This window comes from Xanthomonas codiaei (assembly GCF_002939785.1).
GTDB classification, from domain to species: Bacteria; Pseudomonadota; Gammaproteobacteria; order Xanthomonadales; family Xanthomonadaceae; genus Xanthomonas; species Xanthomonas codiaei.
The window spans coordinates 1-57,238 of sequence record NZ_MDEC01000018.1; the positions used below are offsets into that span (position 1 = coordinate 1).

The 57,238-nt window shown below is 66.5% G+C and carries 46 protein-coding genes, 1 other RNA gene, 1 pseudogene and 1 riboswitch (1 of these 49 cut by a window edge); of the genes and pseudogenes, 22 read left to right on the top strand and 26 right to left on the bottom strand.

Annotation, left to right across the window (positions count from 1 at the left end):
- Nucleotides 1–138: 138 nt before the first annotated feature.
- Both XcodCFBP4690_RS13345 and XcodCFBP4690_RS13350 read left to right on the top strand, forming a co-directional pair.
- Nucleotides 139–507, top strand: coding sequence for a VOC family protein (locus XcodCFBP4690_RS13345; RefSeq protein WP_104541461.1), 369 nt, complete (start codon nt 139–141; stop codon nt 505–507).
- Nucleotides 508–669: 162 nt separating this feature from the next.
- Nucleotides 670–1,617, top strand: a complete 948-nt coding sequence (locus XcodCFBP4690_RS13350; protein WP_104541463.1) for a Nudix family hydrolase — start codon at nt 670–672, stop codon at nt 1,615–1,617.
- Between the two features lie 214 nt (nt 1,618–1,831).
- Here XcodCFBP4690_RS13350 and XcodCFBP4690_RS13355 read toward each other — a convergent pair whose 3' ends face one another.
- Nucleotides 1,832–2,464, bottom strand: a complete 633-nt coding sequence (locus XcodCFBP4690_RS13355; RefSeq protein WP_104541601.1) for a hypothetical protein — start codon at nt 2,462–2,464, stop codon at nt 1,832–1,834.
- Nucleotides 2,465–2,535: 71 nt separating this feature from the next.
- Nucleotides 2,536–3,363 (bottom strand): methylenetetrahydrofolate reductase [NAD(P)H], encoded by an 828-nt coding sequence (gene metF / locus XcodCFBP4690_RS13360; RefSeq protein ID WP_104541465.1) that lies wholly within the window; start codon nt 3,361–3,363, stop codon nt 2,536–2,538.
- A 568-nt stretch (nt 3,364–3,931) separates the two neighbouring features.
- Between metF and XcodCFBP4690_RS13365 the strand changes: the two genes are divergently transcribed.
- Nucleotides 3,932–4,909 carry an NAD(P)H-quinone oxidoreductase gene (locus XcodCFBP4690_RS13365; RefSeq protein ID WP_104541467.1) on the top strand — a complete coding sequence of 326 codons (978 nt, stop codon included), beginning with the start codon at nt 3,932–3,934 and terminating at the stop codon, nt 4,907–4,909.
- A 75-nt stretch (nt 4,910–4,984) separates the two neighbouring features.
- Here XcodCFBP4690_RS13365 and XcodCFBP4690_RS13370 read toward each other — a convergent pair.
- Nucleotides 4,985–5,384, bottom strand: a pseudogene (locus XcodCFBP4690_RS13370) (VOC family protein).
- A 378-nt stretch (nt 5,385–5,762) separates the two neighbouring features.
- Between XcodCFBP4690_RS13370 and XcodCFBP4690_RS13375 the strand changes: the two are divergent.
- Complete coding sequence (locus XcodCFBP4690_RS13375) at nt 5,763–6,698, top strand: Gfo/Idh/MocA family protein (RefSeq protein ID WP_104541603.1); 936 nt, start codon at nt 5,763–5,765, stop codon at nt 6,696–6,698.
- A 160-nt stretch (nt 6,699–6,858) separates the two neighbouring features.
- Nucleotides 6,859–6,934, top strand: a non-coding RNA gene (locus XcodCFBP4690_RS13380) — sX9 sRNA.
- A 73-nt stretch (nt 6,935–7,007) separates the two neighbouring features.
- Here XcodCFBP4690_RS13380 and XcodCFBP4690_RS23115 read toward each other — a convergent pair.
- From XcodCFBP4690_RS23115 to XcodCFBP4690_RS13405, 3 genes are all read right to left on the bottom strand, one after another.
- Entirely contained in the window at nt 7,008–8,678 is a 1,671-nt protein-coding gene (locus XcodCFBP4690_RS23115; protein ID WP_244183658.1) for a histidine phosphatase family protein, read from the bottom strand.
- A gap of 433 nt (nt 8,679–9,111) precedes the next feature.
- Complete coding sequence (locus XcodCFBP4690_RS13400; protein WP_208622745.1) at nt 9,112–10,482, bottom strand: alpha-amylase family protein; 1,371 nt, start codon at nt 10,480–10,482, stop codon at nt 9,112–9,114.
- Between the two features lie 577 nt (nt 10,483–11,059).
- A complete protein-coding gene (locus tag XcodCFBP4690_RS13405) occupies nt 11,060–11,698 on the bottom strand; it encodes a hypothetical protein (RefSeq protein ID WP_104541471.1) in 639 nt (212 codons plus the stop codon).
- A gap of 165 nt (nt 11,699–11,863) precedes the next feature.
- Between XcodCFBP4690_RS13405 and XcodCFBP4690_RS13410 the strand changes: the two genes are divergently transcribed.
- Nucleotides 11,864–12,409, top strand: coding sequence for a DUF2058 domain-containing protein (locus XcodCFBP4690_RS13410; protein WP_104541473.1), 546 nt, complete (start codon nt 11,864–11,866; stop codon nt 12,407–12,409).
- Nucleotides 12,410–12,572: 163 nt separating this feature from the next.
- Nucleotides 12,573–13,130 (top strand): DUF3228 family protein, encoded by a 558-nt coding sequence (locus tag XcodCFBP4690_RS13415; protein ID WP_104541475.1) that lies wholly within the window; start codon nt 12,573–12,575, stop codon nt 13,128–13,130.
- Nucleotides 13,131–13,172: 42 nt separating this feature from the next.
- On the opposite strand, the gene hsdR is transcribed toward XcodCFBP4690_RS13415, so the two are convergent.
- The 8 genes from hsdR to ahcY all read right to left on the bottom strand — a co-directional run bounded on the left by hsdR (nt 13,173) and on the right by ahcY (nt 21,772).
- Nucleotides 13,173–15,506, bottom strand: coding sequence for an EcoAI/FtnUII family type I restriction enzme subunit R (hsdR, locus tag XcodCFBP4690_RS13420; protein ID WP_104541605.1), 2,334 nt, complete (start codon nt 15,504–15,506; stop codon nt 13,173–13,175).
- Nucleotides 15,499–15,798, bottom strand: coding sequence for a type II toxin-antitoxin system RelE/ParE family toxin (locus tag XcodCFBP4690_RS13425; protein WP_104541477.1), 300 nt, complete (start codon nt 15,796–15,798; stop codon nt 15,499–15,501). The genes hsdR and XcodCFBP4690_RS13425 overlap by 8 nt, the downstream gene beginning before the upstream one ends.
- Before the next feature lies 1 nt (nt 15,799).
- Complete coding sequence (locus XcodCFBP4690_RS13430; protein WP_104541479.1) at nt 15,800–16,084, bottom strand: CopG family ribbon-helix-helix protein; 285 nt, start codon at nt 16,082–16,084, stop codon at nt 15,800–15,802.
- Between the two features lie 183 nt (nt 16,085–16,267).
- Nucleotides 16,268–17,269, bottom strand: a complete 1,002-nt coding sequence (locus XcodCFBP4690_RS13435) for an Abi family protein (protein ID WP_104541481.1) — start codon at nt 17,267–17,269, stop codon at nt 16,268–16,270.
- A gap of 10 nt (nt 17,270–17,279) precedes the next feature.
- Nucleotides 17,280–17,915, bottom strand: coding sequence for a restriction endonuclease subunit S domain-containing protein (locus tag XcodCFBP4690_RS13440; RefSeq protein ID WP_104541483.1), 636 nt, complete (start codon nt 17,913–17,915; stop codon nt 17,280–17,282).
- A gap of 18 nt (nt 17,916–17,933) precedes the next feature.
- Complete coding sequence (locus XcodCFBP4690_RS13445) at nt 17,934–18,413, bottom strand: restriction endonuclease subunit S (protein ID WP_104541485.1); 480 nt, start codon at nt 18,411–18,413, stop codon at nt 17,934–17,936.
- Nucleotides 18,410–20,143: a class I SAM-dependent DNA methyltransferase gene (locus tag XcodCFBP4690_RS13450; protein WP_244183660.1), complete on the bottom strand. Its 1,734-nt coding sequence runs from the start codon at nt 20,141–20,143 to the stop codon at nt 18,410–18,412. The genes XcodCFBP4690_RS13445 and XcodCFBP4690_RS13450 overlap by 4 nt, the downstream gene beginning before the upstream one ends.
- A gap of 186 nt (nt 20,144–20,329) precedes the next feature.
- A complete protein-coding gene (gene ahcY / locus XcodCFBP4690_RS13455) occupies nt 20,330–21,772 on the bottom strand; it encodes an adenosylhomocysteinase (protein WP_104541487.1) in 1,443 nt (480 codons plus the stop codon).
- Nucleotides 21,773–21,803: 31 nt separating this feature from the next.
- A riboswitch (S-adenosyl-L-homocysteine riboswitch) is annotated at nt 21,804–21,917 on the bottom strand.
- Between the two features lie 270 nt (nt 21,918–22,187).
- Between ahcY and XcodCFBP4690_RS13460 the strand changes: the two genes are divergently transcribed.
- From XcodCFBP4690_RS13460 to XcodCFBP4690_RS13485, 6 genes are all read left to right on the top strand, one after another.
- Nucleotides 22,188–24,665 carry a S9 family peptidase gene (locus XcodCFBP4690_RS13460; protein WP_410049663.1) on the top strand — a complete coding sequence of 826 codons (2,478 nt, stop codon included), beginning with the start codon at nt 22,188–22,190 and terminating at the stop codon, nt 24,663–24,665.
- Between the two features lie 305 nt (nt 24,666–24,970).
- Nucleotides 24,971–27,685: a phosphoenolpyruvate carboxylase gene (gene ppc, locus XcodCFBP4690_RS13465; protein ID WP_104541491.1), complete on the top strand. Its 2,715-nt coding sequence runs from the start codon at nt 24,971–24,973 to the stop codon at nt 27,683–27,685.
- An 80-nt stretch (nt 27,686–27,765) separates the two neighbouring features.
- Nucleotides 27,766–28,338, top strand: a complete 573-nt coding sequence (locus tag XcodCFBP4690_RS13470) for a TetR/AcrR family transcriptional regulator (RefSeq protein WP_167394617.1) — start codon at nt 27,766–27,768, stop codon at nt 28,336–28,338.
- The gene (locus tag XcodCFBP4690_RS13475) at nt 28,335–29,372 is read left to right on the top strand and encodes an Lnb N-terminal periplasmic domain-containing protein (RefSeq protein WP_104541493.1); all 1,038 of its coding nucleotides are present in this window, start codon (nt 28,335–28,337) and stop codon (nt 29,370–29,372) included. Before XcodCFBP4690_RS13470 ends, XcodCFBP4690_RS13475 begins: the two co-directional genes overlap by 4 nt.
- Before the next feature lie 77 nt (nt 29,373–29,449).
- The gene (locus XcodCFBP4690_RS13480; protein WP_104541611.1) at nt 29,450–31,402 is read left to right on the top strand and encodes an esterase/lipase family protein; all 1,953 of its coding nucleotides are present in this window, start codon (nt 29,450–29,452) and stop codon (nt 31,400–31,402) included.
- Nucleotides 31,403–31,511: 109 nt separating this feature from the next.
- On the top strand, nt 31,512–32,708 hold the full coding sequence (locus XcodCFBP4690_RS13485) for an OmpA family protein (RefSeq protein WP_104541495.1): 1,197 nt from the start codon (nt 31,512–31,514) through the stop codon (nt 32,706–32,708).
- Between the two features lie 997 nt (nt 32,709–33,705).
- On the opposite strand, the gene metK is transcribed toward XcodCFBP4690_RS13485, so the two are convergent.
- Nucleotides 33,706–34,917: a methionine adenosyltransferase gene (metK, locus tag XcodCFBP4690_RS13500; protein WP_104541501.1), complete on the bottom strand. Its 1,212-nt coding sequence runs from the start codon at nt 34,915–34,917 to the stop codon at nt 33,706–33,708.
- 219 nt (nt 34,918–35,136) lie between these two features.
- Between metK and XcodCFBP4690_RS13505 the strand changes: the two genes are divergently transcribed.
- Nucleotides 35,137–36,255 carry a metal-dependent hydrolase gene (locus tag XcodCFBP4690_RS13505; protein ID WP_104541503.1) on the top strand — a complete coding sequence of 373 codons (1,119 nt, stop codon included), beginning with the start codon at nt 35,137–35,139 and terminating at the stop codon, nt 36,253–36,255.
- Here the strand turns inward: XcodCFBP4690_RS13505 and XcodCFBP4690_RS13510 are convergent.
- The 4 genes from XcodCFBP4690_RS13510 to XcodCFBP4690_RS13525 form a co-directional block, all read right to left on the bottom strand.
- Nucleotides 36,249–37,076 (bottom strand): methyltransferase domain-containing protein, encoded by an 828-nt coding sequence (locus tag XcodCFBP4690_RS13510; RefSeq protein ID WP_104541505.1) that lies wholly within the window; start codon nt 37,074–37,076, stop codon nt 36,249–36,251. The genes XcodCFBP4690_RS13505 and XcodCFBP4690_RS13510 overlap by 7 nt on opposite strands.
- A gap of 28 nt (nt 37,077–37,104) precedes the next feature.
- A complete protein-coding gene (dusB, locus tag XcodCFBP4690_RS13515; protein ID WP_104541507.1) occupies nt 37,105–38,103 on the bottom strand; it encodes a tRNA dihydrouridine synthase DusB in 999 nt (332 codons plus the stop codon).
- A gap of 654 nt (nt 38,104–38,757) precedes the next feature.
- Nucleotides 38,758–39,714 carry a ribokinase gene (locus tag XcodCFBP4690_RS13520; RefSeq protein WP_104541509.1) on the bottom strand — a complete coding sequence of 319 codons (957 nt, stop codon included), beginning with the start codon at nt 39,712–39,714 and terminating at the stop codon, nt 38,758–38,760.
- An 80-nt stretch (nt 39,715–39,794) separates the two neighbouring features.
- Nucleotides 39,795–41,093, bottom strand: a complete 1,299-nt coding sequence (locus tag XcodCFBP4690_RS13525; RefSeq protein WP_104541511.1) for a NupC/NupG family nucleoside CNT transporter — start codon at nt 41,091–41,093, stop codon at nt 39,795–39,797.
- 154 nt (nt 41,094–41,247) lie between these two features.
- Between XcodCFBP4690_RS13525 and XcodCFBP4690_RS13530 the strand changes: the two genes are divergently transcribed.
- The 5 genes from XcodCFBP4690_RS13530 (at nt 41,248) to XcodCFBP4690_RS13550 (ending at nt 47,450) form a co-directional block, all read left to right on the top strand.
- A complete protein-coding gene (locus XcodCFBP4690_RS13530) occupies nt 41,248–42,231 on the top strand; it encodes a potassium channel beta subunit family protein (RefSeq protein WP_208622743.1) in 984 nt (327 codons plus the stop codon).
- An 878-nt stretch (nt 42,232–43,109) separates the two neighbouring features.
- Nucleotides 43,110–43,307: a hemin uptake protein HemP gene (gene hemP / locus XcodCFBP4690_RS13535; RefSeq protein WP_104541513.1), complete on the top strand. Its 198-nt coding sequence runs from the start codon at nt 43,110–43,112 to the stop codon at nt 43,305–43,307.
- A gap of 302 nt (nt 43,308–43,609) precedes the next feature.
- Nucleotides 43,610–45,841, top strand: a complete 2,232-nt coding sequence (locus tag XcodCFBP4690_RS13540) for a TonB-dependent hemoglobin/transferrin/lactoferrin family receptor (RefSeq protein ID WP_104541515.1) — start codon at nt 43,610–43,612, stop codon at nt 45,839–45,841.
- 5 nt (nt 45,842–45,846) lie between these two features.
- Nucleotides 45,847–46,488, top strand: a complete 642-nt coding sequence (locus XcodCFBP4690_RS13545) for a ChuX/HutX family heme-like substrate-binding protein (protein WP_104541517.1) — start codon at nt 45,847–45,849, stop codon at nt 46,486–46,488.
- A gap of 29 nt (nt 46,489–46,517) precedes the next feature.
- Entirely contained in the window at nt 46,518–47,450 is a 933-nt protein-coding gene (locus XcodCFBP4690_RS13550) for a DUF6607 family protein (protein ID WP_104541518.1), read from the top strand.
- A gap of 93 nt (nt 47,451–47,543) precedes the next feature.
- Here XcodCFBP4690_RS13550 and XcodCFBP4690_RS13555 read toward each other — a convergent pair whose 3' ends face one another.
- The 7 genes from XcodCFBP4690_RS13555 to XcodCFBP4690_RS13585 all read right to left on the bottom strand — a co-directional run bounded on the left by XcodCFBP4690_RS13555 (nt 47,544) and on the right by XcodCFBP4690_RS13585 (nt 55,406).
- Entirely contained in the window at nt 47,544–47,897 is a 354-nt protein-coding gene (locus tag XcodCFBP4690_RS13555) for a DMT family protein (RefSeq protein ID WP_104541520.1), read from the bottom strand.
- Nucleotides 47,898–48,070: 173 nt separating this feature from the next.
- Nucleotides 48,071–48,955: an ABC transporter permease gene (locus tag XcodCFBP4690_RS13560; RefSeq protein WP_104541521.1), complete on the bottom strand. Its 885-nt coding sequence runs from the start codon at nt 48,953–48,955 to the stop codon at nt 48,071–48,073.
- A complete protein-coding gene (locus tag XcodCFBP4690_RS13565) occupies nt 48,952–49,785 on the bottom strand; it encodes an ABC transporter ATP-binding protein (RefSeq protein ID WP_104541523.1) in 834 nt (277 codons plus the stop codon). Before XcodCFBP4690_RS13565 ends, XcodCFBP4690_RS13560 begins: the two co-directional genes overlap by 4 nt.
- Nucleotides 49,786–49,788: 3 nt before the next feature.
- Nucleotides 49,789–50,832, bottom strand: coding sequence for an ABC transporter substrate-binding protein (locus XcodCFBP4690_RS13570; RefSeq protein ID WP_104541615.1), 1,044 nt, complete (start codon nt 50,830–50,832; stop codon nt 49,789–49,791).
- 38 nt (nt 50,833–50,870) lie between these two features.
- A complete protein-coding gene (locus XcodCFBP4690_RS13575) occupies nt 50,871–51,788 on the bottom strand; it encodes a TauD/TfdA dioxygenase family protein (RefSeq protein WP_104541525.1) in 918 nt (305 codons plus the stop codon).
- 529 nt (nt 51,789–52,317) lie between these two features.
- Nucleotides 52,318–54,801 (bottom strand): ABC transporter permease, encoded by a 2,484-nt coding sequence (locus tag XcodCFBP4690_RS13580; protein WP_104541527.1) that lies wholly within the window; start codon nt 54,799–54,801, stop codon nt 52,318–52,320.
- Nucleotides 54,798–55,406, bottom strand: coding sequence for an ABC transporter ATP-binding protein (locus XcodCFBP4690_RS13585; protein ID WP_279628112.1), 609 nt, complete (start codon nt 55,404–55,406; stop codon nt 54,798–54,800). The genes XcodCFBP4690_RS13580 and XcodCFBP4690_RS13585 overlap by 4 nt, the downstream gene beginning before the upstream one ends.
- Before the next feature lie 103 nt (nt 55,407–55,509).
- Between XcodCFBP4690_RS13585 and XcodCFBP4690_RS13590 the strand changes: the two genes are divergently transcribed.
- From XcodCFBP4690_RS13590 to XcodCFBP4690_RS13600, 3 genes are all read left to right on the top strand, one after another.
- A complete protein-coding gene (locus tag XcodCFBP4690_RS13590; protein ID WP_208622744.1) occupies nt 55,510–56,178 on the top strand; it encodes an arylesterase in 669 nt (222 codons plus the stop codon).
- An 88-nt stretch (nt 56,179–56,266) separates the two neighbouring features.
- Nucleotides 56,267–56,980 (top strand): response regulator transcription factor, encoded by a 714-nt coding sequence (locus tag XcodCFBP4690_RS13595; protein WP_005408123.1) that lies wholly within the window; start codon nt 56,267–56,269, stop codon nt 56,978–56,980.
- A 157-nt stretch (nt 56,981–57,137) separates the two neighbouring features.
- Nucleotides 57,138–57,238 carry the beginning of a sensor histidine kinase gene (locus XcodCFBP4690_RS13600; protein WP_104541531.1) on the top strand. Its footprint extends 1,171 nt past the window's final position, so only the first 101 of its 1,272 coding nucleotides appear in the window; its start codon is at nt 57,138–57,140; the stop codon falls past the right edge of the window.

Below are 57,238 nucleotides of genomic sequence, written 5' to 3' on the forward strand. Positions count from 1 at the left end.
GCTTGATCTCTTCTTCCATCACTTCGCTCATCGGTGTCTCCTTCGGGGAAAGTAACACCTGAGCAGGAAATCAGTGGGTCATTACACCTGCGCCACGGCGGGGCGTATGCTCGATCCACATCCGGCGTGGAGTGCGTCATGTCGCAGTTGTCGAGCCAGCAATTGAAGGTGTTCGTGCCTGCACGCGACTACGCGTTGTCGCAGCGTTTCTATCGCGCGCTGGGATTCGTGCAGGAAGACGAGGTCGGCAACGTGAGCTGCTTCCGGCATGGCGCGCACTGTGCGTTTTTGCTGCAGGATTTCTATGTGCGCGAGCTGGCCGAAAATCTCATGCTGCATCTATGGGTGGACGATGCCGATGCCTGGTGGCAGCACATCCACGACACGGGATTGGACGCGCAGTTCGGGGTGAGCTACAGCGCGCCGGAAGACCGGCCCTGGGGCGCGCGCGATTTCACCCTGCACGATCCCAGTGGGGTGCTCTGGCGCATCGGGCATCCGTTGTAGGCCGGGATTGGAGATTCGGGACTCGGGATTGGCAAAGGCACAGGCCGCGCTTTGACGAATCCCGAATCACCAATCCCCAATCACCAATCCCCAATCACCAATCACCAATCCCAGCCCCCAAGCGATTGCGCTGAGCCGCGCACTCGCGGCACTCTTGCGTCCATGCCCGACTCCCTCAGATCCATTCACGTCGTTGCCGGCGTGATCACCGACCCCCGCGGCCGCATCCTGCTGACCCGCCGTACCGAAACCCGCGACATGCCCGGCCTCTGGGAGTTCCCCGGCGGCAAGCGCGAGCCCGGCGAAACCTCCGAACAGGCGCTGGTGCGCGAGCTCTACGAAGAGCTGGGCATCGAGGCGCAGGTGGGCGACTGGGTGATGGAAGTACCGCAACTGTATCCGGACAAGCGCCTGCGCCTGGAAGTGCGCCACATCGCTGGCTGGAAGGGCAGCCCGCGTGGACGCGAAGGCCAGGCGATGACCTGGGTGGCGGCCGACAAGCTGGCCCGCTATTCGATGCCGCCGGCGGATGTACCGGTGGTGGGCGTGCTGCGCCAGCCCGACCGCTACCTGATCACCCCCGAGCCCGACGACGAGGCGCACTGGCTGGACGGCCTGGAGCGGGCGCTACAGGCCGGCGCGACGCGCCTGCAGTTGCGTGCGCGGCACTGCGAGCCGGCGCGTTGGCAGGCCTTGTTGCACAAGGTGATGCGCCTGCGTGGCCGCCACCGTGCGCAGTTGCTGCTCAATCGCGATATCGCCCTGGCCATCGAACTGGGCATCGGCGTGCACCTGGGCGCCGAGCAACTGGCCGGCCTGCAGGAGCGCCCGCTTTCCGCCGAGCACCTGGTGGCCGCGTCCTGCCACGGGGTGGACGACCTGCGCCATGCCCAGCGGCTCGGTTGCGATTTCGCCGTGCTGGGACCGGTGCAGCCCACCGCGTCGCATCCGGGCGCCACGCCGCTGGGGTGGGACGGCTTCGAGCGTCTGCGCGAGCAGGTGTCGTTGCCGATCTACGCGCTCGGCGGGATGGGCGTCGATGACCTGCGCGAAGCGCGCGCGCACGGAGCGCAGGGCATTGCGGCCATTCGCGGGCTGTGGCCGGCCTGATGGCGGCGCTTGCGGCGATCGCGTTGCCGACTGGCGATGCGACCGACAGGCGGATGGGTGGACTGCGCAGGGAATCGTCGCCCGGCGATGCAGGCGGATCGATGCCAGCGATCCTTGCGACGACAGGTCGGCGTTGCCGATGGCCGCCAGCGTCATGCAGGTACTGCGCAGGGAATGAGCAGAACGCGGTCGGCAGTCGCGCCGTGCGGTGCCGCTAGAACGTCACCCAGAAGCAGTTGTACTGCCGGCGCAGCCGCAACACGCTGCGCGCCGGCGTACCGCTGGCCAGATTCTGTTCCAGGCGCAGGCCCCAGGGACGTGGACGCGTGGGAGCCGGTAGCGGTGCGTCGATCGGGCTGCCATCCAGCGACGGCGTTGCCGCGTCGCCGCCGGTCTCCCAGGTGGGCATATCGGTTTGCGGGTACATCGGCACGATGTCGAGCAGCGGGCGTTGCACGATGGCCTCCAGCCGGCTCAGCACCTGATTGGCGGCAGCATCGGACTGGCCGCTCCACAGGTACAGGCTGGACAGGCGATTGACGTCGCGGCTGTCCACCGCCAGCTGCAGCAGCGACACCAGTTCGCTCAGCCGACGTGGGCAGCCATAGCGATACAGACCGGTGTTGCCCTGGCTGCGTACCGCCGGTGGCGCGCGCGTGGCGGCGCCCACGTCTTCGCAGCGGCGGTCGGTGAACATGGTCTGCCCATCCGGCGTGACGCAGCGGCGGATCTCCTGCGCTTGCATGCGCATGGTGGGGCACAGGCACAGCAGCAAGGCGAGCAAGGGCAAGAAAAGGCGAGGCATCGGCGCAGCGTAGCCGGGCAGGCGTGAGCTGGCGAGGAAGATGCGGGCTGCGCGCGCGGTTCGGGCATTCGCGCCCCCGATGGTGTGGCAGTGGCGGCTCTTGCCGGCCGCGCTCAACGTCCGAGCAGCTGCAATACCTGGGTGGTCGGCTTGGCCAGATTGAGGGTGTAGAAATGCAGCGCCGGCGCGCCGCCTGCGATCAGGCGCTCGCACAGGGCGGCCACCACTTCCGCACCGAAGGCGCGCACCGCATCGGCATCGTCGCCGTAGGCCTGCATCTTCCTGCCGATCCAGCGCGGAATCTCGGCGCCGCATTGCTCGGAAAAGCGCCGCAACTGCGAGAAGTTGGAGATCGGCATGATGCCGGGAATGATCGGCACCGCCACGCCCAGGCGCTCCACCGCATCGCGAAAATGGAAGTAGGCGTCGGCGTTGTAGAAATACTGGGTAATGGCCGCATCCGCGCCGGCATCGACCTTGGCCTTGAAATGGCGCAGGTCGCTCAATGCGTCGGTCGCCTGCGGATGGGTCTCCGGGTAGGCGCCCACTTCGATGCGAAAGGCATCGCCATGTTCGGCGCGAATGAAGGCGATCAGGTCCGAGGCGTAGCGCAGATCGCCGGGATGGCCCATGCCCGACGGCAGATCGCCACGCAGCGCGACGATGCGGGTACAGCCGATGGCGCGGTAGAGCTTGAGCAGTTCGCGGATCTCCTGGCGGCTGCCACCGACGCAGGACAGGTGCGGTGCGGCTTCGAAGCCGTGCTTCTGCTTGAGGTGGCGCACCGTCTCGGAGGTGTAGCTCAGGGTGGAGCCGCCCGCGCCGAAGGTGCACGACACGTATTCGGGCGCATAGCCCTTGAGCCTGGCCGCGGTACGGTCCAGTTGCGCGCGCTGGTCGTCGGTCTTGGGTGGGTAGAACTCGAAACTGAGATGCGTCATCGCGGCGGGTCCGGCGGATCGTGCCGACATAATATCGCTTCATCGCGATGAATGCATATTTGGTTGCGGGTGTCCCGATCCGCTGTGGTGCGCCCTGGCTGAAGGCAGGCGCTCGGGTCTGCTTGGGCCGGCGCCTCGACGCCACCTGCGACGAGGGCATGCGCAAGATGATGGACGACGCGTTGCGCATGAGGGTGTGTTTTGCCATCCCACGTCATGGCGCAAGCCTCGGGAACGGAGAAGGGCGTCATCGCCAAAGCGTGGTTCCGCATCCGGGGGATGTCGGCGATCTTGCGCTTGCGCAAGCAGCCTGGCGTGGATGGTGCCACGTTGCCGAGCGACTTGGCGGCACCGTTGTTGCGGAGCCGGGACGCGCGCACGTCCATGCTAGTGGAAACGTTCCGCCGACAGCGATCAGGGCGACGGTCCCGGCGGAGCAACCTGCTTGCAACACGCGTCTGCCGCAGTCCGGCACGCGTCAATGACGGTCTACGCCTCGTACGCGCCCGCTGCGCCAGACATCACACCCGCATGCCTACACTGGACGCTTTCTCACCGGAGCGTTCGCATGAGCGACACCACCATGACCGCCATCGCCATCCGCGATGGCAAGGGCGACGCCGACGCCTTGTACGCAACCGAGCAACCGCGCCCGCGTCCTGCACCGGGTCAGGTGTTGATCCGCGTGCACGCCGCCGGCATCAACCGCCCGGACCTGCTGCAACGCGCCGGGCATTACCCGCCGCCGCCTGGCGCGCCGGAAACGCTGGGGCTGGAAATCGCCGGCGAGATCGTCGAGCCGGCTGGTCGCTGGAAGGTGGGCGACCGCGTATGCGCGCTGCTGGGTGGCGGTGGCTACGCGCAGTACGTGGCGGTCGACGCACGCCACGTGTTGCCGATTCCGGCCGGCCTGGATCTTGTCCACGCCGCAGCGCTGCCCGAAACCATCTTCACCGCCTACACCAACCTGTTCGAGCACGGCCAGCTCGCGGCCGGCGAATGGTTGCTGCTGCACGGCGCCACCTCCGGCATCGGGGTGACCGCTATCCAGATGGCCAAGGCCGCCGGCGCGCACGTGCTGGCCACCGCCCGTTCGGCCGGCAAGGCTGCGCAGGCCCGTGAGCTGGGCGCCGATGTGGCGATCGACTCCACCGCCGAGTCGTTCGTCGAAGTGGCCAAGGCGCATGGCGGGGTGGATGTGGCGCTGGACATGGTGGGCGCTGCGGTGTTCGCCGATACGCTGGAAGCGCTCAACCCGCGCGGGCGCATCGTCTACATCGCCTCGCAGGCTGGCGCCACCATCGAGGTACCGATTCCGGTGCTGATGCGCAAGCAGGCGGTGATCACCGGCTCGACGCTACGCCCACGCCATGCCAAAGAAAAAGCCCGGCTGGCCGCGGAAGTGGAACGCGTGGTGTGGCCATGGATCGAGCAGGGCAAGCTGCGCGTGCTGCTCGACAAGCGCTTCCCGCTGAGCGAAGCGGCTGCGGCGCATCGTTACCTGAAGCAGGGCAGCCACCTGGGCAAGGTGGTGCTGGAGATGTAGCTGGCTGCGTTGGTCTTGTCGACGACGCGCCTGAAGCCGTGCGGCGTGTCATGCGCCGCGTGGCGCCAGGCGCACTCAGGCCGCGCGCTCGACCACCGCTTCGATCCGGTGCCCATCCGGGTCGATGACGAACGCGGCGTAGTAGGCATCACCATAGTCCGGTCGTGGACCGGGGGCGCCGTTGCAGCGCCCACCGTGCTGCAACGCGGCCAGGTGGAACGCCGCCACTGCGGCCGCGTCGCTGGCGGTGAATGCCAGATGGAAGCCGGCGCCGGGAGCGCACTGCGCGGCCTGCTGTTGCTTCAGGGCCAGGCAGTCCTCGCCCCCCCGGCCTGCCATAGCCAATGGCCTGATCGAGCGTGCCCGGCTCCAGGTCCGACCACACGCGCACATAGCCCAGCGCACCGAGGACGGCATCGTAGAACGCGGCCGATGTCTCGATCGTGCGAACCCCCAGCGAAACGTGATGCAGCATCGGTGCAGCCCTGTGCAGCGGCACGCCCGCGTGCCGGAGGCGCAAGTGTGCCGCCTCGCGGGTGCACGTCAATCGGCAGGCCGGTGCAGCTGCGCATGCCCGTCCTGCCGATTGCGCGGGCAGCCGCACTGTCGCCGGTCACCGTCGGGCTGCGCGCTCCCGGCGAGCCGATCACCCAGCTGCCCGGCGTGGCCACGCGCAGGTATAGCAAAACAAGCAGGAGCGATGTCTCGCAGCCAGCCAGGGGGGCGCCGTACACTGCGATCGCGCCGGCCATGGTTGCCTCCGGGTCGCGGCTGCGGTGGCATCGCATGCCCGGCAGATCGCAGCGGCAATCGCGTGGGCACGCTCACTTCACTCATCAGCATGAAGGTTTCGATGAAGCATCCAGATGCATTGCGCATTGCCCTGGTCGGTATCGGCAAGATCGCCCGCGACCAGCATGTGCCCACGATTGCCGCGCGCGCCGATGTGCAGCTGGTCGCCACCGTCAGCCGGCATGGCACTGTCGATGGCGTGCCGGCGTACCAGACGCTGGAGCAAGCATTTGCTGCGCATCCGGAGCTGGAAGCAGTGGCCTTGTGCACGCCGCCGGTCGGGCGGCATGCGTTGGCGCAGGCGGCATTGAGCGCCGGCCGTCATGTCTTCCTGGAAAAGCCGCCATCGGCCACGCTTGCCGAGATCGACGATCTGCGCGAGGTGGCACGCACGGCGCAACGCAGCCTGTTCACCAGCTGGCATTCGCGCTGCGCCGCTGGCGTGGAGCCTGCGCGCGCGTGGCTGGCGGACAAGCAGATCCTGCGCGCACACATCACCTGGAAGGAAGACATTCGTCACTGGCACCCCGGCCAGGACTGGATTCTGGAGCCGGGCGGCATGGGCGTGTTCGATCCCGGCATCAATGCGCTTTCCATCGCCACCCACGTGTTGCCGCGCGCGTTCGCCTTGCGCGAGGCCGAGTTGCACACGCCGGAAAATCGCCAGGCACCGCTGTACGCCAGGCTGGCCTTTGTCGATACCGCCGGTGTGCCGGTGACGGCCGAATTCGACTTTTTGCAGACCGGCCACCAGCGCTGGGACATCGAGGTGGACACCACCCAGGGACAACTGGTGCTCAGCGAGGGCGGCGCCAAGCTGCACATCGATGGGCAAGCGCAGGCGCTGCCAGCGTCCAGCGAATACGACGGTTTGTACCAGCGTTTCGTGCAGCTGGTACGCGCCGGCCAGTCGGAGGTGGATGTGACGCCGTTCGTGCATGTGGCCGACGCATTCCTGCTGGGCGCACGCAAGGTCACCGCGCCGTTTGCCTGGTAAGCGCAGCGAACAGACGACTGCGCCGCCGCTGGACGGGTACCGCCTGTGCTGGCGTGGCGCCACCGGGAGCAGCACGCTGTACGGCAGTTCTTCCGGGTAAGCGCAGCCAACAGAACTGCTGCGCGCCCGCCAGGCGGGCGCGGTCGGTGCTCGGTGCGGCATGGACCACGCGTACGCTGCGGTTCCTCCGCGTCGTCCGCACCCACCTGACGAGCGCTCGCTACGTTTTGTGAGCCGCTCTACGTCTGGATGGCCCGATGATTGCGACGGCACCGGACGCACCCAGCGATGCGCCTGGTGCGGCGTGGTCTACCGGCTATCCAGCGCCACGCTGGCAGACGTTACGGCGTCCGGGTCCAGCGGCCGGGCCGGCGTTACAGCGCGCGCTGCATGCTGACGCAGTGCGGGCGTGATCTGCGCGCGGAAGCGCCGCACCACCCATGCCTCGTCCAGCAGCGCGAAGGCGAAAAACCCCAGCAGTGTGCCCGCCACCAACGTGGGTGCATGTGCGAACGTGCCCGGCAGCAACAGGCTCAGCCACAGGAAGATGTTCGGCGAGGTCTGCAGCAGGTGGATATCCGAGGCGATCGCGGCGGGAATGGCCTTGCCCGTCAGGCTCTGGTGGATGGAGAGATACGCCACGCTTCCCAGGCGGCAAGTCAGCAGTAACGCAAATGGCAACACCAAGGCCGCCCATGCCTGCCATCGGCCATGCATCACTGCATCTGCCAACGGCGTCCCTCCCGCGCGCAGCGACACCAGCAAGGCCATCGGCACCATCGTCAGCGCACCCACCCAACTCCAGTTAGTGGCCAGTTTGCCGGCTGCGATCGGGTGCGCATGTCGCCAGCCCTGTGCGAGCAGAAACGGAAACGCCAGTGCGAGCAGCAACACCACGAAGTAGCGCTCCAGCGCATGCGCACTGCCCAGCACATCATGGCGATCCAGGAACAATAACAACAATGCCACCGGCAGCAGGATCGACAATATCAGGGTGTAGCGCGCTGCAAAGAAGTAGTCGCCGCCGCGCGCCAGCGAGAAGGTCGGTACCGATAGCGCTGGCGGCACGATCAGCAGCAGACCGAGGACGTGCACCCAGGCGTTGTGAAACTGCGTGAGCAGCATGATCGCCAGGCCGGCGCGTGCAATGCCGATCACGCTCAGCGCGAGGTTCTCCGGCCCTCCGGTCAGGCGCAACGCGCCCGGCTCGATGCGCACCGACAGGAAAAACGCATTCACCGCCAGTAGCGCCACGATGGCGGTGGAGGTGAGGGCGTGCGGTAGCGCAACGCCCAGGCAGGAGAGTGCAAAGCCGGCCACGGCGGCGATCAGCATCCATTGCAGCAAATGGATTTCGGTCTGCTCGCTCAGATAATTCAGGCGCGAGGAGCTGCGCGCGGTCATGCGTTTGAGTTCGTCCCACGACAATGGGCGCGAATTGGGTAAGCGAAAATCGATGTAGTCGGCAGGCGGAAGCCCCGAGGCGATCAAGGCGAACACCTCGACGATGTATTTGTGCGCCACTACCAGCACCTGCTTGCCCTGGCGGTCCAGCGGTGCCAGTACCGTGTCGTAGTACTGCCTGCAGCGCGTGTACATGTCCATCCAGTGCTCGCCATCGGGCGGGGCGCCACTGGCGTCGTGGAAACAGGCGTCGAACAGACGATGACCAATCGATTTCTTGATCAGGGTCTTGTTCTTGCCGGCGAAGATGCCAAAGTCGCGTTCCTTCAGTGCGTCGCTGTAGATCACCCGGGGTGCGTTGGGAGCGCCGTCCAGGATGATCGCCGCGGTCGCCTGCGCGCGTTCGAGTGTCGAAACATGCACTTCGTCGAAGCGCAGCGCACGTTGCCGGATAACATCGGCTGCCTGCCTGGCCTGTCGCCGACCCAGCGGCGTCAGTGGCGAGTTCTGTGCACCGGCAAAATAGTTCTGCTCGTTGGCGAGCGACTCGCCATGACGGACGAAGTACAAAGGCATCGGGCTGCTCCGGTGGCTCGATTGGTGGATGATCGAGAGCGTTGCCGGCTTGCGTGGCAACGCCATTCACTGCGCTCAGCCCGCCCGCGTGCCGGTGGCAGGGCATGCGGGTGGCTGCCACGTAGGTGCTGGGTGCAGTAGGATTCGTTGCATCGACAGATTGTCGTTCTCGGATCAATTCAGTGTGTGTCCAAGTTTGTGTTGATGGTCGCTGGATAAAGCCATTGAATAAAGAAGCGGCAGCCGCGCGGCGCAACGGCGCGTGCTGACATCACACGGATGGACGCCTGAATGCAGGAGGCCTCCGCACGCTTGCCGCGGCGGAGGCCTCCTGTCGAGCAGATGATGACCTGGTACGACAGCGACGCAGGCGCTTAACCACTCGGTCGAACCTCACCTGAGCGCCGGCAATTCAACTGCCCATGGCGATCGCTCAGCGACGCCACATGCGCGCCCCACGCGCCGGCAGGGTAAAGGTGTACGAGCTGCTGGTGATGCGGACTACATTCCCGGAGCCCAGCGCATCTATGTAATCGGCATTCCAGTACAGCACGCTGTTATTCATGCCCACCGTGGTGGTGACCGGATTGCCGCACTTGTTGATGCCGACGATACCCAGGCTGCCGCGACGGAACAGGATGTGGCAGGAACTGGACGACAGCACCTGCATGTCGGTGCCCTGCACGCCGTTGTGGAAGCCGATCATGCGACGCAGGTCGTCGCGTTGGTAGGCATTGACCCAACGGTTGTCGCCGCTTTCGTTGTTGTCGGTGTAGATCATCGGCATGCCGCCGTTGCGTCCGATCAAATACGCATACGCCAGGGTTTCATCGACCGGGTCGAGAATGGCGTAGCGGAAGCCGGCATTGTTGGGGATGTCGTGGGTGACGGCGAAGGTCACCGCGCGGTTGCCCGGCAATGCCTGTCCGGAAGCGGCCGGATCCACCAGCTGCTGCAGGCTGGCACCGATGGCGAACGCATTGCGCACCGCGTTGAACAGCGGGAAGTCGTAGGCCGCGTGCGGAGTGGATTGCAGGTAGGGCGCCAGGAACTGGTCGTAATCGCCGTTGCCGGTACCGCCGCCGGTGATGACCTCGCCGAACACGTACACGCCGGAGCGGATACCGGCGTCGAACACGCGGTTGAGGTGGTCGAAGCTCATGTGCTTGGCCGCATCCACGCGAAAGCCGGTCACGCCCAGGCCCTTGAGCGCCTGCAGGTACGCGCGTTGCTGTTGCACCACCCAATCGTTGCCGACCAGATCGGGCAGCCCCGGGTCGCTGCCACCGCCGCAGATGCGGTAATTGCGGACCTGGAAGGCATCGTTGTAGTTGCTGATGCACTGGCCCGGGCCGAAATCGCTGGCGCTGAGGAAGTTGGACTGCAAGGTGCCGAACAGGCGCAGCGAATCGTACCTGCCCGGATTGGCGGCGTATTGCGCCAGCACGGCGCTGCCGGGATAGTTGAGGTCCGAACGGGTGGCCGCTTCGTTGGCCATGTGGTTGAACACGATGTCGGCGTAGGTTTCCACGCCGTTATTGGCCAGCGCCTGCACCATGCGCCTGAACGCGGTGGTGTCGCCGAGCGGATTGTCGATCAGGCGGATGTCCTGCGGCTGGTAGCGTGCCCACCAGGCACTGCCTTCGGAACGGTACGCCGGGGCAACCAACACCTTGCGATACCCGGCATCGGCAATTTGTTTGGCGCGTGCTTCCACGGTGGCATACGGCCAGTTGAACGCATGCAGGATGACATCGGCCTGTACGTTGGCTGTGGCCAGCAGCAATGCCAACGCCGTGAGCAATGCGCGGGCGCCGCGCTGCAGGACTGAGGGGGGAGCGTGTGCAAGTGTGGTGCGCATCGGGTGGTTCTCCAGTGGTAGGCGCAGGCTGGCGTGTGCATCACGCTGCCCGCAGCAAGGCCTCCGGCCCCTGTTCCGGAAAGCGCGCGCACGGCGTGCAGCGCGCGGTGATGCTAAGCGCCCATCGCGGCGCAGCATCGGTGTTGTGCATACGTATTCAATGCGACGCGCCGCTGAAGTGCGCGCGGCTCGGCGGCAATAGCGTGGCCGCTCGCACACTGCGATGGGCAGTGCGGATGTCGTCCGGTGCGTTGGGCGGTCTTTCAGCTGGCCGCGCGCGAACAGATGGCGCGTGGAGATCGCCGATGCAGCTGGCATCCGCCGGTAGCATCGTGTGCCTGCGCAGGCCCTGCAAAAGCAGGCGTGATCCACACGGTGCCAGGCTCACATCCGGCCGATAGCGACCGGCGCGTGGCTGAAGGCTTATGCGGTGAAGCCGACGTGCAGGGTATTGCCCGTGGCATGCGCCGCCGCACAAGTCGCCGGCGCAGCGGTTGCTGCACCGGCAACAACGCAGTGCTCAGCGATAGACGTGGCGGAGCTCGTTGCTTGCGTGCAGCGACTGCAGCTTGGACAGCGGTACCTCGACGTGATCGTCGGTGTAATACGCCGGCTGCCTGGTACTGCTGCCGCCCGCATCGCGCTCGGCACCTTTCCACTTGTCGTAGCCCTTGCTCGGTAGCGCCAGGGTAATGGTCTGGCCGTTGACGCTATCGACCCGCACTACGCCGTAGGCATGTCCTTCATAGGCTCCGGGTGCCACGGTCTGCAGATCGACGGTGTATCGGTCGCCCTGTGCCGGCTGGGCCAGCAGGGCGTCGTCGCGCTTGGATGTCTGCGAGTCGCTATAGACACCAAATGCAACCACGGCCGCGATCAGGCCCAGCAGCACCAGTCCACCGAAACGGCGATAGGCCGGGATGGGAGGCTTGCCCCGCGATTCTTCGAAGGTCTTGGTATCCAGCGGGGTGACTTGGTTGCAGCCGTCGCAGACGCGCAGGTACTGCTTCTTGGTCACCCAGCTGAAGACGTACCACAGGTGCGCATAGCGGTACTGCAGCACATGCCGGAAGCTGCGCTGCTGCGCGCACTGGTTGCAATGTGCGCTGTCTGCTGCGCCGAGCGCGATCGCGTCCCCGCCTGATCCCCAGATGATCATCCTTCGTCCTTGAGTGGTTGTGAGCGCCGCATGATAGTGGGTGTTCAGGCATTTGGGCAGGATCCTGGCCGGCTTGACGACGTACGGCGCGCGCTTGCGGCTGGTTGCCCGGCGGCGCCGGCCCGGCGCGCTAAACTAGCGGCCAGTTCATTGCCGACCCTTTCCATGCGTAATCCATTGCAAGAACAACTGCTCAAGGCCGGGCTGGTCAAGAAGGCCCAGGTGGACAAGGTGGCGCGTGAGCAGGTCAAGCGGCGCCATGCCAAGGGCGGGGCGGCCGTGCCGGCCGATACCGACAAAGTGGATGCGGCGCGTTTGCAGGCCGAGCGCGCCGAGCGTGATCGGGCGCTGGCCGAAGAGCGCAATGCGCAGCTGCGCAAGCAGGAAGTGCTGGCCCAGGTGCGGCAGATTGTGGAGACCAGCAAGATCAAGCGCGAAGGCGAGATCGACTACCGGTTCAGCGATGGCAGCGTCATTCGCAGCGTACTGGTCAATCCCACCTTGCGTAGCCAGCTGGCCAGTGGCGCGCTGGTGATCGTGCGGCATGGCGACGGTTTCGAGCTGATTCCGCGCGCTGCGGCCGAGAAGGTCTACAGCCGCGACGCGGCAACCGTGGTGCTCGATCACGGCCGCGGCACGGCACCGGCTGCCAGCGATGGCGACGACGACTATTACAGCCAGTTCAAGGTGCCGGACGATCTGATCTGGTGAGGCCACGATGGGCGCTGACGCTGCCTGTTGCTTGATGCCCGCAGCATTGCGTCAACAGCAGCGGTGCACGCCGTGCATCGCTGCTTGTTCGCCAGCACAGACCTGCGGATAAGGGCCGCACGCAGGAGTTACCCTTGACGGCCCCGCCGCTGCCCGCATTGCCATGTCTATCGTTCTGACTGCGTTTGCCCGCCCCCGTCTTTTTCCGCGCGATGGCCGTCTCAATGCCATCCAAGACTGCACGCCCGAGCAGTTCATCCGGCATCTCAATGACACCCCACCGTTGCGCGTGATCGAAGGCTACGCGCCGTTCTGCCAGCTGCATGTACACCGCAACTGGACCAGCACGCGCTGCCTGACGGTGCCGATCACTGCCGATAACCGGCACCTGCTGCGCTCGGGCTATGAGGCACGCAACACGCAGGAGCTTCCCGTTCTGGTGCGCTGGTTTGAAGGCATCGAATCGCCGGTTGCGCAGTACATGGTGCCGATCCTGTACAGCCGCGATCAGTTGGCCAAGGAAGGCGCGCCGATCAATGCGGACTGGGGCGTGGTGGGTTGCCTGTACACCGCCGAGCCCGACGACATCCCGATGGCGCCGATCACGATGTTGCGCAATGCGCTGGGCGTGGAAGAGGGCGGCTCCGGCGTGCCACTGGACCGCGACGCCTACCGGCGCAGCGTGGCGTTCTGGGAGGCCAATGCGAACTGGCGGCCGTGAGCCTGATCGTGATCGCTCCGCTGCGTTTCAAGCGTTCGTGGATCAGCGGAACAAGTGCGCCTGGATTCCCACGAAGGCACTGCGGATGTCCGCAACGCTGCCCAGCATCCGTTTGGCGTCGTTGACCCCGCCGTAGCGGATTCGCAGGACGTCGCCGATCCGGCTGCTGGCCAGTTCACCGGTGCCGTTGCGCGCGTAGTTGCCCAGCACGTACTCCAGGAACGAACGCATCTCTCGCTCGTATCCTCCAAGGCCGGTGGACATGGCCGATTGCACGCGCTGCGTCCGCGACAGCGGCGCCAGGGTGAAGCGCACGTAGGCCAGCACATCGAAGATGTCGCTGTGCGGGGCATCGATCAGGCGCCGCATGTCGTCCAGACGCTCGTTGTCGTAACCCAGGTCCGTGAGGCGCTGCAGGAAGGCCTCGCGCCGGTCTGGGTCGCTCCAGATGGTACGCAGTTGGTCTTCGTCCTTCACCAGCGCATCGAGGTCGCCGAAGAGCTGCTGCATGAATTCCTGGGCGGTGATCATCCTGCCGTCGTTGGACCAGTACGTGGTCGCGGCGATGTAGTGGATGCTGCGTTCGCGGCCATCGGAGAGCTTGACCACGACCCGCCTGGGCGGCTCGGGTTCGCTGACGCGACCACCAGGCGCGCCGGGATCTCTGTCGCGGGGCGGCCGTGGTTCGCGTGGCTCGGGCGGATCATCCGGCGGCAGCGGCTCACCATCCCACGCCGGATCTTTAAAGTGCGCATAGGCCTTCACGAAGTCGTAGATGGTGAAGTAGTCCTTGCCTTCGAACGTGCGCGTGCCGCGGCCGATGATCTGCTTGAACTCGATCATCGACTTGACCGGGCGTAGCAGCACGATGTTGCGGATGTTCAGCGCGTCCACGCCGGTGGACAGCTTCTGCGATGTGGTCAGGATGGTCGGCAGGGTCTTCTCGTTGTCCTGAAACGCACGCAGGTGGCGCTCGCCCAGCTCACCGTCGTCGGCGGTGACGCGCTCACAGTAGTGCGGGTTCGGGTTGTCCTTGATCTGATTGATGAAGTTGCGTACCCGCGCGGCGTGCTCCTGGGTGGCGCAGAACACCAGCGTCTTCTGGCGCTGGTCGATCTGGTCCATGAACTCCTGCACGCGGCTGCGCTCGCGCTGGTCGATCACCAGTCGGGTGTTGAAGTCGGCTTCCGTGTAGACGCGGCCGCGTTCCAGCTCGCCTTCCAGCACTACGTCACCCTCGGAGTAGGTGTACTCGTCCAGGGTCGAAGCCATCTGCCGCACCTTGAACGGCGTGAGAAAGCCGTCGCCGATGCCTTCCTTCAGCGCATACGTGTAGACCGGCTCGCCGAAGTAGGCATAGGTATCGCCATTGACGTCGCGCTTTGGGGTCGCGGTTAGGCCTAGCTGCACGGCCGGCTTGAAGTACTCCAGGATCGCGCGCCAGCTGCTCTCGTCGCGCGCACCGCCGCGGTGGCACTCGTCAATGACGATGAAGTCGAAGAAGTCCGGCTCATAGCCCTCGAAGGTGAACTGCGCCGCCGCAGACGCATCTTCCGTATCGCCGCCGCCGGTCATAAAGGTCTGGAAGATGGTGAAGAACACGCTGGCATTGCGTGGAATGCCACCCTTTCTGCGGATCTCTTCCGGTCGGATGCGGCACAGCGCATCCGACAGGAACGCACTGAATGCGTTGAAGGCTTGGTCGGCAAGAATATTGCGGTCGGCAAGGAACAGGATGCGCGGGCGGCGCACCGGTTCACGGCTCAGGTTCCACTTGGCATGGAACAGTTTCCACGCAATCTGGAACGCCACCGAGGTCTTGCCGGTGCCGGTGGCCAGCGTCAGCAGGATGCGGTCGCGGTCCGTCGCGATGGCCTCCAGCACTGCGGTGATCGCGTTGTGCTGGTAATAGCGCGTCTGCCACTTGCCGCTGCCGGTCTCGAACGGCACCGCGCCGAAGCGCTCGCGCCAGTCGTTGCCGTCAGGGAAGCACCGCAGCCAGAGTTGTTCCGGCGTCGGAAACGGCAGGGCGATGTCGCCTTCTACCCCGCCGTCCATGTCGATGCCGTACCAGCCGATCCCGTTGGTGGCATAGGCGAACCGGGCCTGCAGTCGCGCCGCATAGTCCTTGGCCTGGCCGACGCCTGCGGTATGGCCCAGCCCGGCGCGCTTGGCCTCGATCACCGCCAGTTTGCGGCCGCGATAACTCAGCACGTAATCCGCCGACAGCGACGTGCCGCGCTGGCCGCCGCCGAGGATGCGGCCAGGGCAAATCAGTTCGCGATGGACTTGCGCGCCCTCCACTACGCCCCAGCCGGCATCGCGCAGCACCGGGTCGATGCGGTTGGCACGGGTGTCGGCCTCGGTTTCATGCATCGCGTGCATAGCCCGTCTCGCGTTGCGCGCGGATCGCCAAGACAAATACGGTGTCCAGCGCCGCTACATACTGGTAGAGGGCAATGTATCCGCGAGCGCCTTGGCCAATGACCAGCTCACGCAGATCGTTGTGCGTCAGGCGCCCGATCAGCGGATTGTTCGTGAGCACATCGGATGCGCTGACGATCTCGCCAAGACGCTCTTGGATGTGCGCCGCCTCGTGCTGTTCCAGGTGGCCGATGATGCGCCGCAGGTCCTCGTTGACAGAGGGTAGGAACTCGACGCGCGCCATGCTATTCGGCGAACTTGCGGGGAACGGGAAGCGGAGTGTCCTTGCCCTGAATGCGTCCCATCAGATAGCGACGCATCTCGTCCCAGGGAATGCTCTCGCCGGTCTCAAGGAATTCGGCCCAACGGCGTTCTGCCTCTGCATGGAAGTCGGTGCGTCGCTCGGCCAATTCGGCCTTTTCGGCAATGGCTTCCAGGATGAAATTGTGCGACGTGGTGCCGGCCGCTTGCGCGGCCTTGGCGATGCGGGCCTTGAGCGCGTCCGGCAGGCGGATGGTGGTGGTGCTCATGCGGGGCTCCCGTTCAGGATGTCCAAATGTAGCACAGGAGTGCCACAGGAGGCGCAGCGTTTCAAGTGGTGCACGCCTTAGCGGTTTTGATGATGCATATTGGCGATTCAAAGCCTGCTCGGTTAGACTAGCCGCAACACGACCCCCGCCTCTTGGTTCCTTTGGGAATCTACGCGGGGGTTCTTATTGCCTGTCGCTCGCGAGCCACCAGTCTTTCCACCCGGTGGGCGCCCCCATATCCGCAGCGGATAATTGGCGTGTCGATGCCTGAGACGGAAAGGCGTCCAGATGCGCCGCCGTCCGCTCCGGCCACCTGCTTCCGGGGCATACCACCCGCACCAAATGGCAGACCATCGCCAACTGGATGAACGGCTTAGTCAGCAGATCCTGCCTATTCTCGAATGCAGCGCCCCAAGCCGGCCAGGCGGCTGATGGTGGAATGGGAGAACTAACCATATTCCGGTTCCACACGCGGCTATGGTGCGCCACCAGATTGCGCAGGTAGCTCAAACAGCGCACCCAGCTTGCGAAGACCTTCCAATCGGTAATTCCATAGCGCTTGGCGATGGCCTGTTGGTCGGGTACTTTCATCATCGCCAGCAGTTGCGAGACTGCGCCGAAGTCCCACACCTCGATAGCGACCCAAATTGGCAGATCCGGGCCATGCTTTTCACGATAGTGCTTGACGAAATCCTCGCGTGAGCGTTGCACCAACCCCTGGTACTTCATCTGCCATGTGGCGAAGACAGTCTGGTTCGTCTGCGGCGCTCTTTTTTCGCGGAATGTGGGGTGGAAGTTGCTTTCATGTAAATGAGCGAAGGTGTCGGTTTTACCCAGTCGATATGCCACTTCCATCCGTAGCGACACTTCGATTCGCTCAAGCGCGTCCGCCAGTAGTACGCGCAGCCGACGATCGAACAGATACAGGTCGATGGCGTCGGTGAACGTTGTCCCCGGCATGAAGTCATCCTTGCGCACCGAACGGATCGCCCCCGATTGCGGGTCCTGCTCATGCCGGAAGATCCGGAACGGATACCAGTACGCACTGAGCCGGTAGTAGCCGACACGCTGCAGCCACGCCAGTGCCCAGTCCCTGTCCGACACAGCCAAGCCGCGCTCTTCCAGCATCAAGAGCTGATCTTGGAACGATTTCCATGGGCGATCGTAGGTACTGGCATCGGTCATGGCGACTAAATCACGTCAGTTGGCCGGAGAAGGCGGCTTGGAGCAGGGATTGGCGGAGGGTTGCGATGTCAGCGATCTGCGCTTTGTAAGAGGTGCGTAGCGCTGTTGCCGAATTCAGCAGTGCTTCCGACCTCGCAATGACGTCACGCTGCAGGGCAATGTCAGGCACGACGAAGCGAAGATTCCGAAGATCCTTGATGTTGATCTGCATAAGCGCGGCTCCATAGGTCTTCTCAGCAATCTGACTTCGGATCGCGCCAAAGCAAAATTGGAAATACGCGAAATCGCGCAGGACGCGAGTTGCCTCGAACCGGATGGGAACGATACCGCGCGTGACGTTGGCACCAGCCAGTTCGTCTGCAGCAACCGAAATGGCACCGGTGCTGCCCCTCACGCAGAGTAGAAGCTCTCCGCCCTGTAGTGTCGTTCGTGCGTAACCGCGTGCAGCGCGTAGGTCAATTCGTTTCAAGCCGGCAAGGCATACTTCCCGCTGTGTCAAATCAACGGGACGCACGATTGGTAGCCCATCACTTACCTCGTCGCCCGGCTGGACGATTCCATAAGACAGGCCGCAATCCGGATGCACTGCATCCTGCAAGGGGAGCGCACTTGATTGGCCGGCAATCGCCTCGAACTCGTCGCCCAAGGCGCGTCGAAGAAGACCTTAAGCGGCTTGGAGATTCTCTTCGGCATTGGCGCGGGCGCGGTCGAGGGCGGCGAAGGCTTGATCCAGCACTGCGACGATGCGCTTCTGCTCGTTCAACGGAGGAAGCGGAATCTCAATTGCATAGACGTCATTCCGGTTGATGCCGGGCTTTACGCCTTTAGCCAGTGACGGAAGATCAAGCGAGTGCAGCAGATATTCAAGGTAACTGAGTTCAGTCGTTGTCTTGTCGTGCTCTGAGAAATACGTAACGTCTAGCGGCCAGAAAGGTTCGTCCGCTCTTTTGATTTCCCCAGCAGAGCCTTTTCGTCCAATTATCAGGGCAGGTCCTTCACATAGTGGCTTATGCGTGTAGTCCTTGATGCCGTTCGCGCCGTAAACGGGTACAGCGCCATCCGCGATTCGAAAATCAGCGTCTAGCGGCTTGCCGTAGTGCAAGGTCAATACTTTGCTGAGAGGAACTAGCGGCCAATGACTCACAGCATCGCCCTTACCGTCGCCAGCAACTTCGCCGTCTCAGCATCCCGCGCCAGCATGTCGTCGATGATCTGCTGCGGGGTGCGCTGCGGCACGGCCTCCGGCGCGTGCGGATTCTTGACCGACAGATCGCAGGTGGTGGCGTCCACATCGGCCACGTCAATCGTCCAGCTTTTTTCACCGCTAGCTTTGGTCTTCTGCAGTGCCACGAACTCTGCAAGATCCGCATCGTTCAGCGGCGTGGTCTTGCCCATCGAGCGGCCGGGGTCGAGTTGGTAGTACCAAATGCTGCGCGTGGGCGCACCCTTGTCGAAGAACAGCACCACAGTCTTCACGCCCGCGCCCTGGAAGGTGCCGGACGGGCAATCGAGCACGGTGTGCAGGTTGCAGCTGGCCAGCAGTTCGCGACGCAGTTCGACGCTGGCGTTGTCGGTGTTGCTGAGGAAGGTGTTCTTGATGACTACCGCGCCTCGCCCACCGGCTTTGAGCTTGCGAATGAAGTGCTGCAGGAACAGGTAGGCCGTCTCCGAGGAGCGGATGTCGAAGTTCTGCTGCACCTCTTTACGCTCGCCACCGCCGAAGGGCGGGTTGGCCAGCACGATGTCGTGGCGATCCTTCTGCTGGATGTGCCTCACGTCCTCGGACAGCGTATTGGCGTGGCGGATGTTGGGCGCGTCGATGCCGTGCAGGATCATGTTCATCACGCCCAGCACGTAGGCCAGCGATTTCTTCTCCTGCCCGTAGAAGGTTTTGCGCTGTAGCGTGTCCCAATCCTTGGCGGACAGGTCATCGCGGCGCAGGTGCTCCCAGGCTTCGCACAGGAAGCCCGCGCTGCCGCAGGCGCCGTCGTAGATGGTCTCGCCGATCTGCGGCTGCACCACCTGAATCATCGCGCGGATCAGCGGGCGCGGTGTGTAGTACTCGCCGCCGTTGCGGCCGGCGTTGCCCATGCGCTTGATGCGGGTCTCGTACAGGTCGGACAGTTCGTGCTTGGCCTCGGAACTGCCAAAGCTCAGTGTGTCGACGATCTCCAGCACGTCGCGCAGGGTGTAGCCGGAGCGGAAGCGGTTAGCCACTTCCGAGAAGATCTCGCCGATCTTGTACTGCAGGCTGTCGGCCTGCACGGTGCTGTCCTTGAACGACTTGAGGTGAGGTGCCAGCTTGGCGTTGACGAACTCGATGAGATCGCTACCGGTGCGTGCGTTCGGGTCAGGCTTGCCGTCGCTGGTCTTTGGCGCGGCCCAGTCCTGCCAGCGGTAGGGGCGGGTCAGGATCGGTGCGTAGGGCTTGCCCTTGAGCGCGGCCTCATCGGCCCATTCGTGTTCCATGTCGTCCAGGTACTTCAGGAATAGCAGCCACGAGGTCTGCTCGGCGTAGTCCAGCTCCGAGGCCAGGCCTTCGTCGTTGCGCATGGCCTTGTCGATGGCATTGAAGGCCTGGACGTAGGCATTGTGGCTGCCTTGTTCTGTCTTCGCGCTGCCGCGTTTGGCACGCGGTGTAGCCGATGCGGCGTCACGCTGCTTGCCTGCCGCAGGGATGGCATCGGCGATCGACACGGAACCACCGCGCCCACGACCGGGCACGATGCGGCCTTGCTCGATCAGGTGCGCTTTGACCCGGGTGTAGGTGCTGTCGGCCCAGCCCAACGCGCTGCCTAGTTTGCCGTTGCCTGCAGAGCCACCCAGTGCCTCCAGGGTCTGCATGAATCGTTCGGCTTGTGTTTCCAGCGACATCGGGTATGGGCTCCAGCGTTCGGATCGGGCGGGCATTGTCGCAGCGAACGGGGCCGCCGGCATCCTCAGTTGATAGGGCAGCGCCGGCGGCAGAATATTCCAGACGCGCTTGGTCCACTGACCACACCAAAAACGGGCGCCTCGCGGCGCCCGTTTTTGTCTGCGTGGCGATGTGTCGCCGATGTATCAGTAGCGGTAATGATCCGGCTTGAACGGGCCTTCCACCGGCACGCCGAGGTAGTCGGCCTGGTCCTTGGTCAGGGTGGTCAGCTTCACGCCGATCTTTTCCAGGTGCAGGCGCGCGACTTCTTCGTCCAAATGCTTGGGCAGGATGTAGACCTTCTTCTCGTAGCTGTCGCGCTTTTCCCACAGGTCGATCTGGGCCAGGGTCTGGTTGGCGAACGAGTTGGACATCACGAAGCTCGGGTGGCCGGTGGCGCAGCCCAGGTTGACCAGGCGGCCGTCGGCCAGCAGGAAGATCGCGTTGCCGTTGGGGAACACGTACTTGTCCACCTGCGGCTTGATGTTGATCTTCTGCACACCCTTGAGGGCATTGAGCGCATCGACCTGGATCTCGTTGTCGAAGTGGCCGATGTTGCAGACGATGGCCTGGTCCTTCATCGCCTGCAGGTGTTCGGCGGTGATGATGTCCTTGTTGCCGGTGGTGGTGACATAGATGTCGCCACGGCCCAGGGTGGATTCGATGGTATTGACCTCGAAGCCTTCCATCGCGGCCTGCAGGGCGCAGATCGGGTCGATCTCGGTCACGATCACGCGGGCGCCATAGGCGCGCAGCGAGGCGGCGCTGCCCTTGCCCACGTCGCCGTAGCCGCAGACCACGGCGACCTTGCCGGCCAGCATCACGTCCATCGCGCGCTTGAGGCCATCGGCCAGCGACTCGCGGCAGCCATAGAGGTTGTCGAACTTGCTCTTGGTGACCGAGTCGTTGACGTTGATGGCCGGGATCAGCAGCTTGCCGGCTTCGGCGATCTGGTACAGGCGGTGCACGCCGGTGGTGGTCTCTTCGGACACGCCCTTCCAATCCTTGACCACACGCGCCCAGTAACCCGGGCGTTCGACCGCCACGCGCTTGAGCAGCGCCTTGATCACGCCTTCCTCGTGCGAGGCCGCCGGCTCGTCGACCCAGGTGCTGCCGTTCTCGAGCTCATAGCCCTTGTGGATCAGCAGGGTGACGTCGCCACCGTCGTCCACCACCAGCTCCGGGCCGGTCAGGGTGCCGTCGGGCAGGGTGAAGGTCAGCGCGTCCAGGGTGCAGTCCCAGTACTCTTCCAGCGTCTCGCCCTTCCAGGCGAACACGGGGGTGCCGGTGGCGGCGATCGCCGCGGCAGCATGGTCCTGGGTGGAGAAGATGTTGCACGAGGCCCAGCGCACATTGGCGCCGATGTCCTTGAGGGTTTCGATCAGCACTGCGGTCTGGATGGTCATGTGCAGCGAGCCGGTGACGCGCACGTCCTTCAGCGGCTTGGTCTGCGCATGCTTGCGGCGGATCGACATCAGGCCCGGCATTTCGTGCTCGGCGATGTCCAGCTCCTTGCGGCCCCAATCGGCCAGGGAGATGTCGGCGATCTTGTAATCGGTATGCGGGTCGATCTTGGTCACAGCGTTCATGCAATGGCTCCGGTAGGCAAACGAATGTCTGCAATGCCGGGCGCCGTTGAACGGTGAATGCTGGTCGAGCCTGGCCGTATGCCCCGCACCTATGGTGCGGATGGCGGATCAGTCCGCCTTACCGGTCGCAGCGCCCCTCGACGAGAGCGCCGATTATATCGGTAGCGTCCTCCTCCGGCATGAATTGGCCTGCTTGATTGGCATGCCCCCAACCAACGGCAGGGGAGCGGGCAGCGGGCGGCTGCTATGGTCCGGGCTCGATCAGAGCGGGGAAGCGGCAATGCAGGCCAAACGCAAGGCGCATCACAGGTTGCAGCACGAAACCGGATCGACGAGTGGTGTTGCGGCGATCGCCGCGCCGCCGACCGACCCGTGGCGCGGGCAGGCCGATCGCAGTGCAGCCGGCGCTCTTCCAATGGCGCGTGCGGTGTTGCTCGCCGTGCTGGGCCTGCCATCGCTGGCCTGCGCGGCGGGTGTGCCGGCGGGGCAGGTGGCTACCGCGGGCACTGGCTATCAGGTGCCTTCCCAGCCGCTGCAGGCGGTGGTGGATGCGCCCCGCGCCCCGCTGCTGCAGCTGTCTCCGCAGCGTGACCTGGCTGCAATGCTGCAACTGCCGGCGTTGCCGGACATCGCCGAGGTGGCCCAGCCCGAGCTCAAGCTGGCCGGCGTGCGCATCCATCCCAAAACCTTCGCCAGCAGCCGGTTTTCCTTCGCCGGCAAGCTGTGGTTGCAATCGATCGGCGACGGTCGCGAGCGGCAGATCGCCGGGTTGCCCACGCCGTTGTCGCTGGCCACGTTGAACTGGTCGCCGGACCAACGCTATCTGGCCTTCCGCCGCGAAGATGCCGCCAGCGGCGCCAATGAGCTGTGGCTGGTGGACGTGGCCACCGCGCAGGCGCGGCGGCTGGTGGCCGGTTTGAACAGCACCGTCAACGACGAGCTGCGCTGGTTGCCCGACAGCAGCGGCCTGCTGGTGCAGCAGCAGGTGCCAGGGCAGGGCACGCCACCGCCGCGCGATGCCACGCCGCAGGGCCCCGCGGTCCAGCAGACCACTGCGGCGGCGGGTGTGCGCGCGCTGCCGACCTATCAGGACCTGTTGCGCAACGAAGCCGATGCACGCGTGTTCGAGTACTACGCCACCGGCCAGCCGATCATCGTGGGCGTGAACGGGCAGGTGCGCCCGATCGCCACGCCCGGCATCCATCTCAACCTGTCGGTATCGCCGGATGGTCGTTACATCCTGAGCGAACGCAGCGAGCGGCCGTTCTCGTATCTGGTGCCGGTGGACAACTTCCCGCGTCGCATCGAGGTGCTGGACATGCAAGGCAAGCTGGTGCGCCAGATCGCGCAGCTGCCGCTGGTGGAAGGCCTGCCCACCGGCAACGATGCGGTGCCGACCGGTGTGCGCGACATCACCTGGCGGCACGATGCGCCGGCCACGCTGGTCTGGGTTGAAGCGCAGGATGGCGGCGACCCGGCGCGCGAGAGCAAGATCCGCGATGCGGTGCGGATGCAGGCCGCGCCGTTCACGCGCGCACCGGTCACGCTGGCGCAGCTGGGCAGTCGCTTCGACGGGATCCTGTGGGGCCGCGGCGATCTGGCGATCCTCAGCGAGAGCTGGTGGAAAACTCGCCGCATCAAACAATGGCGCATTGCCCCCGATCAGCCCAAGCGCGCGCCGGAACTGCTGTGGGACCGTTCCTCGCAAGACCGCTACAACGACCCGGGCACGCCGGCAACCGTTGCCGATGGCAAGGGGCGCGCGCTGTTGCAGACCAGCAGCGATGGCCACAGCCTGTTCCTGCTCGGCAAGGGCGCCTCGCCGGAAGGCGACCGGCCGTTCGTGGATCGCTTCGATCTGCAAAGCAAGCGCGCCACACGGCTGTTCCATTCGCAGGCACCCAGCTATTCCGCGCCCCTGGCGCTGCTGGATGCGCAAGCCACGCAGTTGCTGCTCAGCCGCGAATCGCCCGAAGAGCCGGCCAACTATTTCGTGCAGTCGCTGGGCGATGCGGCTCCTGCACCGCGTGCGTTGACGCACTTCGCGCATCCATTGCCGCAGTTGCGCGGCGTGCAGAAAGAGCAGATCCGCTACAAGCGTGCCGATGGCGTGGACCTCACCGCCACGCTGCTGCTGCCGCCCGGTTACGACCCCAAACGCGACGGTCCGCGGCCGCTGCTGATGTGGGCCTACCCCGGCGAATTCAAAAGCGCCGATACCGCCAGCCAGGTCACCGACTCGCCGTATCGCTTCAATGCCATCAGCTACTGGGGGCCGCAGGCGTTCCTGGCAATCGGCTACGTGGTGCTCAACAACCCGACCATGCCGATCGTCGGTGAAGGCGATGCCGAACCCAACGACACCTACGTGCCGCAACTGATCGCTGATGCGCAGGCGGCGGTGGACGAGGTGGTGCGGCGCGGGGTTACCGACCGGCAGCACATCGCCATCGGCGGGCATTCCTATGGCGCCTTCATGACGGCGAATCTGCTCGCGCATACGCGCCTGTTCAAGGCCGGCATTGCGCGCAGCGGCGCCTACAACCGCACGCTCACCCCGTTCGGTTTCCAGGCCGAAGAACGCAATTACTGGCAGGCGCAGTCGGTGTATCAGGCGATGTCGCCATTCAACTACGCCGACAAGATCAAGGACCCGCTGCTGCTGATCCACGGCCAGGACGACAACAACACCGGCACCTTCCCGATCCAGAGCGAGCGCATGTTCGCTGCGATCAAGGGGCTGGGCGGCACCGCGCGGCTGGTGATGTTGCCCAACGAATCGCACGCCTACCGCGCGCGGCAGTCGATCCTGCATATGCTGGCCGAGAGCGAGCAGTGGTTGAAGACGCATGTCGGCGATCCTTCCGCGCCGGCTGCAGCGCCGTCCAGGTGATGAGCGTCGTCCAGGTGATGAGCGTCGTCGCACACAATGGTGTGCGAAAGCATGTTGGATCAGTGTCTCGCAGGTAGGAGTGCACCCGGGCGCGATGGAGCGTTGCCGGTAAAACCTTGTCGCGCCCGGGTGCGCTCCTAAGCATCGATGCTGGCGTCGGGCGACAGGTTTTTAGTGGCATGTACGAATGCGAGTGGGACCGGCGCAGGATGGTTCGCTCTGAAACCGTCTTGCGCAACGCAACCCTCTAATCCTTTTGGGTTAGTCTTCGACGACTTTGCGCTTGAAGAGGGTGTGCGTTTCCGATGAACGAGTACCGCAGCAGTCTTGTGTTCGCTACCCCCGATCTGCCCTTGCGCGACGATGTCCGCCGGCTCGGCGCGTTGGTCGGCGACCTGCTCGCCGAGCAGGTGTCTGCGGAATTCCTCGATGAAATCGAACGCGTCCGTACCACCGCCATTTCGCGTCGCGAGAGCGATGCGCCGCCTTCCACGTTGAGCGAACAGCTGACCGGGCGCGCGCCGCGCGATGCCGAGGCGCTGGTGCGCGCCTTCAGCACCTATTTCCAGGTGGTCAACATCGCCGAGCGCGTGCATCGCATCCGCCGCCGCCGCGACTACCAGCGCAGCGGCACCGATACGCCGCAGCCCGATGGCCTGCACGATGCGCTGCGCCGGCTCAAGGCGCAGGGTGTCACGCTGGAGGAACTCAGCGACTGGCTGCCGCGCATCGACGTGGAGCCGGTGTTCACCGCCCATCCCACCGAAGCGGTGCGCCGCGCGTTGCTGGAAAAAGAACAGCTGATGGTCGCCAGCCTGGTCGACAATCTCGATGGCATGCGCACGCCCAACGAGCGCGCCAGCGATGCGGCGCGTTTCCGCATGGCCTTGACCGCCTCCTGGCAGACCGCCGATTCCTCGCCGGTACGTCCTACCGTGGACGACGAGCGCGAACACGTGGGGTTCTATCTCACCCAGGTGCTCTACCGCGTCATCCCGGTGATGTACGAAACCCTGGAACACGCCATCGAGGAAACCTACGGCAGCGTGCCGCCGCTGCCGCGCCTGCTGCGCTTCGGCACCTGGGTGGGCGGGGACATGGACGGCAATCCGAATGTGGATGCCGCCACCATCGCCGGCACCCTGGATGCGCAGCGCCGCGCGGTGCTGGACCGTTACCAGAAGGAGCTCTGGCAACTGGCCAGCCTGCTCAGCCAGTCGACCACGCTGGTGCAGGTCAGCCCCGAACTCACCGCGCAGCTGGAGCGCTATCGCGCGTTCCTGCCGGACGCGGCTGCGCGTTCGCGCCCGCGCCACGGCGACATGCCGTACCGCCTGCTCAACGACCTGATGCGCGCGCGCCTGCAGGCCACGCTGGACGATGCCGACGGCGCCTACGCCGCGCCAACCGAACTCGAACACGATCTGCAACTGATCCTGGACAGCCTGCAGGCCAACAAGGGCCTGCACGCCGGCTGGTTCGCGGTGCGCCGCCTGTTGTGGCGCGTGCGCAGCTTCGGGTTTCATCTGGCGCGGCTGGATGTACGCCAGGAGTCGAGCGTGCATGCGCGCGCGGTGGCCGCCGCGCTGGGCCAGGGCGACTGGGAAGGGCAGGATGCGACACGGCGCGCCGCCGCGCTCGGTCCGTATGCCGCTGGCGAACAGGCGCTGCCGCACGTGGACGACGAAGGCAACACGCGGCTGGATGCGGTGTTCGCCGCGCTCGCCGATGCCCGCACGCGCCATGGCGCCGACGCGCTGGGCAGCTACATCATCTCGATGGCGCACAACCGCGCCGACGTGCTCACCGTGCTGGCGCTGGCGCGCCGCGGCGGGCTGGTCGACGACGCCGGTGCGGTGCCGCTGGACATCGTGCCGCTGTTCGAAACCGTGGACGATCTGCGTGGCGGTACCGGCACCGTGCAGGACCTGCTGGCCGACCCGGTGTACCGCCGGCATCTGGCCGCGCGCGGCGACACCCAGATGGTGATGCTGGGCTATTCGGACAGCGGCAAGGACGGTGGCATTGCCGCCTCGCGCTGGGGCCTGCAACGCGCGCAGGTGGAACTGCTGGAAGCCGCTGCCGAGCTGGGCGTGCGGCTGACGTTTTTCCACGGCCGCGGCGGCTCGATCGCCCGCGGCGGCGGCAAGACCAGCCGCGCGCTGGATGCTGCCCCGCGCGGCAGCGTGGATGGCCGCCTGCGCGTCACCGAGCAGGGCGAGGTGATCCACCGCAAGTACGGCATCCGCGCATTGGCGCTGCGCTCGCTGGAGCAGATGACCGGTGCGGTGCTGTTGTCCAGCCTGCGCCCGCGTGCGCCGGAACCGCGCGAGGAGCGCTGGCGGCCGGTGATGGATCTGGTGGCCGAGCGCAGTACGGTGGCCTACCGCGCCTTCGTCGGTGCCCCGGATTTCATGCAGTACTTCCGCCTGGCCACGCCGATCGATGTGATCGAACGCATGACGCTGGGCTCGCGGCCCTCGCGGCGGCTGGGCCAGGATGCCGCGCTGTCGAACCTGCGCGCGATTCCGTGGGTGTTCGCCTGGAGCCAGGCGCGTGCGGTGATTCCGGGCTGGTACGGCGTAGGCAGCGGCCTGCAGGCGGCGGTGGAGGCCGGGCACGAAGACACCTTGCGCGAGATGGCGCAGGACTGGCCGTTCTTCCGCACCTTCCTGGACGATGTGGCGATGGTGCTGTCCAAGGGCGACCTCACCATTGCCGAGCTGTTCTCGCGGCTGTCGGGCGACCTGCACGCGCGGTTTTTCCCGCAGATCCGCGACGAACTGGCGCTGACCAAGGGCTGGGTCAAGGCGCTGCTGCAGCAGCAATCGTTGTTGCAGCACGACCCGCGGCTGGCCTTGTCGATCCGTCTGCGCAACCCGTACATCGATCCGATCAGCGTGCTGCAGGTGGATCTGCTGCAGCGCTGGCGGGCTACCGATGGCGAAGACGAGGACCTGCTGCGTGCGCTGGTCGCCTGCGTCAACGGCGTCTCGCAAGGGGTGCAGAACACCGGCTGATCCGACCGTTGGTCGGCGCGTGCGCGCAATCGGCAAGCGGGCTCTGGCATAAGCGGACAAATCTGTCCGATAATGCCGGCATGATGACCTCCCGCCCCGATGCCGCGCTGCGCCGCCGGCAGATTCTCGATGCCGCCGACGAAGTATTCAGCGAATACGGCGTCAATGCCCCATTGGAACTGGTGGTGGAGCGTGCCGGCCTGGGCCGCGCCACCTTGTACCGCAACTTCCCGGACCGGCTCGCCTTGATGACCGCGCTGATGACGCGTGGACTGGACGGCCTGGAGCGACTGGCCGCCGACCTGGCCGACCGCCCGGATGGATTGGCCGTGCTGCTGCACGACGTGGCCGAGCACATCGCCCAGTCGGCGCCCTTGGTGGACTTCTGGCGCTCGATCGAACGCGCGCACCCGGCGGTGGAAGCCGCCGACCGGCGCGTGGTGGCGATCTTCCTGCCGTTCGTCCAGCGCGCCCGCGATGCCGGCCTGTGCCGGGCCGATGTCGACGACGAACAACTGCTGCTGGTGATCGACATGCTGGGCAGTTGCCTGCGCGGCAATGACGAGTCCGAACGCAAGCGGCTTGCGCACCGCTCGGCCGATCTGCTGATGCATGCGCTGGGCATGCAGGTACCCGAAGGCGGCACGCGATGACACCGGCCACCCGTGCGGTCATCGGCCGCTGGGCATTGCGCGTGGCGCTGGTGCTGGCCGCGACCTGGGGCGCATTGGCGATCCATTTCGCGCTCACCGGCAATGCGCTGGTGCGCATCGGCTGGGTGGCATCATGGTGCGCGATGGCGCTGGCCGCGTTGTGGGGCTTGCGCCGTGGCCGCGAGAACTGGGCCCTGGTGGGCATCTTCGGCGCGGCATTCGTGGCTTTGGCGGTGTCGTGGGCGATGATGCAGCCCAGCCAAGACCGCGACTGGGCCGACGATGTCGCCCAGCGCCTGCAGCCGGAGGTGCGCGGCAACATCGTCACCCTGCGCAACGTGCGCAATTTCGACTGGCGTGGCGAAACCAATTACGTTCCGCGCTGGGAAACGCGCCAGTACGATCTGGATCGGCTGGTCAGCGCCGACCTGGCCTTGTCGTACTGGATGGGCCCGGCGATCGCGCACACCCTGGTGTCGTTCGGTTTCGATGACGGCTCGCACGTGGTGTTTTCGCTGGAAATCCGCAAGGAGCGCGGCGAGTCGTTCTCGGCCGTGGGCGGCTTCTTCCGCAGTTTCGAAGAAACCCTGGTGGCCGCCGATGAGCGCGACATCCTGCGCGTGCGCACCAACGTGCGCGGCGAGGACATGTACCTGTATCGCCTGGCGATTCCCAAGGCCGGGCTGCGCCGGATGTTCATGGGCTATGTCGGGCTGGCCAACGATCTGAATCGCAAGCCGGCGTTCTACAACACGCTGACCAGCAACTGCACCACGATCGTGTTCGCCCTGGTACGCCAGCTGCGGCCCACCCTGCCGCTGGATCACCGCCTGCTGTTGTCCGGCTATGCCGACGAATACGCCTACGATCACCAGGGCCTGATGCCCGGCTACGACTTCGCCACGCTGAAGCAGCGCGGGCATTTCACTGCGCGTGCGATCGCCGCCGATACTGCCGCGGATTTTTCCGAGCGCATCCGCGCCGGCATGCCGCAGGCACCGGCACCCGGTGCCTCGGCGAGCGCGGCGCAGTGATCCCGCGTGCACGCCTGCGCGGCAGCGCTGCGCTGCTGGCGGCCGCGTTGCTGGGAACGTGGCTGAGCGGCTGTGCCATGGTCACGGTGCAATCGCGCAACAGCGGCGAGTACATCGCGCAGACGCGCGGCGATGTGCTCAGCACCGGCGCACTTAGCCAATCCGGCAGCGAGACCCTGCAGGTGGCCGGCCTGCAGCCCAAGGCCTGCCGCAAGCAGCCACTGCCCTGCGTGCAACACCTGGCCACGGTGGCCGGCATCGGCGATGAGCGCCGCCTGGCCACCCAGGCCGAGCTGTGGACCGCGCATGCGATCGACCTGGGCAGTCGCAACCAGGCGCAGATGAGCGACACGGCGGTGGAAGCCTGGCTGGAAGCCGCGCGGCATGCCTATGCCTACCTGTTCTTCACTGCGCGTGCGCCCGGTGCGCGCGCCTTCGAAAACCGCCAGACCCAGGTGCGCGACTACTACAACTACGCCGTGCAGCAGGTGGTCGAACGCCTGTTCGCGCGTGCGCAGCCAGCCGGACAGATCGCCCCCACACCGACTGCCGTCGGCCGCTGGCAGATCGTCATCGACACGTCTGCGTATCGGCTGCCGGGCGGCGGCAACACACCGCGCGCGATCCTTGCGGCCTCGGCATTGCGCTTTGACGGATTGCGCAGCACGTATCGGCGCGACGGCTTCGGCGCCGAACTGGTGGCCGAAGTGGACCCGCAGGTGGTCGGCGACCCGGCCGGCCTGGCCGTGCAGCAGGCTGCGGCCCCCAGCACCGCGCCCGGGCGCCCGCTGCCGACCTTCAGCGAAATGCCGTATGCACCGGCAACGCTGCTGTTGCGCTTCGAGGGCGATAGCCTGGATGCGGTGCTGCGCACCGACCTGGTGACGGTGGTGCCGTACGACCCGTACCGCCAGAACGAGGTGGTACTGCACGGCCAGCGCGTGCCGCTGGCGGCCAACTTCACGGCGGCCTATGGGCTGTGGCTTGCCAGGTCGGGCTTTGCCGCGCAGTCGTTGCGGTCCATGCTGGGCAGCGCCCGCGGCATCGATCGCCCGCATCTGTATCTGATGCAGCCCTACGATCCCAACCGGCGCGTGCTGCTGATGTTGCATGGGCTGGCCAGCAGCCCGGAGGCCTGGGTCAATGTGGCCAACGAGGTGATGGGCGATGAAACCCTGCGCCAGCACTATCAGATCTGGCAGGTGTATTACCCGACCAACGCGCCGATTGCGGTCAATCGTGCGCAGATCCAGGCGCTGGTGGAGCGCAGCCTGCAGCACTTCGACCCGGCCGGCACCGCACCCGCCTCGCACGGCATGGTGTTGATCGGCCACAGCATGGGCGGGGTGATCGGACGCCTGCTGGTGTCTTCGTCCGGCGAGCGACTCTGGAACTCGCTGCTGCAGGACTATCGGCTGGAAGGCGAACGCGGTGCGCGCGTGCGCGCGACGCTGTCGCCCTTGCTGCATTTTTCGCCGATGCCGCAGATCGACCGCGCCATCTTCATCGCCGCGCCGCATCGCGGCACGCCGCTGGCCGAAGGCGGGTTGGGGCGCTTCGTCGGCCGCATGGTGCGCCTGCCGATTGCCTTGCTGGACCGCTTCGGCGACGTGCTGCAGGACCTCGCCGACAGCGAGCAGAACGGGCAGGGCGGGCCGCCGCGTCGCAAGGGCCGCCTGTTGCCACCGACCAGCATCGACAACCTGCGCGATACCGACCCGTTCGTGCGCGCTACGATGGATCTGCCGATCTCCCCGCAGGTGCGCTACCACACCATCGTGGGCCGCGAAAAACCGCAGATACCACTGGCCGACTCCGACGATGGCCTGGTGCCGTACCGCAGCGCGCACCTGGATGGCCCCGCGTCCGAACTGGTGGTGACCTCCTGGCACAGCGTGCAGGAAACGCCGCAGGCCATCCTGGAGATCCGCCGCATCCTGCATGCGCAGTTGCAGGCCGAAGCTGGCGAGGTGCAGGCACCGATGCAATCGCCGGAGCCTGCGCCGGTGTCTGTGTCCGCCGCCTTGTGAGTTGGCCTTGCGGCCGGGGGCCGGCATGTGCCCGGCACCGTTAGCGCCGTGTTGACCCCGCTCGTGGTATCAGGCCATCTCTCGAACAGGCTCGAACAAGGAAGACGCGATGCGCAAGCTGTCGGCAGTGCTGTGGGCTGCGGTGGTGTTGGTCGGTTGCGGTCGTGGCGAAGCGCCGAAGGATGCAGGTGCTGGCGGCACCGCAGCGTCCGCACCGCAGGCTGCGGTGCGCGCGGTGGGCGCGCCTGCAGCGGCGGCTGACGCCGTGCCGGAATTCCCCGCCATTCCCACCATCGTGGTGCCCGACATCATTGGCGTGACCCCGGCGCAACGCGCGCTGGAAGCCTCGCTGCAGGAAGTACTCGACCCGGTCGAAGGCGTCAGCGTGGTAGCGGCCCGCTGCGGCGATGGCGGCACGCTGGTCAACGATGCCGGCATCACCAGCGTCGATCCCAACGGCAACCTGCTGCGCAATGGCCAGGGAGGTCTGTTCGATCTCAAGGCCGACGGCAGCGGCACCGCCAACTTCGCCGGTGGCCTGATCAGCGTCAACGCCGATGGCAGCGGCACCATCAATGCCACCGGCCAGGATGGCGACGATGCGCTGATCGACGTGCAGTCCAACGGCGGCGGCACCTACAACGGCCCGGCCGGGCTGATCAGCCTGGATGGCAAGGGCGCCGGCACCTGGAACAGCGACAAGAGCGGGCTGATCGACAATCGCGGCGATGGCAGCGGCACCTGGAATGGACCGCGCGGCCTGGTCACCATCAATGCCGACGGCTCGGGCACCTGGAACGGCCCCGATGGCCTGGTGCAGAACCGTGGCGATGGCACCGGCACGGTGGGCACCCCGCCGCGCGAAGTGCGCATGCCGCCGCTCCCGAAGGTGCCGCCGGCCGGCCGCTTCCCGCCACTGCAGAAGTTCGCTCCTCCCGGTGCGCCGTGTGGCTATCTGATCACCTTGAACGACCGCATCCTGTTCGACTTCGACAAGTCCGATATCCGCCCTGATGCCGCACGCGTGCTCGACACGCTGGCTGCAGCGCTTGGCACCGTGACCGCCCGGGAGATGGAAGTGCGTGGGCACACCGATGCCAAGGGCGAGGACGCCTACAACCAGGCACTGTCCGAACGCCGCGCCACTGCGGTGTTGGCAGCGCTGCGCACGCGCGGCGCCGCGCAGGCCGCCAGCGCCAAGGGCTACGGAGAAACGCAGCCGGTGGCCCCCAATACCGTCAACGGGCAGGACAACCCCGGCGGGCGACAACTCAATCGACGGGTCGAGATCTTTCTTCGGACGTGAGCACGAGCTGGTTGCCATCGCTGCGTCGTCGCTGACCGGCGGGGCGATGGTGTATGCCGGTGTGCGCCGGTGGCCAGCACCGCTGGTCTGCGCAGCACGGCGGTGATTGCGCCTTCCATGCTCCAGCGACTATGCCGACTTGCGCGTCCTGCGCATGCGGATATCGGGGAGTGCCGTGGCGTCATCGAAGTGCAACACCTCTTCACCACCATGCGCGGCGCCTGCTTGCAGGTGCGATGCGGAGCGCTGCATCGCTTTGTCGGTGTTCGCAGTGGCGCTGGCGCGGTCACCGTGAACGGCGCGCCGCACCTGGATGACGCATGATCGATCGTGGTTGGCTGCTGCACCGTTCGCAGTGCTGTCTTGGGCGCCTGCACGCGGGCTGTGACGTCGTCTTGCGCGTGTATCGCCGGGGCAGCGTAGGTGTGTGCAAGCGCGATGATGTGGAGCAGGGGGCATGGCGGCAGGCGGCGTTCGCTGGCGAAGGGGAATCGCTGCGGTCCGCGACTGCTCGCCGCAGCGGGCGCGATGCGATGGGGATCGCGTTGCGCCCGCTGCACTGCGGGGCGCGCCCTGGGCAGCCAGCGTACAGGTCAGCGCCCGAGCTGTGTGGGCGGCATTTCCGCGCGCCACAGCAGTTGCAGCTCGATTGGTAGTGTCGCGATCGCGACAGCTGTCCTGCGGTGGTCTGCATGGCATGTGGCTTCGCCCCGTACCCTCAGCCCAATCCCTTTTCCAGCAGGAGAGGGGGTGGGGTCGTCGTCCCTTCTCCCGCAAGGCGGGAGAAGGTGCGCCGTAGGGGCGGATGAGGGGACGTGCGCAGCCACGTGCTAGTCGGCAGGTGAGTGGCTTCGCACGTACCCTCACCCCACCTCCGCTCTTCGCAACCCGCCATTTCCTGGAGTTGGGCAACCACCGACAGACCCCGAAACGAAACCGGGCCGCATCAGCGGCCCAGTCGTCGTGCATCGCGCTCGCTCCTGCAGGAGCGGCGTGCTTACTTCAGCTTCGCATCGGCGCGCAGGGCGTCGGCGCGGTCGGTCTTTTCCCACGAGAACGAGGTGGCGGTGTGCTTGGTGCCGGCACCGTCGGTATAGCTGAACTCCTTGGGCTTGCGGCCGAAGTGGCCGTAGGACGCGGTCTGCTGGTACATCGGGTGGATCAGGTCGAGCATCTGGATGATGCCGAACGGACGCAGGTCGAAGTGCTTGCGGATCAGCTTCTCGATCTGCTCGTCGGCGATCTTGCCGGTGCCGAAGGTGGTGACCGAGATCGAGGTCGGCTCGGCCACGCCGATGGCGTAGGAGACCTGCACTTCGCAACGGTCGGCCAGGCCGGCAGCCACGACATTCTTTGCCACGTAGCGCGCGGCATAGGCGGCCGAACGGTCGACCTTGGACGGATCCTTGCCCGAGAACGCGCCGCCGCCGTGACGGGCCCAGCCGCCGTAGGTGTCGACGATGATCTTGCGGCCGGTCAGGCCGCAATCGCCCACCGGGCCGCCGATGACGAACTTGCCGGTCGGGTTGATATGGAACTTGGTGCCCTTGTGCAGCCACTTGGCCGGCAGCACCGGCTTGAGGATTTCCTCGCGCACCGCCTCGATCAGGTCCTTCTGCTTGACGCCCGGGTCGTGCTGGGTCGACAGCACCACCGCATCGATCGCGGTCGCCACGCCGTCTTCATAGCGCAGTGTGACCTGCGACTTGGCATCCGGACGCAGCCAGGCCAGCGCCGAGTTCTTCTTCTTGCGGATCTTGGCCTGCTGCTCGACCAGACGGTGCGACAGGTGGATCGCCGCCGGCATGTAGCTGTCGGTCTCGTTGGTGGCATAGCCGAACATCAGGCCCTGGTCGCCGGCGCCCTGTTCTTCGGGCTTCTTGCGGTCCACGCCCTGGTTGATGTCCGGCGACTGCTTGCCGATCAGGTTGAGCACGCCGCAGGTCTCGCCGTCGAAGCCGACGTCGGAGCTGTTGTAGCCGATGTCCAGGATCACCTTGCGGGTCAGCGCTTCCAGATCGATCCAGGCGCTGGTGGTCACTTCGCCGGCCACGATCGCCACACCGGTCTTGACCATGGTCTCGCAGGCCACGCGGGCGCGCTTGTCCTGGGCCAGGATGGCATCCAGCACGGCGTCGGAGATCTGGTCGGCGATCTTGTCCGGATGGCCTTCGGAGACCGATTCGGAGGTGAACAGGTAGCTGGACATCAGGCTTATATCCCTTGATTCGGATGAAAAGATGGGTGCGGATGATACACGCCCGCGGTGACCGTTGCATTGTGCGCCTGAACGCGGCGGCGTGGGGTTAAGCCGATGTCGGCGGATCGGGCGCATCCCATACCGGGGACGGTGCCGCTATGGCGATACCGAGCGAAAGCACCGGTCGATATCCCTATGCATGCATGTCCAGCCTGCTAGCATCGGCCGATGGATTCATTGACCCAGATCGTTCTTGGCGGCGCCATCGCTGCCGCCATCGCGCCGCCCGGACAGCGACGTGCCGCCTTGCTCGCCGGCGCGGCCCTGGGCACCTTGCCCGACCTCGATTCGCTGGTGTTGCTGCCGCTCACCGACGACCCGGTCACGCTGATGACGGTGCACCGCAGCTTCAGTCATTCGCTGTTCGTGCTGCCGCTGCTGGGGTGGCTGATCTGGTGGCTGTTCCGCCGCTACGGCAACGGACGGGTGGCCGGAGAGCCAACGCGCTGGTTCTGGGCGATCCAGCTGGCTTTGATCACCCACCCGCTGCTGGACGCCTTCACCGTGTACGGCACCCAGCTGTGGTGGCCGCTGCAACCGCATCCGAGCATGTGGTCCAGCGTCTTCATCATCGACCCGGCCTATACGCTGTGGCTGCTGGGCGCGTGCGCCATCGCCTGGTTCGCGCGCGAGCGCCCGCTGGCGCAACGGGTGCTGGTGATCGGCCTGGTGGCAAGTTCCGCGTACCTGGGTTGGTCGCTGATCGCCAAGCAGCTGGTCGATCAACAGGCCGATCGCGCGCTGGCCGCGATGGGGCTGGCCGATGCGCCGCGCTTCTCGGTACCGATGCCCTTCAATACGCTGTTGTGGCGCGTGGTGGCGATGACGCCCAGCGGCTACGTCATCGGCGAGCGCTCGCTGGTGGCCGATAGCGGCCCGATGCAGTTCCGCGGGTTTTCCAGCAACACCCAGGCACTGGGCGAGGTGGCCGCGTTCGACTCGGTGCGCCGGCTGACCTGGTTCAACCGCGGCTTCATGCGCGCGCGCCTGGTGGACGACGACCTGATGCTCAGCGACCTGCGCATGGGCCTGGAGCCGGACTACAACTTCAACTTCGTGGTCGCCCATCGCGAAGACGGAACCTGGCAGCCGATCGTGCCGCGGCAGGTCCAGGCGGCGTACCGCGCGCCGGTGGCCCGCGATCAGATCTGGGCGGTGCTTGCGCAGATGTGGCACCGCATCTGGAACGCGCCAAGCGGCAAGGCGCTGACCGGCGATCTGGAACACGATGCGGCGCCGGCAAGCGCACCGGCGTCGGCCTCAGCCTCGGCCTCGGCGCCTCAGTAGACCGTGGCGCGCGCCTGCACGAAGCAATAGAAGAACACCGCGTCCGGGTCGCTTTGCACCTGCGCCAGTTCGCGGCGCATGCCGTCCACCGTGTCGGCGTCGACCGCACCGGCATGCAGCAGCTGCTCGGCCGCCGACAGCAGCACTTCTTCCCAGAATCCGATCATGGTCTTGCGCCGGCCCGGCTCGCGGTTGTCCAGGTGCAGGGTCTTGATCTGCGTCTGCACATCGCGAAAGCCGCCGGCCAGCAGCAGGTTGCCCAGCTTGGCACCGACGAACGGATCGCCGCCCTGGTCGTGCTGGAAGTCGTTAAACGCCATCCAGTAGCGCCACAGGTTGGGCGAATACGGGTGCAGCAGGAACGAGGCGTTCATCACCTCGGTCACATACACCGGCGAGCCTGGCAGCAGGACGCGCCGCACCTCGTTGAGCACGCGCGCCGGCGAGGGCACATGTTCCAGCACCCAGCACAGGAAGGCCGCATCGAACTGGCGGGCCTCGAAGGGCAGGTCGCCCGCATCGGCCTGCTGCAGGCTGTACCGCTCGCGGCACCAGGCCAGCCGCTCCAGGTTGGCGCGCGCCGCACCCAGTTGCGCCTCGCTCAGGTCCACGCCGGTGACATGCAGCTCGGGAAACCGGCGCAGCAGGATCTCGGTCTGCGCGCCGACGCCACTGCCGACTTCCAGCAGGCGCCGCGCGCCGCTGTAGTCGACCTCGTTGAACAGCGTGGCTTCCAGCAACCGCGCCTGCTTGAGCAGGCGTGCCTGTTCGGTGGCCGAGAAGCCGTGCAGGTAGGTGGGGGTGTCGCTCGGTGCGCTCATGCGTGCGGCTCCAGCAAGCAGAAAAACCTCAGGCGGCGTCCGGCACTGCGGGCGCCACGCCGGCGATCAAGGCATCGAAGTAATCGCGCGTCAGCGCCAGCTGCGCTTCCGGCGTGTCGGCGCGGTTGACCACCGCGCGGAAGTCCGCGCTCTGCGGGTGGTCCTTGGCGTACCAGCCCAGATGCTTGCGCGCGATGCGCACCCCCTGCGGCTGGCCGTAGAAGGCGTGCAGCGCCTCCAGATGGCCAAGCAAGGTGTCGCGCACGAAGGCCAGCGACGGCGGCGGCAATACCTCGCCGGTGACCAGGTAATGCGCCACCTCGCCGAAGATCCAGGGCCGGCCCTGCGCCGCGCGGCCGATCATCACCGCATCCACGCCGGTGGCGCGCAGCACCTGCGCGGCCTTGTGCGGCGAATCGATATCGCCGTTGGCGATCACCGGAATCTGCAGTGCGGCCTTGATCTGCGCAATCGTCGCGTACTCGGCGCTGCCGGTGTAGTGCTGGTCGCGGGTGCGCCCATGCACCGCCAGCGCGGCGATGCCGCAATCCTGCGCAATGCGCGCAATCTCCGGGCCGTTGCGGTGATCGCAATCCCAGCCGGTGCGGATCTTCAGCGTCACCGGTACCTGGACCGCCTGCACCACCGCGCGCAGGATGCGCGCCACCAGCGCCTCATCGCGCATCAGTGCCGAACCGGCCCAGGCGTTGCACACCTTCTTGGCCGGGCAGCCCATGTTGATGTCGATCAGTTGCGCGCCATGGTCGACGTTGTAGCGCGCCGCCTCGGCCAGCTGCTGCGGCTCGGTGCCGGCGATCTGCACGCTGATCGGGTCCGGCTCGCCGGCGTGATCCATGCGGTGCAGCGACTTGCGCGTGTCCCAGAAGCGCGGATCGGAAATGGTCATCTCCGACACCGCCAGCCCGGCGCCCAACCGCTTGCACAGCAGCCGGAACGGCTTGTCGGTGACGCCCGCCATCGGGGCGAGGATCACCTTGGGGGCGATGGTGTAAGGGCCGATCTGCATGCGGGCATTGTAGCTGGGGTGGGGAATCGGGAATCGGGAATGGGGAATGGGGAATGGGGAATCGGAAGAGCGTTTCCGGTCTTCGGTGCTGCGCGATGGCCGTGCGGGGGGCGCGACTGGATAGGGCGAAGGCGGTGGCGAATATGTGGGCTGGCCGTACCCTCACCCCAACCCCCGCTCCGCGCCCCGGCCCGCGCCAGTAGCGCGGGCGCTCCAAGGCACGCGCTCTAACGCACGCGCGCCAGTGGCGCGCAAGCTGTGCCTTCTCGCCCCGCGGGGGGAGGGGGCTTCTAGTCCTTCGCCGCCTCGGGGCGGGAGAGCGGCTTCTATTCCTTCTCCGCTCGGGAGTGGGAGCAGCGTCTATTCCTTCTCCCGTCGGGAGAAGGTGGCGCGTCAGCGCCGGATGAGGGTACGGGCGCCCGGCGCTGCATCACGCCTCGCTTCCTGCATCGCGCTTGGTTCCTGCACCCCAACGCGTTTCGATAAAGGAACACGAAGCTCCGGCAGCAGCAGAGCTCGCAGCGTCCTTCGGCAGGCACGTTCCAACATGCCGTCCGCGACACAAACAGTCTCCAACTTGCAGGCCAAGGCCCTGAATGCAGAAGGCGACCGCATCGCTGCGGTCGCCTTCGTTGGTCGCTCGACGCGTGCGACTTACACAGCCACGTCTGGCAGCAGCCGCGGCATGGAGTTGGCAGCGCCTTCCACTTCGGTGGAGCGTGCCGCGTAGCGAGTGGCAAAGCGTACGTGGGTGATGAAGCTTGCGCCGGGCGACTGCGCCAGCGAGGCCACCAGTGCGCCGTTGAAGGCATCGCCAGCGCCGGTGGTGTCCACCGTCTGCGCGCTTTCGGCGCCCACCCTGTAATGTGCCGCGGTGTCGCCACGCAGTTGCTCGTCGGCATGCGAGATGAAGGCGCCCACCGCGCCCAGCGTCACCACTACGGTGCCGCCGGGCAGCAATTTGCGGCACAGCGAGTGCAGCGTGTTGCCGTCCAGCGCGGCCACATCGTCGGCATTGATGCGCTCGCCGACATGGCGGCCGAGCAGTGCGGCGAACTCGGTCTCGTTCGGGGTCAGCACGTCCGACAGCTTGAGCAGGCCGATCGAGGTCGGCGCGTTGGCGGGTGCGGCGTTGAGCACGGTCAGTACGCCGCATTCGTGGGCCAGCGCGAGCGCTGCTTCGACGGTCTCTGCCGGCGATTCCAGCTGTGCCAGCAGCACCTGTGCCGATGCCACCAGCGGGCGCTGGTTTTCAACGAAACCTGCGCTCAGCACCGAGTTGGCGCCGGCACCGATCACGATGGTGTTGCGGCCGTGGCCGTCGACGTAGATGCCGCCGGTCCCGGTGGGCTCGTTGCTCGGTTCGGCGATCAGCGCAAAGCCGTCATGGGCGGCCAGCGAACGCGCCAGCGCGCCGCCGGCATCGTCGCCCAGCGCGCACAGGAAATGCGTCTTGGCACCGGCACGTGCCGCCGCCACCGCCTGATTGAAGCCCTTGCCACCCGGGCCGGTGCTGTAGCGGCCGGCGATGGTGGCGCCCGGCACAGGCAGCACGTCGCAACGCCACACGTGATCGACATTGAAAGACCCGACAACGACGACCGAACTCATAAATACCTGCTTGCGTGAATGACTTGAATGAAACCTGGCGTCGGGCGATTAGACCGCGACACCGATGAACCCGCGCCGCCTCAGCCGAAATGCGACAGCACGCCGGCAATGGTAGCGGTCATGAAGGTGGCGATCGAACCGCCGAGCACCGCCCGCAGGCCGAACTTGGCCAGATCGTGACGACGTTCCGGTGCCAGCCCGCCGATACCGCCGATCTGGATCGCGATCGAGCTGAAGTTGGCAAAGCCGCACAGGGCATACGTGGCAATCAGCCGGCCTTCCTCGCTCAGGCTCACGCCGGCGACCTGGCCCTTCACGATCTGCGACAGCTCGGTGTAGGCGACGAATTCGTTGATCACCACCTTCTGGCCGATCAACGAGCCGACCGTGGTCGCGTCCGCCCACGGCGTGCCGATCACCCAGGCCACCGGCGCCAGCAGGTAGCCGAAGATCGTCGACAGGTTGGTCGGCCGACCCAGCGCCGCGGCCGCGCCCGTCACTTCGCCCAGCCAGGTCAGCGGTGCATTGATCAGCGCGATCAGCGCGATGAAGGCCAGCAGCATCGCGCCGATGTTCAGCGCCAGGCGCAGGCCATCGCCGGCACCGGCCGCGGCCGCATCGATGATGTTGCTGGTGGTCTTCTCCACTTCCATCTTGACCGTGCCGCGGGTCAGCGGCGTGCCGGTCTCCGGCACCAGCAGCTTGGCCACCACCAGGGTGGCCGGCGCGGCCATGATGCTGGCAGCGAGCAGGTGCTTGGCGTAGAAGGCCTGCTGCGCCGGGTCGCTGCCGCCGAGCATGCCCACGTAGGCGGCGAGCACGCCGCCGGCGATATGCGCCATGCCGCCGATCATCATCGTCAGCAGCTCGGATTGGGTCATCTTGGGGATGTACGGGCGCACCGTCAGCGGCGCCTCGGTCTGGCCGATGAACACGCTGGCGCACACGCTGGTGGTTTCCGCGCCCGACACGCGCATCACCTTGGTGATCGCCCAGGCCATCGCCCGCACCACGATCTGCATCACGCCCAGGTGGTAGAGCACGCCCATCAGCGCAGAGAAGAAGATGATGGTGGGCAACACCTGGAACGCGAAGATGAAGCCGTAGCTTTCGATGTTCATCAGACTGCCGAAAATGAAGGTGGAGCCTTCATTGACGAAGCTCAGCACCTTCACGAATCCCTTGCCCAGGGAATCGAACACGTCGCGTCCGCCCGGCACCAGCAGCACCAGTGCGGCGAACGAGATCTGCAGCAACAGGCCGGTGGCGACCAGCTTCCAGTCGATCGCACGGCGGTTGGTCGAAAACAGCCAGGTGATGCCGATGAGCACCGCCAGACCGAACAGGCCGAAACCGATCCTTCCCAAACCTTCGACCATTCCTATCCCCAGGGCTGCTGACGGCAAAACGAGAAGCCTAGAGCAGGGGGTGTCGGCGGGCAAGGCGAGCGGCATTCAGACGGCCGCCACTGGCTCGCGTCGGCGCCCCGCCCGCTAAACTGCGCAATCCGGTCCGGGGCAGGTGCCACGGAGGGTGCAGGAGTTCGCCATGCGTTACCGTCGTCTGGGTTCCACCGGGCTGCAGCTGTCGGCCGTGTCGTTCGGGGCCTGGGTCACCTTCGGCAAGCAGATCGGGCGCAGCGAGGCGCGCAACCTGATCGCCGCGGCCTGGGACAACGGCATCAATTTCTTCGACAACGCCGAGGTCTACGCGCGCGGCCGCGCCGAGGAGGTCATGGGCGATGTGATCGCCGACCTGCGCCTGCCGCGCGACGGCTACTGCGTGTCCAGCAAGGTGTTCTTCGGCGCGGTGGACAGCCCACGTCCCACCCAGCGCGGGCTCTCGCGCAAGCACGTCACCGATGCCTGCCACGCCGCGCTGAAGCGGCTGCGCGTGGAGTATCTGGACCTGTATTTCTGCCATCGGCCCGACCCGGAGACGCCGGTCCAGGAAACCGTGCGGGCGATGGATGCGCTGATCCGCCAGGGCAAGGTGCTGTACTGGGGGACTTCCGAGTGGAGCGCCGAGCAGCTGCGCGCGGCGATCTCCATCGCCGAACAGGAGCACCTGCATGCGCCGTCGATGGAGCAACCGCAGTACAACCTGCTGCACCGCCAGCGGCTGGAGCACGAGTACGCACCGCTGTGCGAGGCCGGGCTGGGCACCACCATCTGGTCGCCACTGGCCTCTGGCCTGCTGACCGGCAAGTACAACGCGGGGGTGGCGGCCGACAGCCGGCTGGGCCAGCCCGACAATGCCTGGCTGCAGGACGAGGTGCTGGGCACGCCGGAATCCCGCCGTCTCGAGCGCGCCCGTGCGTTCTGCGCGGTGGCCGCCGAGCTGGGGCATGCGCCGGCGCCATTGGCGATCGCCTGGTGCCTGCGCAACCCGCACGTGTCCTCGGTGATTTTGGGCGCCAGCCGGGTGGAGCAGCTGGAACAGAACCTGGCCGCGCTCGATGTGCTGGACCAGGTGGATGCAGCGGGCTGGGCGCAGGTGGAAGCGGCGACACGCTGAGCGGGCAGGGATCGTCGAGTACGTGCGGCCCGCAGGGTGCAGGCAGTGCGCGGCGTGCGGTGGCTGGTTTGAAAGGTTTGGCCAGCGCGACAGCAGTGGCAGCCGGAGCGTTAGCCCGGCCATCGTTCGCCTCTTGCAGGTGTGAACTACGGCCTTTCACCTGGCTACAGACCTTGCCCGCCCACCATCGCAGGACACGCCGCAGGTAGGTTCCTGCAGGCGCTGGTACGGCGTCCATGCCACAGGACCTCCTGCGGCGATGCACGGGCAAGAGCAATAGCCGGTCGCGCGGTCGTTGAGCATGCTGCAGGATGCGCTGGCGCGGGACGTCCAGGCGTCCTCGACGCGAAAGACACAGGCTGCGGTCTGCGTCAGGGCTCGTGTCCGGCGGCCCGCCCCGGGCGATGTCGCATCGCGGGCGGGACCTGGGGCGCATGGAGGCTGCCACGGAGCATCCACGCAGGGGTCACGGCGTGTCCGCGAGTGGTGACTGCGGCGCGCGCGGCGATGTCGTTGCGCGAACGTTGCGCGAACCCGTGGACCGGCGCGACAGGACGCATCAGCGCCGTCCTGCGCCTTCAGGAACCGGCCCACGGCTGCCGTTGCGAGGACCGTTACGACACCCCCCCGGCGGCCTCCCAACCGTGGCTGCTCGGACCGGGCATCGCCGAGTGGCCGGGCCATCGATACCCGGCGCGTGGCCCGGCTGTCGCAAGCCCGGAGCCGCAACGGTGCTGGCGAACGGGCAGTTCGATTGATGGAATCGATCGAAAGGCAGGAGGTCATGCAAATATTTCGCCGTTCAAATGAGAATGGCTCTTGATAATTAAATGAGAATGGTTATTATTTGTTAGGCCAACCGACTGGAGATCCAGATCATGACCGCTCATCCCGTGCCGCTTCGCTCCGAACCGGTCAATCTGCGCGACCGCGCCGTACCGCGCGTGGTTCCCGCCGAAGACCTCATCAGCAGCGAGGCGTTGCTCAAGGGGCGCCGCGAAGTGCTGATCCAGCATGGCGATCGCGTCTATCGCCTGCGCCACACCAGCAACGACAAGCTCATCCTGACCAAGTAATGCGCGTCCCCCACGTCATCCCAGCACAGGGAACCGCTGCGCCCTGATCGACCGGGCGCAGATGCCGCAACGGCCGCCATCGGCTGGCGCGGCAAGCCGCAGACATCGCCGCGTGCGGTGCCGCTGGCGGCAGGGTTCCGCAGCCATTGCACTCGCTCCATCGGCGCTGCTCTGCAGGGGGCGCCGACCGTTCGCCGCGGGCGTTGCCGCCGCCGTCCGCCACCCATCTCTCCACCCTCGGTTGCCGTGCGCGGCCGGTTCGCTGTGCGCGCTGCCGGGGGTTCTTCCACAAAGGTTGCTTGATGATTCGCCTGCATCCGCTGGTGGTCGCGCTATCGCTCGCGCTGCCTGCCGCCCCGTTGTGTGTCCATGCCGCAGAATCCGATGCCGGCGGCGAAGCTGCGCGGGAGGTGCACGACTTCGACCGTCTGCAGGTCACCGCCACGCGGACCCAGCGCGCGCTGGTGGACGTGCCGGCCACGGTGGATGTGATCGATCGCGAACAACTGGACAACCAGCTGGTGCGCGAGCTCAAGGACCTGTTCCGTTACACACCGGGCGTCTCGGTGACCAGCACCAACGGCCGCTTCACCGGCGCCAATGGCATCCGCATCCGCGGCCTGGATGGCAATCGCGTGGCGATCCTGGTGGACAACGTGCCCGTGTCCGACACCTTTGCGTTCGGCAGCTACCTCAATGCCAATCGCAATTTCGTCGACCTGGAAACGCTCAAGCGTGTGGAAGTGGTGCGCGGGCCGGCCAGTTCCTTGTATGGCTCCGATGCGCTGGGCGGCGTGGTGGCCTTCGTCACCAAGGACCCGGCCGATTATCTGCGCGACGACAAGCACAGCTACCTCGGCCTGAAGTTCGGCTACGAAGGCGACTGGAACGGCCTGTTCGCCGGCGCCACCGGCGCGTTTGGCGGCGAGCGTTGGAGCGGCATGGTGGCGGTGGCGCATCGCCAGGGCCAGGAAACGCAGAACCAGGGCGACAACCGCAGCCGCGATGTCACCCGGACCGCCGCCAACCCGCAAACCGTGGACGGCCGCAGCGTGCTGACCAAGCTGGTCTACGCGCCGAGCGCGCAACAGCGCTTCAAGCTCACCGTGGAAGGCAACGAAGACTACGGCAGCATCGAGGCCTTGAGCAGCATCGACACGCGTTCCCCGACGGCGTCGCTGCGTGTGCTGTCGCAGCAGGGCCGCGACCACCAGACCCGCGCGCGGGTATCGTTGCGGCACGAGTTGGACGCGCTGGACGCCACGCTTGCCGACGACCTGCAATGGCTGCTGTATCGCCAGGACAGCGAGAGCCTGCAGCGCACCAACGAGCTACGCGGCAACAACACCCGCCGCCACAACGAACACAGCTTCGACCAGCGTGTGTATGGGGTGCTGGTCAATGCGCACAAGGCCATCGCCACCGATGCGATGCAACACGACATCACCTATGGGCTGGACGGTACCTGGACCGACACCCGCGCCAAGCGCGACGGCTATTCGCTGACTCTTGCCAACGGCGCGATCAGCAACCGGGTCGGCCAGGACGTGTTTCCGGTGCGCGATTTCCCCAAGAGCGAAACCACCAAGCTCGGCCTGTACGCGCAGGACGAGATCGGCCTGCTGGATGGGCGGCTGTCGCTGACGCCAGGCGTGCGCGTGGACTATTTCCGCCTGTCGCCGCAGGTGGATGACATTTTTCGCGAGGACAATCCGGGCGTGGCGGTGTCGACCATCGACCAGACCCAGGTCTCGCCCAAGTTCGGCGCGGTATGGCGCTTCTCCGATACGTGGTCGGCGTACGCGAACTATGCGCATGGCTTCCGCGCGCCGCCGTACAACGACGTCAACATCGGATTCACCAATCTGCAGGGGCGCTACACCGCCATCGCCAACCCCGACCTGAAGGCGGAAACCAGCCGCGGCGGCGAGCTGGGGCTGCGCTTCAACGATGCGGTGGGTTATCTCGGCCTGGCCGTGTACTACACCGATTACCGCGACTTCATCGAATCGAATGCGCCTGCCGGTACCAATGCCGACGGCTTCCTGGTGTTCCAGTCGCGCAACGTGGACGATGTGGTCATCAAGGGCGCCGAAGCGCGCGGCGGGCTCGATCTGGGTGTGCTGGCTGGCTGGCAGGGCTGGTCGCTGAACAGCGCCGTGGCGTACTCGGAAGGCGACAACCTCACCGACGACATGCCGCTCAATTCGGTGGACCCGCTGCGCGGCACGCTGGGCGTGGCATTCGACGGCGAGCAATGGGGCGCCGAACTGATCGGCACCTTCGTCGCGCGCAAGCGCCGCCCGCAGCTGGACAGCTATTACACGCCGGCCGGCTACGCCACGCTGGACCTGATGGGGCATTGGGAGTTCGCGCCCGGCGCCAAGGTCACCGCCGGCATCTTCAATCTGGCCGACCGGCGTTATGTGGACTGGAATGCGCTGCCCAACGGCACGCTTGCCAGCAGCACGGTGGTGGACCGCTTCACCGCAGCCGGGCGCACCGCCTCGGTCAGCCTTGCCGTGAGCTGGTAGCGGCCATGCCCATCGCCCGCCCGCTGCCATCGTCGTCGCGCGCGCGTGCCACCGGTACCACGTTGCCACGCCCGTCGCAGCTGGCGGCCTTGGGCACGGTGCTCTGTCTGTATCGCCCCGCACTCGGCCACGAACTCGATGGATGGCAGCATGCAGTCGAGGCAGCGGCCTGCCGCCAGCTCGATAGCGACGGTGTGCGCGAGGGCATCTGGTTCTTCGATGCCGAAGGACATTGCTGCTGGCGCCTCTACCTGTTGCCGGACAGCGATTTTCTGGACTGGGATCGGCTGGTGTCGCGGTTGCCGCCGTTGTCGATGGACGCCCAGGCAACCGGTCCGGGCATGGGCCTGGGTGAGCGCCTGTGGCGTCGCCTGGCCGGACGCATGCGTGGCGAAACCTGGCGGCTGAGCGCGCTGCGCCTGAGCGCCGGTAGTGGTCGCGCGCCGCCGCTGGCGGCCAGCCTGGCCACCGTCTCGGCGCTGGGTGCGGTGGTGGCCGCGCGAGTGGCGCACGATGAAGGTATCGAGGCGCGGGTGGCGGTGGATGATTGCTGCTGCGCGCGTGCCGCGGCGCTGCGATCCGGCCCGACCACTGCCGGCAGCGACCCGGCCGCCATGACCTCTGCCCTGTTGCGGCTACGCCGCTGATATTCCCGATACCACAAACGAGAGTTCCAATGAGCCGATTGTTGCCACGCTGTATCGCCGTCACCCTGAGCCTGTTGCCCCTGGCCGCCGCCGCCGCCGCTGCCGATCCCGAGCGCGATCGGCAGAGCATCCTGGCGATGCAGGGCGAATACGCAGTGGACTTCGCCTTCGACGAAACCGTGCTGCTCAAGCCCGGCTACGAGCGCGCCCCGGCGATGCGCAGCGGTGCCAACGAGGTGGTCATCGTGGTGGAGGATTCGCCACGCAAGCTGGTGCTGCAACATTTGCTGGTCGACGAAAAGAGCAAGCACGTGACCAAGCACTGGCGCCAGGACTGGGTGTACGAGGCGCCGCAGCGTTTCGAATTCACCGCCGACCAGACCTGGCAGGTGCGTGCGCTGCCGGCATCGGCCACGCAGGGCGCATGGACGCAATGCGTGTTCGAGGTCAGCGATGCACCGCGCTACTGCGGCACCGGGCGCTGGGAGTATGCCGACGGTCACCCGACCTGGACCAGCGATCTGAGCTGGCGCCCGTTGCCGCGCCGCGAATACACCAAGCGCAGCGACTACAACGCGCTGTCGGTGATCAACCAGCACACGCTCACGCCCAACGGCTGGACCCACGAGCAGTTCAACACCAAGGTGCTGCGCAAGCCCGACGGCAGCCAGGAACCGATCGCACGCGAATTCGGCTTCAACGATTACCGCAAGACCACCGACGTGGATTTCGCCCCGGCCTACGCGTATTGGAAGGGCACGCAGGGGTATTGGGCCAAGGTGCGCGCACGCTGGGCCAGGTTCCTCGACACGCCACCGGGCCTGCACCTGAAGACCAAGCCAGACGGCATGGCGATGATCATGCCGATGTTCGAACAGGCCGAAGCTGCGCAGCAGGGCAAGCGGATCAAGGACGCGAAGATCGATGCGGTGTTTGCGCAGTGGGTGGAACCAGCGAACTAGAGGCGTCCGTGCCGTAGGAGGGCCCCCGGGCGCGATGGGCGTTACCGATAAAGCCCATCGCGCCCGGGGGCGCTCCTACGGGCGAGACGGCGGTTATTCCTTGAACATCAAAAACGCCGCCACCAGGATCAGCCCGAACGCAGCCCAGTGGTTCCACTTCAGCGACTGGCCCAGGTAGAAGGTCGAGAAGCCGGCGAACACCAGCAGCGTGATCACTTCCTGCATGCCCTTGAGTTGCGGCGCCGAATACACCGCGCTGCCCAGCCGGTTGCCCGGCACCTGCAGGCAGTATTCGAAGAACGCGATGCCCCAGCTGACCAGGATCGCGATCATCAGCGGCGTGCTCTTGTACTTCAGATGCCCATACCAGGCGAAGGTCATGAAGACATTGCTGGCGATCAGCAGCAGGACCGGGTACAGGTAAGCGGTGAAGGAAGCGGTGGGCATGACGGCGGCGGTTGGACAGGGGCCGGAAGCATAAGCCAACTCCGTTAAGCGCACGCGACCATGCCGATGAGCCTGGCATGCGGCGTCGGGGGGCTCGAGGCCGGTGCGAACGTTTGCCTGCAGTACGGTCGGGCAGTTGCCTACGCCACGCACCGCCGCGCCACGTCATTCGGCTAGCGCTGCATGCCCCAGCGACGCACGGTGAGACGCTCGATGGCCTGGAACACCACCGCTTCCACCAGCAGGCCCAGCACGATCACCATGGCCAGGCCAGCGAACACGCGGTCGGTGTACAGCTCGTTGCGGTTCTGGAAGATGTACCAGCCCAGCCCGCCCTGGCCGGAGGTGGCGCCGAACACCAGCTCGGCGGCGATCAGGGTGCGCCAGGCGAACGCCCAGCCGATCTTCAGCCCGGACAGGATCGCCGGCAGCGCGGCCGGGATCAGCAACTGCGCCACGTAGCGCGGCCCACGCAGGCCGTAATTGCGCCCGGCCATGCGCAAGGTCTCCGGTACCGCCTGGAAGCCGGCATAGGTGGTCAGCGCCAGCGGCCACAGCACCGAATGCACCAGCACGAACACCAGGCTGCCGCTGCCCAGGCCGAACCACAGCAGCGCCAGCGGCAACAGTGCGATGGCCGGCAACGGATTGAACATCGCGGTCAGCGTGCCGAGCACATCGCGGCCCCAGCGCGTGGATGCGGCCACCGCGGTCAGCGCGAACGCCGACAGCACGCCCAGCAGATAGCCCTGGCCCAGGACCCGCAGCGAGGCACCCACCCGGCGCAGCAATTCGCCCGACAGCAGGCCGTCGTAGAACGCACGTGCGGTCTGCACGGCGCTGGGCAGCATCAGATCGTCGCCGACCACGCGCGCAGCGATCTCCCAAGCGGCCGCCAGCACCACCAGGACCACGGCCTTGCGCAGCCATCCCGGTGCCTGCCAGCGGCTGGGCGCGGCGGCATGCAGCAGGGCCGGATCCAGTGGCTGCAACGCCAGTTCGTATTCCGGGCGCACCGGCGGAACCGGCGGCAGCGCGGCGGCGGGCAAGCGGCTCATGGCAGCGCCTCGCGTTGCAGCTGGGCAGGGCGACGCAGCGGCGCCACCTTGTCGTCGGCCAGGGTGTCGTCGGGCAGGTCGAACAACAGCCGATGGATGCGCTGGGCAGTCTGCTGGAAGGCCACGCTGCCGGCGCTGTGCGGGCCGAAGGCATGCGCATTGAGTTCGGCGCGGACCTGGCCCGGATGCGCCGACAGCAACAGCACGCGGTTGCCGACCACCAGCGCTTCCTCGATGGAATGGGTGACGAACAACAGGGTGAAGCGCGCCTGCTCCCACAGTTCCAGCACCTGTTCCTGCATGCGCGAGCGGGTCAGCGCATCCAGTGCGGCGAAGGGTTCGTCCATCAACAGCACGCGCGGACGCATCGCCAGCGCACGCGCGATCGCCACGCGCTGTTTCATGCCGCCGGACAAGGTGTGCGGATAGGCGTCGGCAAACCCGCTCAGCCCAACCTGTGCCAGGCTCTCGTCGGCCCGCTCGCGTGCTTCGGCGCGGCCGAGCTTGCGCGCTGCGCGCAGCCCGAACACCACGTTCTCGCGCACTGTCTTCCACGGCGCGAGTTGGTCGAATTCCTGGAACACCACCACCCGGTCCGGCCCCGGCCCACTCACCACCTGCCCCTCCAGGCGGATCTGTCCCTCGCGTGGCGTCACGAAGCCGGCCACCGCTTTGAGCAGGGTGGACTTGCCGCAGCCGGACGGCCCTAGCAGCACGAAGCGGTCGGCTGCATGCACATCGAAGCGGACGCGATGGGTCGCCCGCACCACGCGCTGTGCGTTGACGTATTCCAGGCTGACGTGATCGACCTGCAGCAAGGGTGTGGCCATCGCTCAGCTCCCGCCCGCAATCAGCGGGTCGTCGAAGAAGTAGTCGCCCACCTTGCCCGGCGCCTGCTTGATCGCACCGCTGTGTTGCATGAACTGGCCCAGTTTCAGCGTGTTCTGCGGCACCACGGTGAACTGCACCTTCGGGTCCTTGAGGATCTGCAACACCAGCGCTCGGTCGATGCCCGACCCGTTACGGCGCAGGAAGATGTCCGCGGCCTGCTCCGGATGCGCGCTGACGAACTTCGCGGCCTGGTCCAGTGCGGCGACGAAGGCGCGATAGGTCTTGGGATTGTCGCGGCGGAATGTTTCGGTGGCATACAGCACCGTGGCCGACGCGGGGCCGCCCTCGATGTCGTAGGAACTGGTGACGATATGCGCGGCCGGGTTGCGCGCCAGTTCCTGCTCCTGGAAGGGCGGGCTGGCGAAATGCGCGGTGATCTCGGTGCGGCCACGGATGATCGCTGCGGCCGCATCCGGGTGCGGCAGCGCCACCTGCAGCGGGTCCAGCTGATGGGTGCCCTTGTCGCCCCAACGCTGCTGCGAGGCATGCTGCAGGAACCGCGATTGCACCGAAACGCCGGTGGCCGGCACCGCGATGCGGTCCTTGGGAGTGAAGTCGCCGATGCTCTTGATGCGCGGGTTGTTGCTGATCAGGTAGTACGGAAAGTTGCCCAGCGACGCCACGCCGCGCACGTTCTGCCGGCCACGGGTGCGGTCCCAGATGGTGAACAGCGGCCCGACACCGGCCCCGGCGATATCGATCGAACCGGTCAACAACGCATCGTTGACCGCCGCGCCGCCGGACAGCTGCAGGAACTGCACGTCGATCTCCACGCCGGCCTTCTTGCCCTGCTGCTCGATCAGCTTCTGATCCTGCGCCACGTCCAGCAGCAGGTAGACGATGCCGAACTGCTTGGCGATGCGCAGCCTGCCTTCGGCCTGCGCCGCGCCGCTCAATAGCGGCAGGGCCGCCAGCAGCAGGACTGCCGCGCGTTGCGAAAAACGGCGGCGCAGCAACGGTGCGTGGGAAGTGACGGTCAGGCGCATGCAGTGCTCCGGATACAAGGGGGAGAGGCCAGCGGCGCTCAGAACGGCGCATCGCCTTCGATGGTGGTGCGGTTGAGCCGGCGCCGCAGGTGGTCGGGCGTGCCGGCGGCCAGATGCATCACCGAGCGGTTGTCCCAGAACACCATGTCGTGCGGCTGCCAGCGGTGCCGGTACACCAGTGCCGCGCGCGTGCTGTGCGCGAACAAGGTCTGCAGCAGCGCGTGGCTTTCGTCGGCGGGCAGCCCGACGATGCGGGTGGTGAAATGTTCGCTGACGAACAAGGCTTTCTGCCCGGTTTCCGGATGCGTGCGCACCACCGGATGCTGCACCGGAGAGACCTCGGCGATCTGCTCCGGCGTCAACGCCGGGCGCCACGGATTGCGCGCCCGCAATTCCTCGTACTTGGCCAGGTAGCTGTGCTCGGCGTGCAGGTCCTGCACGGTGCGCTTGAGATCCTCGGGCAGGGTCTGCCAGGCCAGGTGCTGGTTGGCGAACAAGGTATCGCCGCCCTCGGCAGGCAGCTCCTGCGCATGCAGCAGCGAGCCCAGGCTGGGGGTGTCCTTGTAGGACAGGTCCGAATGCCAGTAATGCCCGGCATCACCCAGGCCGATCGGCTGGCCGTTTTCCTTGATGTTGGACACCACCAGCACTTCCGGATGACCGCGCAGCTGGAAATTGCGCAGCACGTGGATCTGCAGCGGGCCGAAGCGACGACTGAACTCGACCTGCTGGGCCGGGGTGATGCGCTGATCGCGAAACACCAGCACGTGGTGCTCCAGGTGCGCACGGTGGATGCGCGCGAAAGTGTCCGCATCCAGCGGCTGCGACAGATCCAGCCCGATCACTTCCGCGCCCAGCGGCGCATCGAAGGGCACGATCCGCACGCCGGCGGTGTGTCCCGTGTTGGCATCGGCGTGCGGCGGCTGCACGCGCGCTGCAGAACTGAGATTGGCCACGAGCTTGCACCTCGACAACAACAGAGGTCGCCTGACACGGCGACCGGACTGGTCACTGTAGGCAGTCGCGTTGCTGCTGCGAACGTACGATTGGCAAGGTGCTTATGCGCTGCGGGTATATACCGCGTCTCATCGACATCGACAAGCGGAGTGCCAGACGGTTGCCTGGTCCGCAACAGTCGGCAAGACGCTGCAAGCGCCAGCCATGAGCACGAATTGCCCGAAGAATGCAGGGCGTCTGTGCGGTACAAGGCGAATCCGGAACACCGCGCACGTGCCTGACGGTCACGCGGTGTTTGTCATCCGCACTCACCGCGCACGTTGAGGCTGCATCCGCTTTGCTGGCTGCGGATTGCCTGGGTCAGACGCCTGTTTCAGGGGCTGAGGCGCGCGGCGCCAGCAGAACCGAAGATGGTTTCCGTTCGGGCAGTAACGCGCGTCATGGCGAATCGACCGCCCGGAATGCCGAGCGGCACTCCAGGACGGTGACAAACAAGTTAACGCCAGCGCCAGCGCCAGCGCTGCCTGCTCACTCTGTACGCAGCGCCAATGCAGGCGGCGTGGACAAAATGCGCCGGGTGCCGGACCAGCCGGCCAGCAGGCTCAGCACCAGTCCGAAGGCGCCGCCCAGCAACAGGCGCGGCCAGTCCGGTGCCAGTGCGATCTCGAAGGCTTGCTGGCCCACCACCGCGCCGATCACGGCCGCCGCGGTCACCGCCAGGCCGGCCGCCAGCAGCCCCAGCGCGCCGAATTCCACCAGCACCGCGCCGCGCAACTGCCCGCGGCGTGCACCCAATGTGCGCAGCACGGCGCTGTCGTAGCGGCGCTCGCCGGCAGTGGCCTGCAAGGCCGCCAGCAGCACCAGTACCCCGGCCAGCAGGCTGAAGCCCATCACCAGCTGCACCGCCTGCGCCACCTGGTCGATCACCTCGCGCACCCGGCCCAGGATGGCATCGATATCCAGCACCGAGATGTTGGGATAGTCGCGGCTCAGCGATGCCAGCCTGGGCGCACTGCCGGGCGGCAGGTGGAAGGCGGAAATCAGGTTGTACGGCGCATCGCCCACCGCGCCTTCGTTGAGCAGCAGGAAGAAGTTGACCCGGAACGAATCCCAATCGGCCTTGCGGATGCTGGTGACGGTGAAGCTGCGTTGCTGCTCGCCCAGCAGCAGGGTGATGCGGTCGCCGAGCTTGAGCTGGTAGCGCTGCGCCCAGCCTTCTTCCACCGAGGCCTCGGCGGCGGTGCTGCCGGCGCTCCAGAACCTGCCCTGCAGCAGCGTATTGGCCGGCGGAAACGCGTGCCGCCAGGAAAAATTGACCGGGCGGTTGTCGCCATCGCCATCGTCTTGCGGGTCACTGTCGCCGCGCACCGGCGGTTTGTCGTTGATGGCGACCAGGCGGCCGGTGGAGAAGGGCTCCACCGCCGCGTTGTCCACGCCCAGGCCGCGCAGCGTCTGCAGCACCGGCGCGGTCTGCTCGGGCTGGATGTTCATCAGGAAATAGTTCGGGGTATCGGCCGGCAGGCGGTCGCGCCACTGGCCGAGCAGGCCGGGGCCGACCACCGCCAGCAGCAACAGCGCGCACAGCGACAGCGACAGGCCGACCAGCTGCACCACGCTCAGGCCGCGCCGGCGGGTCAGCGAGGCCAGGCCCAGTTTCCAGGCGCTGCGCAGGCGGTGCTGGATCGGCCGCAGCAGGGCCAGCAGGCCCAGCCCGAGCAGCATCGCCACCAGCGCCAGCGCGGCCAGGCCGCCCAGCACCCAACCCGCCAGGACCAGGTTGCCGGTGGCGTAGACGGTGAGCGCCAGCGTTGCGGCCAGCGCAGCGCCGTAGACCAGCAACGAACTCGGCGGCACTGCGGCGAAGCTGCGGTTGAGCACTCGCATCGGCGGCACGTTGCGCAGCCGCAGCAGTGGCGGCAGGCCGAAGCCCAGCAACAGCACCAGGCCGATCCCCGCGCCCGCCAGGGCCGGGGTGGCCTGCGGCAGCGGCAGCCGGTTGGGAATCAGACTGCCCAGCGCCTGCACCAGGCCTTCCTGCGCCAGCATGCCCAGTCCGATGCCGACCAGGCAGGCCGGAATCGCGGTGAACAGCAACTGCAGCGACAGCATCGCCAAAATGTCGCGCTGCTTCGCACCCAGGCAGCGCAGCACCGCCACGGTGTCGATGCGCCGCATCGCAAAACGGTTGGCCGCCAGCGCGGTCGCCACGCCCGACAGCAGCACGGCGAGCAAGGCCGACAAGGCCAGGAAGCGGCCGGCCCGGTCGAACGCTGCGCGCATGCCGCGCTGGGTATCTTCGATGCCGACCAGGCGGTATTCGCTGGCGCGCGGCTTGAGCCAGGCGCGCAGGTCGGCGATGGCATCCGGCGCACCGGCGAACATCAACCGGTAGGAGGCGCGGCTGCCGGGCCCGAGCAGACCGGCGCCGTCGATATCGGCGCGATTGACCAGCAGCGGCGGCGATAGCTGCATCAGCTCGCCGGACGCATCCGGTTCGGCGCGCAGCACGCCGGCGATGGTCAGGTGGCCGGCGCCGAATTCCAGCTGCTCGCCCACCCGCAGCCCCAGGGCTTCCAGCAGGCGCGGGTCGGCATAGGCCTGGCCCGGCGGCGGCGCGGTGGCCGGCGTGCCTTCCGCACCGCCGCCATCCCTGGACACCAGTAACTGCCCGCGCAGCGGATAGCCGGCGGCCACGCCGCGGATATTGGCCATCTGGCTGGCCTCGCCATGGAACAGCACGCTGGGGAAGCTGACCATGCGCGTGCTCTGCAGCCCGCGGCGCTGCGCTTCGGCGGCAAAGTCGGCCGGAATCTCCTGGCGTCCGGTCACGCCCAGGTCGCCACCGAGCACCTCGGCCGCGCTGGAGGTCAGTGCCAGCGTCACCCGGTCCACCAGCGTGCCGACGGCAGTCATCACCGCCACGCCCAGTACCAACGCCGCGAACACGGTCAGCAGGTCGCCGGCCAGGAATTCGCGGCGTACCGCGCGCGCCGCCTGCTTGACGACGTTCATGCCGCCGCGCCGGACGCTTGCGCGTGCAGGCGGCCGCCGTCGATGCGGTAGATGTGCCGGCAGCGTTGCGCCAGGGTCATGTCGTGGGTGACCAGCACCAGGGTGGTGTCGCTGGTGGCATTGAGCGCGAACAGCAGGTCGCTGATCTGCGCGCCGGTGGCCTGGTCCAGGCTGCCGGTGGGCTCGTCGGCGAACAGGATGCGCGGGCGCGCCACGAAGGCGCGCGCCAGCGCCACGCGCTGCTGCTCGCCGCCGGACAACTGGCGCGGGTAGTGCCGCGCACGCGCGCCCAGTCCTACCGCCTCCAGTACCTCGCGCACCCGCGCCGGGTCTTCGCGCCCGGCCAGTTCCAGCGGCAGTGCGATGTTCTCTTCGGCGGTCAGCGCCGGCAGCAGGTGGAAGCTCTGGAACACGAAGCCCACCTCGCGCGCGCGCAGCGCGGCGCGCGCTTCCTCGTCGAGCTGGCCCAGCTCCTGGCCGGCCAGTGCGATGCTGCCGCGGCTGGGCAGGTCCAGCCCGGCCAGCAGGCCAAGCAGGGTGGTCTTGCCGGAACCGGAGGCACCAACGATCGCGATGCTGTCGCCTTCACTGACCGTCAAGCTGATGTTGTCGAGGATGTGGAGCGTTCCCTCCGGGCCACTGACGGATTTGCCGACCTCGCGAACGTCGATGGCGGTACGGGTGCTGGAGCGGGGGGCCAGACTGTCGATGAGGAATCTCCGAATGCGTGAAAGAGCACTGCGATATGGCGCGCTGGTCCTGTGGCTGCTGACACTCTCCCTGCTTGCGCCGGGGATTGCCTCTGCCAAAAGTCCGGCTACGGTCGCGCCGATCCTGGTGGTGGGCGACAGCCTGAGCGCTGCGCACAACATCCCGGTGCAGTCCGGTTGGGTGACCCTGCTGGACCAGCGCCTCAAGCGTGACATGGCGACGCCACCGGCCGTCGTCAATGCCAGCATCAGCGGCGAGACCACCTCCGGCGCGCTGACCCGGCTGCCCGGGCTGCTGCAGAAGCATGCACCGGGCGTGGTGGTGATCGAGCTGGGCGGCAACGATGCGCTGCGCGGGCTGACTCCGGCCCAGCTCAAGGGCAATCTGGAGAAGATGATCAAGCTCAGCCAGGCATCCGGTGCCAAGGTGCTGCTGCTGGGCATCGATGTACCTCCCAACTACGGCCCGGCCTACCGCGAGCGGCTGAAGGCGACCTATGCGGACCTGGCCAGGCAGTACGACACGGCCCTGGTGCCGTTCTTCCTGGAAAAGGTGGCCTTGCAGCCGGGCCTGATGCAGGCCGATGGCCTGCATCCGACTGCGGCCGCCCAGCCCAAGGTACTGGAGACGGTGTGGCCGGCACTGCGGCCACTGCTTGGGCGTTGATCGGATGAGATGAAACGTTATTCGGCCTTCACGTCGCTTGCACCGGCGATCCGGCATGTTTCACAAAGCTGAAGACCGAGGAAAGTCCATGCGTCAGACCAAGGAAACGTCCGGCCTCGTGCTGGTCGTCGAAGACAACCGCAATATCTCCGAAATGATCGGCGAGTACCTGGAAGGCCGTGGTTTCGAGGTCGACTATGCGCAGGACGGACTGGACGGCTACCGTCTGGCCGCCGAGAACAGCTACGACGTAGTCGTGCTGGACCTCATGCTGCCACGTCTGGACGGCATCGAAGTGTGTCGCCGCCTGCGCAACGACGCACGCAAGTCCACCCCGGTGTTGATGCTGACCGCCCGCGACACGCTGGACGACAAGCTCACCGGCCTGGGTTTCGGCGCCGACGACTACCTGACCAAGCCGTTCGCGATCCAGGAGCTGGAAGCGCGCCTGCGTGCCCTGATCCGCCGCGAGCGTCGCCAGGTGGGCTCGGAAGTGCTCAAGGTGGCCGATCTGGTGCTGGACCCGGTGAGCATGCGCGCCACCCGTGCCGGCACCGAGCTGCAGCTCTCGCCGATCGGCCTGCGCCTGCTGACCATCCTGATGCGCGAGTCGCCGCGGGTGGTGACCCGCCAGGAAATCGAGCGCGAGATCTGGGGCAATGGCCTGCCGGACTCGGACACCCTGCGCAGTCATCTGTACAACCTGCGCAAGATCATCGACAAGCCGTTCGATCGCCCGCTGCTGCACACCGTGCAGAGCGCCGGCTACCGCATCGCCGACATCGCCCAGCCGATGACCTGACCGGCCGTTGACCTGATGTTCCGGCCGGCCGCCGTCAGGTGGCCGGCCGCTCCTGCAGGCGCCCCCGCGCCGCTCGCTCTCCCGTGCTGCTGACCGGTTGCACGACGGAATCACGGAAGCGTTGCCTATACTCCGGCGCTCTCCCCTGGATGCAGCAATGCCACACGGGCTCCCGAGAAAAATACGTCTTGCCTTCCTGTTGCAGGTCGCGCTGGCGAGCCTGGCGATCGTGCTGGGCGGGTACCTGATCTCCTTCGT

What these genes read in the sequence shown, in the direction of transcription:
- XcodCFBP4690_RS13345 (WP_104541461.1), top strand. Translation starts at nt 139, where the DNA reads ATGTCGCAGTTGTCGAGCCAGCAATTGAAGGTGTTCGTGCCTGCACGC.
- ahcY (WP_104541487.1), bottom strand. Translation starts at nt 21,772, where the DNA reads ATGAACGCTGTGACCAAGATCGACCCGCATACCGATTACAAGATCGCC.
- XcodCFBP4690_RS13565 (WP_104541523.1), bottom strand. Translation starts at nt 49,785, where the DNA reads ATGGCCACACCCTTGCTGCAGGTCGATCACGTCAGCCTGGAATACGTC.
- XcodCFBP4690_RS13480 (WP_104541611.1), top strand. Translation starts at nt 29,450, where the DNA reads ATGGTCACGGTGCAATCGCGCAACAGCGGCGAGTACATCGCGCAGACG.
- XcodCFBP4690_RS13505 (WP_104541503.1), top strand. Translation starts at nt 35,137, where the DNA reads ATGGATTCATTGACCCAGATCGTTCTTGGCGGCGCCATCGCTGCCGCC.
- XcodCFBP4690_RS13350 (WP_104541463.1), top strand. Translation starts at nt 670, where the DNA reads ATGCCCGACTCCCTCAGATCCATTCACGTCGTTGCCGGCGTGATCACC.
- metF (WP_104541465.1), bottom strand. Translation starts at nt 3,363, where the DNA reads ATGACGCATCTCAGTTTCGAGTTCTACCCACCCAAGACCGACGACCAG.
- hsdR (WP_104541605.1), bottom strand. Translation starts at nt 15,506, where the DNA reads ATGCATGAAACCGAGGCCGACACCCGTGCCAACCGCATCGACCCGGTG.
- XcodCFBP4690_RS13540 (WP_104541515.1), top strand. Translation starts at nt 43,610, where the DNA reads ATGATTCGCCTGCATCCGCTGGTGGTCGCGCTATCGCTCGCGCTGCCT.
- XcodCFBP4690_RS13435 (WP_104541481.1), bottom strand. Translation starts at nt 17,269, where the DNA reads ATGACCGATGCCAGTACCTACGATCGCCCATGGAAATCGTTCCAAGAT.
- XcodCFBP4690_RS13425 (WP_104541477.1), bottom strand. Translation starts at nt 15,798, where the DNA reads ATGGCGCGCGTCGAGTTCCTACCCTCTGTCAACGAGGACCTGCGGCGC.
- XcodCFBP4690_RS13430 (WP_104541479.1), bottom strand. Translation starts at nt 16,084, where the DNA reads ATGAGCACCACCACCATCCGCCTGCCGGACGCGCTCAAGGCCCGCATC.
- XcodCFBP4690_RS13450 (WP_244183660.1), bottom strand. Translation starts at nt 20,143, where the DNA reads ATGTCGCTGGAAACACAAGCCGAACGATTCATGCAGACCCTGGAGGCA.
- XcodCFBP4690_RS13365 (WP_104541467.1), top strand. Translation starts at nt 3,932, where the DNA reads ATGAGCGACACCACCATGACCGCCATCGCCATCCGCGATGGCAAGGGC.
- XcodCFBP4690_RS13560 (WP_104541521.1), bottom strand. Translation starts at nt 48,955, where the DNA reads ATGAGCCGCTTGCCCGCCGCCGCGCTGCCGCCGGTTCCGCCGGTGCGC.
- hemP (WP_104541513.1), top strand. Translation starts at nt 43,110, where the DNA reads ATGACCGCTCATCCCGTGCCGCTTCGCTCCGAACCGGTCAATCTGCGC.
- XcodCFBP4690_RS13510 (WP_104541505.1), bottom strand. Translation starts at nt 37,076, where the DNA reads ATGAGCGCACCGAGCGACACCCCCACCTACCTGCACGGCTTCTCGGCC.
- XcodCFBP4690_RS13460 (WP_410049663.1), top strand. Translation starts at nt 22,188, where the DNA reads ATGGCGCGTGCGGTGTTGCTCGCCGTGCTGGGCCTGCCATCGCTGGCC.
- XcodCFBP4690_RS13375 (WP_104541603.1), top strand. Translation starts at nt 5,763, where the DNA reads ATGAAGCATCCAGATGCATTGCGCATTGCCCTGGTCGGTATCGGCAAG.
- XcodCFBP4690_RS13475 (WP_104541493.1), top strand. Translation starts at nt 28,335, where the DNA reads ATGACACCGGCCACCCGTGCGGTCATCGGCCGCTGGGCATTGCGCGTG.
- XcodCFBP4690_RS13545 (WP_104541517.1), top strand. Translation starts at nt 45,847, where the DNA reads ATGCCCATCGCCCGCCCGCTGCCATCGTCGTCGCGCGCGCGTGCCACC.
- ppc (WP_104541491.1), top strand. Translation starts at nt 24,971, where the DNA reads ATGAACGAGTACCGCAGCAGTCTTGTGTTCGCTACCCCCGATCTGCCC.
- XcodCFBP4690_RS23115 (WP_244183658.1), bottom strand. Translation starts at nt 8,678, where the DNA reads ATGCCTTTGTACTTCGTCCGTCATGGCGAGTCGCTCGCCAACGAGCAG.
- XcodCFBP4690_RS13570 (WP_104541615.1), bottom strand. Translation starts at nt 50,832, where the DNA reads ATGCGCCTGACCGTCACTTCCCACGCACCGTTGCTGCGCCGCCGTTTT.
- XcodCFBP4690_RS13525 (WP_104541511.1), bottom strand. Translation starts at nt 41,093, where the DNA reads ATGGTCGAAGGTTTGGGAAGGATCGGTTTCGGCCTGTTCGGTCTGGCG.
- XcodCFBP4690_RS13595 (WP_005408123.1), top strand. Translation starts at nt 56,267, where the DNA reads ATGCGTCAGACCAAGGAAACGTCCGGCCTCGTGCTGGTCGTCGAAGAC.
- XcodCFBP4690_RS13405 (WP_104541471.1), bottom strand. Translation starts at nt 11,698, where the DNA reads ATGATCATCTGGGGATCAGGCGGGGACGCGATCGCGCTCGGCGCAGCA.
- XcodCFBP4690_RS13550 (WP_104541518.1), top strand. Translation starts at nt 46,518, where the DNA reads ATGAGCCGATTGTTGCCACGCTGTATCGCCGTCACCCTGAGCCTGTTG.
- metK (WP_104541501.1), bottom strand. Translation starts at nt 34,917, where the DNA reads ATGTCCAGCTACCTGTTCACCTCCGAATCGGTCTCCGAAGGCCATCCG.
- XcodCFBP4690_RS13410 (WP_104541473.1), top strand. Translation starts at nt 11,864, where the DNA reads ATGCGTAATCCATTGCAAGAACAACTGCTCAAGGCCGGGCTGGTCAAG.
- XcodCFBP4690_RS13590 (WP_208622744.1), top strand. Translation starts at nt 55,510, where the DNA reads ATGAGGAATCTCCGAATGCGTGAAAGAGCACTGCGATATGGCGCGCTG.
- XcodCFBP4690_RS13555 (WP_104541520.1), bottom strand. Translation starts at nt 47,897, where the DNA reads ATGCCCACCGCTTCCTTCACCGCTTACCTGTACCCGGTCCTGCTGCTG.
- XcodCFBP4690_RS13485 (WP_104541495.1), top strand. Translation starts at nt 31,512, where the DNA reads ATGCGCAAGCTGTCGGCAGTGCTGTGGGCTGCGGTGGTGTTGGTCGGT.
- XcodCFBP4690_RS13470 (WP_167394617.1), top strand. Translation starts at nt 27,766, where the DNA reads ATGATGACCTCCCGCCCCGATGCCGCGCTGCGCCGCCGGCAGATTCTC.
- XcodCFBP4690_RS13520 (WP_104541509.1), bottom strand. Translation starts at nt 39,714, where the DNA reads ATGAGTTCGGTCGTCGTTGTCGGGTCTTTCAATGTCGATCACGTGTGG.
- dusB (WP_104541507.1), bottom strand. Translation starts at nt 38,103, where the DNA reads ATGCAGATCGGCCCTTACACCATCGCCCCCAAGGTGATCCTCGCCCCG.
- XcodCFBP4690_RS13415 (WP_104541475.1), top strand. Translation starts at nt 12,573, where the DNA reads ATGTCTATCGTTCTGACTGCGTTTGCCCGCCCCCGTCTTTTTCCGCGC.
- XcodCFBP4690_RS13580 (WP_104541527.1), bottom strand. Translation starts at nt 54,801, where the DNA reads ATGAACGTCGTCAAGCAGGCGGCGCGCGCGGTACGCCGCGAATTCCTG.